Source organism: Defluviimonas aquaemixtae, from assembly GCF_900302475.1.
GTDB classification, from domain to species: domain Bacteria; phylum Pseudomonadota; class Alphaproteobacteria; order Rhodobacterales; family Rhodobacteraceae; genus Albidovulum; species Albidovulum aquaemixtae.
This window is the reverse complement of record NZ_OMOQ01000006.1, coordinates 1-55,250: the sequence shown is the minus strand read 5'-3', so window position 1 is coordinate 55,250 and position 55,250 is coordinate 1. Positions and strand designations below refer to the sequence as shown.

Here is a 55,250-nt window from a genome sequence, read left to right as displayed (position 1 = left end):
ACCTTCGAGAAAGCGCACGAAGGAGGAAAGCAGCAGCGTCCCGGCCGCCTCGTGTCCGGGGCGCACAACCACCGCCGGGCTGTAGCCGTAATAGGTGCCGGGGAGAATGGGGCGGCGGATTCGGTCGACCGACAGTTCCGCCTCGATCAGGCGGCCGGCCCGGAACAACGCCTCGTCCTCGAAATCGAGAAAGGGCAAGGCCCATTTCGCGACCATGCGGCCATCGCGCATCACCGCCGCCCAGTGATCACGATAGGTCTCGTAGATCGGCAGGAAGACCTTTTCATTGGGCGCAAGTTCCTCGGGCAGCACACCAAACTCCTCGTTTGCCAGGACGATTGAGGCACGCGCTGCCCGGTGCCACGACCCGCCGTAGACTTCGCCGACCAAGGTATCGTCGAGCAGGCGGTAGGCGCCCTTGCGGGGTTCTTGGCGCCGGGCGTCCCAGTCCTCGCGGCAGGCCAGGATTTCTTCGCGGCTCCAGCCGAGCTCGTCGGCGAGCCGGTGCTCGAGGTCGCCGCGGATGAAGGAGGCGGAGCGTTCGTACTTTCCGACGGCATCGACGCTGACGCCGAGCCGTTCGGCCAGCATCTCCTGCGTGATGCGCCCGTGAATCCCCGCGCCTGCGCGCCAGGCACGCAGCTTGCGGGCGAAGAGGGAGGCGCTTTCAGCCATGATACCCCCAGCTTTGCAGCCGGTGTCGATCCCCAGAATGGCCTCCGCATGTGCGGTTTGCCAAGGGGCTTGCGGGTGACTTACGGGTGTTTCCGGGTGGTGCGGGTCACGTCGGTGGAGGGATACGGGCTGGTCGGGCAGGCTTGAATCTGCTTCATACGACCAGGAGAATTCCCATGACCCGCCGCATTTCCCCGTTCGCGACCGACTTTCTGTTGCCGGCGGCCCTTGGCGGCGGCGAGGCCCGCGCCTACCGGCCCGCACCCGATGACCCGCCGCCCGAGCGCAGGACGCGCCGCGCCAAATGGTTCGTCGCGCTCCGGAATCGGTCGCGCGTGGCCTGATCGCGCTGCCTGGGGCGCCGCTCGGCCGCGCAAGATCTGCCCCGCCGCCTGCGGGGCGCTGGCCGAACTGGCGCGGGCGATACCCGAAGCGTGAGCCGTGTTCGGACCGGGCAGGGGGTGACTTGCGCCGCCGCCGCGCTATCATCGCGGGCAGGGGGTGCCGATGCTCCGTCGTCTGTCTTGTCTCGTAATTGTCGCCGCCGTGGCCGCGCTGCCGGCCACGGCCCAGACCCGTCGTCCGAGCCACTGCATCGCCATCGCCGACGCGGCGCCCGGGATCGAGATGGTCTGGCAAGCGAAGTGGGGCGATCCGCTGGCGGAGGAGACCGTCAGGCTCTCCTATGTCGGGCATTCGACCTATTTCATCGAGACGCCGGGCGGGCTTACAGTCGCGACCGACTACACCGGCATCCTCGGCCCGGCCGACGTCGTGCCGACCGTCGTGACCATGAATCACGCCCATTCGTCGCACTGGACGTCGCTGCCCGACGAGCGGATCCCGCATGTCCTTCAGGGCTGGGACTACACGGGCGAACCGGCCGATCACTACCTCGACCTGGGCGAGATGCTCGTCCGCAACGTGCCGACCGACATCCGGGGGTCCGTCGGCACGGTGGAGCCCAACGGCAACTCGATCTTCGTCTTCGAGGTCGCCGGGCTCTGCATCGGCCATCTCGGCCACCTGCATCACGAGCCGACGGAGGCGCAGTATGCGGCCCTTGGCCGGCTCGACGTGGTGATGGCGCCAGTCGACGGCGGCATGACGCTGGACCTGCCGACGATGATCAAAGTGCTGAAGCGGTTGCGTTCGTCGGTGGTGCTGCCGATGCACTGGTTCAGTTCCACCGGACTCGCCTTCTTCCTGGCGGGCATGGAGGACGAGTTCCTGATCGATGTCCGCGACGACACCTCGCTAGAGATCGCGCTGCGAACGCTGCCGTCGCAGCCGACGGTCGTGGTGCTCCCGCCGCGGCCGCTCGAGTGAACGGCCTTGCCGCGCCGCCCAAGGCATGCTTCACCGGACCCATGCTGAACCCTGCCGATGCGGCTCTTGCCAAGCGCCTGTCCGAGTGCCTGCCCGATGGCACCCTCGGAAGGGCCGAACCGCGCTATCTCGAGGAGCCGCGCGACCTCGCCGTCACGCCGTCGGCGCTTCTCGCGCGGCCCCGAACGACCGACGAGGTCGCGCGCATCGTCCGGGTCTGTGCCGAGGCGCGGGTCGGGATCGTGCCCTGGGGCGGCGGGACGGGGCTGGTGCTCGGCCAAGTCGTGCCGGAGGGTCCCGCTCCGCTGATCCTCTCGCTGGAGCGGATGTGCGCCTTGCGCGGCATCTGGCCGGACGAAAGCGTGATGCTCGTCGAGGCCGGCATGACGCTCGCCGAGGCGCAGGCGGCGGCCGAGAAGTCGGGACGGCTCTTTCCGCTGTCGCTCGCGTCGGAAGGGACCGCGCGGATCGGCGGCAACCTCGCGACAAATGCCGGGGGAACGGCGGTCCTGCGCTACGGCAACGCCCGCGACCTTTGCCTTGGAGTGGAGGCGGTGCTGCCGGACGGGTCCGTCCATCACGGGCTGAAGCGGCTGAGGAAGGACAATACGGGCTACGATCTGAGGCATTTGCTGGTGGGGTCCGAAGGGACCTTGGGCATCATCACCGCCGCCACGCTCAGGCTGTATCCGCGGCCCGCCGGTATCGGCACAGCGGCCTTTGCGGTCGCCGACCCGTCGGCGTCACTGAACCTTCTCGCCCGCGCACAGGAGCGGACAGCGGGCGGCGTCACGAGTTTCGAGCTGATGTCGCGCCAGGGTCTCTTCTTCCTCGACGAGGTCCTGCCCGATCTGCGCCAGCCCTTCGCGAAGCGCCCGGACTGGATGGTGCTCGCCGAGCTTGGCCTGCCTGCCGGGCTCGATCCCGAGACCGTTCTGGCCGAGCTTTACGAAGCGGCGGCGGAGGATGGGCTCGTGAGCGACGGCGTGATCGCGTCGAGCAGTGCGCAGGCGCGCGCGCTGTGGAAACTGCGCGAGGCGCTGCCCGAAGCCAACCGCAGGATCGGCGCCATCGCCTCGCATGATATCTCGCTGCCGCTTTCTGAGATCGCGGCTTTCGTGGACCGTGCCGGGGCGGCGATCGGTGCCCTGGGCGATCTGCGCATCAACTGCTTCGGCCATCTGGGCGACGGCAACCTGCACTACAACGTGTTCCCGCCGAAAGGCGGGCGCGCGGCCGACCACCGGCATCTGGCGGACGCGATCCGACAAGCGGTGCACGACCTCGCACACGAATTCGGCGGCTCGATCAGTGCCGAGCACGGAATCGGCCGCCTGAAGCGCGACGACCTCGAACGTTACGGAGACCCCGCGAAACTGTCCGCGATGCGGGCGATCAAGGCCGCGCTCGACCCCTTGGGCATCATGAATCCGGGGGCGGTGCTGCGCTCCTGAGCGAGAAGCGGCGGCCTAAAATGTTTTCATACTTGCCAATGCTTTGGCGGTTTCTCCGCCACAGTCCGTCTAACTCCCTACCAAACAGAAGGAGCTAGACAATGTCCAAGATCACACTGCACGGTTTCGCGCCGTCGACCTACACCCGCACCGCGCGCATGGGCGCGATAGAGTCCGGGATCGACCATGACCTCGTCCCGCTGGCCTATGGGGAACCTGCGCACCTCGCGCTTCATCCTTTCGGGAAGATGCCGATTCTGACCAACGGGTCGGCCACGGTCTACGAGACGCTTGCGATCCTCGACTACCTCGATCACTTGAACGGATCGCCGCGGCTCTTCGGCGATAGTGGCGCTGAGCGCGCCCAGATCATGGCCGCAGTGTCCGCGGCGATCGACTATGCCTACAGGGCCGTCGTCAAGATCGACGCCGAGGACGAGCCGAACGCGGCGCAGTCCGCCGAGGCGGCCAAGGTCTTCGACTGGCTCGAATACAGCCTGAGCGAAACACGCCATGTCGCCAGCGAGACGCTCTCGGCAGCCGATCTGTTCTTCGCGCCGATGCTGGCCTACCATCAAAGCAAATGGGGCGCGGAGCGTATACGCAACGGACGTCCGCGCCTGGCGGCTTGGATGGACGCCATCGCGCGGCGGCCGTCCTTCGCCCAGACCGGAGGATAGGGGCGTGACCGACACCGGAACCCTTGTCAAGCGTGCCCGGTCCGGTGACCGGGCCGCCTTCGATGCGCTGGTTACGGAGGCGCTGCCCAAGGTGAAGGGTGTGGTCTGGCGCATGATCGGCCACCCTGAGGATAGCGAGGACGTGATCCAGGAAGCACTGGTCAAGGCGTGGGCTGGAATCGCCAGGTTCGACGGACGCGCCGCCTTTTCGACATGGCTCGTATCCATCGCTACGCGCAGTGCGGTCGACCATCTGCGGGCGCAGAAGCGGTGGCGGCGGGAATCGCAGATCGCCTACGCCAATATATGCGCCTCCGACGAAGGGCTTCAGGCCGAGGTGATGTCGCCGATGCGCGAGCCCGAATTCGTCTTCGACGCGCGGGAGCACGTGGCCTATTGCTTCGTTTGCCTCGGCCGATCGCTTCCGCCCGACGAACAGGCCGCGCTGGTCCTGCGCGACGTGATGGAGCTGTCCAACCGCGAGGCGGCCAACGTGCTGGGAACCTCGGATTCCGTGCTGCGCCACCGGCTTTCGGCGGCCCGGGCGCAGATGAAGGAACGCTATCGCGGGCTCTGTGCGCTCGTCTCGAAGACCGGCATGTGCCACCAATGCGAGGGCCTCGGGCAGGCAGCGGAGGCGGTGGGCGCGCGCAGGGCGCCGCTGCCGGATATCGACAGCCTGGCCGTGCGCATGGGAATCGTGCGCTCGGTCGATCCCTCGCAGCGCAGGAACGCTGCGCTGCATGACGTGTTCTTCCGCCGCTGCAAGCCAATCGAGGACGAGGGCGCCGGGTCGGTCACGCCGGAGGACTGTATCGGCGCAGCGCCGCGTGAGGCGGGCGGCGAGGCATGAGCCGAGTCCCGCGCGGAGGGTGCCATCGGCGCGTCCGGCTGTTGACCGCGGTTTGAAGGTGAGCCGAGCCGACGGGCTCACCCACCCTCGAACGCGCAGAGCGCATGGACCCGCATGCCGAGCGCGTCGAGCCGTGCGCGGCCACCAAGATCCGGCAGGTCGATGACGAAGGCGCAACCGATGACCTCGCCGCCGAGCCGCTCGACGAGGCGGATGCCGGCCTCGCAAGTGCCGCCGGTCGCGAGAAGGTCGTCGACGATCAGGACCCGCTCGCCGGCTTCGAGCGCGTCGTCGTGGACCTCCATGATCGCCTCGCCGTATTCGAGCTGATAATCTTGGCTGATCGTGCGGCCGGGCAGCTTGCCCTTCTTCCTCACCGGCACGAAACCCACTGAGAGCTGGTGCGCGATCGCGCCGCCGAGGATGAATCCCCGCGCCTCGAGCCCCACGACCTTGTCGATGCGCTCGCCCGCGAAGGGATGGAGAAGTTGGTCGACCGCCATCCGGAACCCTCGCGCATCGGCAAAAAGCGTCGTTACATCGCGGAACATGATCCCTTCATGCGGGAAATCCGCGATCGTGCGAATGTAGTCCTTGACCGCTTTCTGCATCATGTCCTCGAAAGTCGCTGACGCGCACATGGCTAGCATGGCGGCATCGCCCGCCGGAAGCCTGCATGAAAGGACAACACGGCGGTGGACAAAATATTACGCTTTCGTGAAACAATGTTGCGCGAAGCCTTCACGGACGGTAAGTTCCGCAAAATTTCAGGAGCAACACCCGCATGGCTGCAAGCAAGCTCGACGAGATCGACCGGAAGATCCTGGCCGAGTTGCAGGAGGACGGCCGCATGACGAATGTCGAGCTTGCCCGCCGCGTGGGGATCTCGGCGCCACCCTGCCTGAGACGCGTCCGCACGCTGGAGGAAGCCGGTTACATTCGCGGCTATCACGCCGACGTCAATCCGCGCGAACTTGGATTTGAGGTGCAGGTCTTCGCCATGGTCGGGCTTCACAGCCAGGCCGAAGCGGATCTTTCAGCCTTCGAGCAGAGGTGCCGGGAATGGGCCTTCGTGCGCGAATGCCACATGCTGAACGGCGAGATCGACTTCATTCTGAAATGCGTGGCGCCGGACCTGTCGTCGTTCCAGACCTTCCTGACCGAGGAACTGACCTCGGCGCCCAACGTCGCGAGCGTCAAGACGAGCCTCGTGATCCGCTGCGCGAAGGACCTGCCCGGTGTGCCGTTCAGCGTGCTCGAAGAACGGATAGGGCGCGGCGCCTGAGACGCCGCGCCCGACCCGTCGGGCGGCGGAAGGGAGTCGCCCTAACCCTCCAGCGCCGCCTCGACATCGGCCGCGCTCATGCGCGGATGCTTCATGCTACCGAACTCTCCGAACGACCGCAGGTGTGGAAAGAGCGACAGGAAAACCTGCGTCAGCCGCGGGTCGAATCCGTCCCCCATGCGCGAACCGGGATGGTAGCTTTCGATCTCGATCCCTGCGGCACGGATTGAACCGTGGTGCTCGAGGACAAGGTGATAGACCGTCACCGGCGCAACCGGCGTAACCTCGATGATGCTGAGGCCGTCAGTGAAGCTACGCGCGGGCGCGTAGGCACTATTCATTCCGCTCGCCAGGCGGCAGCGGGCGTCCCGCATGAGAAGCCGAGCCCAGGGGCCGAGCACGAGGTCGGGCATCGGCCGGCCAACGCCGAACGCGTCCGCGGTGATGCGGGTGAGCGTGCTGCTCGTCATGCCCGCCATCGCCCGCGGCGGAAAGAGCGTCATCGAGCCGATCCAGGTGATTGTCTCGCTGCGCCCCTCGGCCGTTATGACCTTCATCCCAGGAACGACATCCTCGATCGCGGCGGGGCCGTCGGTCGTTGCAATGACCGTGCCGCGCGCCAGGGCGGAAAACGCCTCTTCGAACTTCGGGATCGCGGGGGCGATGCGGGTGACGGATTCGATCAGTCCGTCACCGTCGAGGTAGGAAATTTCGTAGCGCCGAGTCATCGGCGTGGCGGTCGGCCGGCGCGGTTCGGCCGGCATAACGGGTTTGGGTTGAATTTTGCCTTGAGGAACGGGCGATGAAAACACATCCGTCGTGAATCGGTCGACGGCACCATGAGGGTACGACACGCGAGCAGCCTTTCGGTCTGGTCACATCTGCGGAGCCCCCAACCCGAAATGCAGATTGACTATGGGAACAATCTGACCCGTCCCGCCGCTCTTGTCAAAAATTGGAGATGACTTTCAAGGGGGTGCAGGTCAATCATGCTCGACGCCGCGGCTTTGTTGATCGGAACCGCACAAGTTTCGCGCTTTGATTGTCCGGCTGGATCGATTCGCGCTTCGCGGAGGCCGGGCCAAGGTGGCGGGCCGCGCTCGGTCTGCAATTGGTGGATCGAGCGCCGGGATTGCCGGACCGGTGCCTAGGAAAAAAGAGTGTCCGGTCCGTCAGGATCAGTGGATCGAGCCGCTCGTGAATCGCAGTTGTTGAAGCCGTGAAGAGCCAGTCAAACAGCCCGTGCAATCGCGATGAATTTTCGGCGCCTCGGCTAAATCCGGATGGCTGAGATGAGCCGCCCGTAGTCGGCCTCGTGCCGATGGACCGAGCGGCGGTATGAGAAGAAGTGATCGGGGTCAGCATAGGTACAATGCCGGGTCCATTCCGCCTGTTCGACACCGGCCGTGCGCAGCCGGTGCAGTCCGAACGCGGGAAGATCGAACAGGAGGCGATCGCCCGCTCCGGGCGCGAAGAAGCGGCTGTAATCAGGGTCTTCCGCCAGGAACTCGTCAAGGAATTCCGGCCCTACCTCGTAGGCGCGCTGGCTGATCGTGGGCCCGACCACCGCCGAGATATCGCCACGCCGGGCGCCGAGTGCCTCCATTGCGTCAAGCGTCGCCTCGAGCACGCCCGCGAGCGTGCCGCGCCAGCCGGCATGGGCAGCCCCGATGACGCCGGCCTTCGCGTCGGCGAATAGGACGGGCTGGCAATCGGCCGTGAGCACTGTAAGCGCGAGGCCGGGCTCGGCCGTCACGAGCCCATCGGCGCGTGACCGGGGCTGGCCCGCCGATGCCACCGTCACGACTTCGGCCGAATGGACCTGATGGACGCCCACGAGCGCGCGCGGGGCCACGCCCAGCACATCGGCCACACGCTCGCGATTGATCGCCACGGCTTCGCGCTGATCCGACGAGCCGTGGCCGCAGTTGAGACCAGTGAAGATGCCTGAGGAGGCCCCGCCCTTGCGGGTGAAGAAACCGTGCCGGAACGGCGCGAGCGCGTCATGGGTCAGGATCTCCATCGTCATCGACATCAGGCGGGGTCCAGTCCGGGTGGCGGGGGCGTTCCATCGGGGTAACAAGCGATGGCCTTGAACAAACTTCCCATTTCCTCGGGGTGGGTCAAGCGCCGATGCGCGGCAACATGCGCTTTGAGCGCGGAGCCGGAGAGCCTGTCGGCAAGTCGCCGCGCACGTTCGGTGACGCCGAGCCGCTCGAGGAACACGCCCTGCGGGGTCATGCCGGTGGCTGCAGCACCGGCGTCACGGAAGGCGCAGGAGAGCGCTTCGAAATCAACGTGTGCGGTCAGGTCCGCTTCGCCAGGCGTCGCGAGGGGGTCGGACGTTTCGTGCGACCGCACGGCCTGAAACGTATCGCCGAGCGATCGCCAATCGCCGTAGTCGACGATCAGCGCCACGCCGCCCGCCTCGGCGATGCGCCCCGCGATGTCGCCCGCGATGGCGGGCAGGGCGGGGCAGAGCTCCACGACGTCGCCAGGCGTCGTGTCCGGCCGCCGGGTGCGAAGTGCAGGATAGTCGGTGACCGGTCCGAGGCTCAAGGCGAGCGCCCCGCCCGCGAGCGCGACTTGGCGTTCGGCCCAGCCGCCCTCTCGCCGCTCGAACTGCCGGATGGGGAGGGCGTCGAAGAACTCGTTGGCGACGAGGAAGAGCGGACCGTCGGGAAGTTCGTCGACGCGGTCGTGCCAGGTCGGTTCCAGACCCTCGAGCGTTTGCGCCTGCCGGGCGCGCAGCGCGGGCGACGCTTCGACAAAATGGATGCGCCCTGCTTCGCTCATGCCTGGCACAGTCCGGATCGTCCGGACGATGTCGGCCATGAGCGTGCCACGTCCGGGGCCAAGCTCGGCGAGGGTGAACGGTATTGGCCGGTCCCGGTCGATCCAGCATTGCGCGAGGCAGAGGCCAATCATCTCGCCGAAGATCTGGCTGATCTCGGGGGAGGTCGTAAAGTCGCCCGACGCGCCCAGGGGATCACGGGTCGCGTAGTAGCCGTACTTCGGATGCAGCAGGCATTCGGCCATGTAGTCGGCGAGCGTCAGCGGCCCGCTCGTAGCGATCCGGCGGGCCAGAATCTTTGCCAGCGCCGTCACGTCCGACGCCGCAGCCAGAGCCATACGCCCACCGCGATCATCGGCAATGACAGGAGCTGGCCCATCGACAGGCCGATTCCGCCAGCGTGAATCACGTGACCCAGCGGGTTGTCCGCAGTGATGAATTGGGAATCGGCCTGGCGCACGAATTCGACGACGAAGCGTGACAGGCCGTAGCCGACGAGGAACAGGCCAGTGACCAGTCCCGGCCTCTTCAGCGCGCCCGTCCTGACGGCGATCCAGAGGACGAGCCCCAGCGCCAAGCCCTCGAGCCCCGCCTCGTAGAGCTGGCTCGGGTGGCGGGCGCATTCGCCGGGCGGGATGCCGGGGCATTCCTGCGCCGCCGCGCCGGGGAAGACCACGCCCCACGGTACGTCTGTCGGGCGGCCCCAAAGCTCGGCGTTGACGAAGTTCGCGATCCGCCCGAGGAAGAGGCCGACCGGCGCGACGAGCGCCATCGCGTCGCCGAGGCTCGCCACCGGCACGCGATTGCGCCAGCAGAACCAGAGGCCGGCGAGAACCACACCGAGGAAGCCGCCGTGGAAGGACATGCCGCCTTCCCAGACCTTCAGGATGTCGCCCGGATTGGCGAGGTAGTAGTCTGGCCGGTAGAAGAGCACGAAGCCGAGCCGTCCGCCGAGAATCACCCCGATAATGACCGCGGTAAGCAGGTCGTCGACGCGGCCCGGCTCCATCGGCGCGCGGTCTTCGGGCCAGAGCGCCGACCGGCGCATCAGCGCCCGAATGATCGCGAAGCCGGCAACGAGCCCGGCGAGATAGGCGAGTGCGTACCAGCGCAGCGCAAAGGTCGTGCCGAAAAGCTCGATCGCGAAGATCTCGTTCGAGATGTCGGGGAAGGGAATGGCGGCGTGCATCGAGGACTCCTCGGCATTCTCAGACCGCGTGGGCGCGGCAGAGTCAACCTTGAGCTTTTCGCCCTGGATGCGCATATAGGCCGCATCACCGACGAGCCCGAGAGGAGGCGCCCCATGAGCGGACCGAACAAGTTCTTCGACGACATGTCGAAGCTCATGACCAACGCGATGGGCGTGGCGCAGGGGGCCAGGACCGAGGCCGAGACGGCGATGAAATCCTGGATGGACCGCTGGCTTGCCGACCGGGATTTCGTGACGCGCGAGGAGTTCGACGCGGTGCGCGCGATGGCCCAGAAAGCGCGCGAGGAAAACGCCGCGCTCATGGCCCGGATCGAGGCGTTGGAAGCCGCCGCGAATCCGCCGCGCGCGGGGCGGGGCGGAAAGTCGAAAGGCTAGGGGCCCGCCCGGAAGACCATTTCTCCCTTCCTGTCTCGTCTGTTCAAACGAGACCTATGCGACGATCCGGCATGGGGTCGCAGTTGGCGTCGCCTCAACAATCTGTCCACAGCTATTAAGCGCCGCGGTCCCGAGAGTCGCAAAATTTCGCTTTACAGGCTCCGCTTCAACCGACACCATATGAAGTAGGACGGTGTCGGGCAAGCGCCGATCCTAGTTGGCTCACCCAGCTCCTTGTGGGACGTTAGCCACAAGGAGCCAAGAAGGACAGAGGCCGGGCATGTCACTATCCGAATCCTATCTCAACACCGAGGATCTGCACCCGATCGACATCGTCGAGACGCTTGCCGAGCATCACGACTGGGATTTCGACCGGGTTACCGACGACCAGATCGCCATGGCGGTCGAAGGGCAGTGGAGGACCTATTCCATCACGCTCGCCTGGTCGGGCTACGACGAGACGCTGCGCCTCATCTGCACGTTCGAGATGGACCCTCCGGAAGACAGGCTGCCCGCACTCTACGACGCGTTGAACCGCACCAATGACATGGTCTGGTCCGGTGCCTTCACCTATTGGCGAGAGCAGCGCCTGATGGTCTGGCGCTACGGCCTGCGACTGTCCGGAGGCCAGGTTGCCGGGCCCGAGCAGATCGACCGGATGATCACCGACGCAGTGCAATCTTCGGAACGTTTCTATCCCGCTTTCCAGCTCACCTGTTGGGGTGATGAAAGCCCAGAAAGAGCCATGGATGTCGCCATGGCCCAGGCATACGGGCGCGCCTGAGGGGCAGTCGGCGGCCGGGGGCGCCAGCTGGGCTTTCCCTCGGCCGCCGGATCGTTAATCTGCCTCCGCGACAAGGGAGGCGATCATGGACATGGGCGAGGCGCGCGACCGGGGGCTGGTGCTCCTTGGCTGCGGCAAGATGGGTTCGGCGATGCTCTCGGGCTGGCTCGACGGCGGCCTGCCCGCGCAGTCAGTCTGGGTGATCGATCCCTATCCGTCGGACTGGCTGAAGGGCAGGGGCGTGCATCTGAACGAAAAGATGCCATCCGACCCGGCGATCGTGCTGATCGCGGTCAAGCCGCAGATGATGGCCGAGGCGCTGCCGCAGATCTCGGAATATGGCGGGGGCCGCACACTCTTCGTCTCGGTTGCGGCGGGCACGACGATCGACTCCTACGAACGCATTCTGGGGAAAGCCGCGCCGGTCGTCCGGGCGATGCCGAATACTCCCGCCGCCATAGGCCGCGGCATCACCGCGATCACCGGAAACGCGAGGACCGACGAGCGCCACATGGCGCTGGCCGAGGCGCTTCTGTCCGCCGTGGGGCAGGTCGTGCGGCTCGAGGGCGAACACCAGATGGATGCGGTGACGGCGGTTTCAGGTTCCGGTCCGGCCTATGTCTTCCACTTGATAGAGGCGCTCGCGGCGGCCGGCGAGGCCGAGGGACTGCCCGCCGACCTCGCGTTGCGGCTGTCCAGGGCCACGGTCGCGGGGGCAGGGGCGCTGGCGGAGGCGGCCGAGGAGGACCCAGGTCAGCTCCGCGTCAACGTCACCTCGCCCGGCGGGACGACGGCTGCGGCGCTGGACATCCTGATGGATGAGAGGCGCGGCTTTCCGGCGCTCTTGAAGGATGCCGTCCATGCGGCGGCGGAACGGGGACGGGAGCTTGGGAAATGACGATCAGCTACGACGACTTTCAAAAGGTCGATATCCGGGTCGGCAAGATCACGCGCGCCGAACCTTTCCCCCAAGCGCGGAAGCCCGCATACAGGCTGTGGGTCGATTTCGGGCCCGAGCTCGGCGAGAAGAAATCCTCCGCTCAGATCACGAAGCATTACGCGCCCGAGGAGCTCATCGGTCGCCAGGTTCTGGCCGTGGTAAACTTCCCGCCGCGCCAGATCGGTCCGGTCAGGTCCGAAGTTCTGGTCCTCGGCGTGCCCGACGTGGAGGGTGAGGTCGTGCTGATCGGACCGGGGCAGGAAGTGCCGGAGGGAGGGCGTCTTTACTGAGCTCGGCCAGCCGCCAGCGAGCCGACCCGCCGGGGACGTCCCGTCCCCCGGACCCCCTTGGAGTTTTTTCGGACAGAAAGTGGGCGTTAGCGGTTCGTTTGCACCTCATCGGCAGGATCGAGTTGCGGTACAGGCCGGAGGGCCGATGACTGCGGCGGGAAGTGGCAGCTTGTTCCGGTCCCGGTGCAGGCTGCTTCACTTTACGTCCGAAAACACTCCCGCCGGAGGCAGCCCGAGCGGACCGCGCCCTTGGACGCGGCCGCGAGACACAGGCCTGGCGCCCAAGGCGCCTCGTTCGAGCTAGACCTCTCCGGCGGCCGGGCGGTCGCCGATCTCCTCGCGCCAGTGCCGCCTGCAGAGCGAGACATAGGTCTGGTTGCCGCCGATCTGCACCTGGGCACCGTCGCGCAGCGCCTTGCCGTCGGGGCCGCGCCGTACGACCATCGTCGCCTTCTTGCCGCAATGGCAGATCGTGCGCACCTCGCGCATTTCGTCGGCGAGCGCGAGCAGCGCGGCGGAGCCCGGGAAGAGCTCACCGCGGAAATCGACCCGAAGCCCGTAACACATGACCGGAACGCCAAGATCGTCGACCGCGCGGGCAAGCTGCCAGACTTGCGCTTTGGTCAGGAACTGAGCCTCGTCGAGAAACACGCAGTCGACGGCGCCTTCGCTCAGACGGTCCGCGATCGCCGCGAATAGATCGGTCCTGGCGTCATAAGTGTCGGCTTCCTCGCCGATCCCGATCCGGCTCGCGATCCGGCCCTGACCAGCGCGATCGTCGAGCCGCGCCGTCAGAAGATGGGTGACCATACCGCGCTCGCGGTAGTTGTGCGACGCCTGCAGGAGAAGTGTCGACTTGCCCGCATTCATCGTCGAGTAGTGGTAATAGAGCTTGGCCATGTGGCGTCTTAGCGCCGGGCCGCTGCGGCCTCAAGTCAGTGCCGGGGAGAACCCACCCTGAACGGTCCTCCCCGGCCTGGCCGGGCATCCGAATACGCATCCCCGCAACTCGTACGCCGGAGCCCCAACGCCGGTCACTCATGACTCATTGAAGGCTCGCCGCGCTGCTGCCGGGTGATCCGGCTTTGGCCATCCCAAGTGCCAAAGGCGCGGCGAACCTCTACGCTTCCCCGGCCTCGGGTCGCCGGGAACTCACACGTGTCCTTCCATTCGGGACGGTTTAGAAATGACAAAAGCGCGCTGGCATATTAATGGGAATGAAAGCGTGTATTTCCCCGGTCGAACGGGGCAGTTGGGAGAGTGGCCTTGTCGGAGACGGTCGGTAACTATCTGAAAAAGCACAGTGAAGCGCTGGTCAAGGATGTCGGAGTCGAGGCGGCGGCGCGGCTTTGCGGCAAGTCGAAGGCGACGCTCGGGCGCTATTACTCGACCGACCCGGACCATGCCGACCGCTTCATGCCGGTCGATGTCGTGGCCGCGCTCGAAGGGTCCGCGCGGTTTCCGCACGTCACGGCTGCCTTGGCGGATTTACGTGGAATTACATTGAGTTACGACCAGGACAAGAAGAATACGAGCTCTGGCGGCGTGAACTCCGACGTGGTCGCCCTGTCCCAGCGCTTCGCGATGCTGATGGCCGAATACAACCAGTCGATCGAGGACGGGAAGATCTCCATCAACGAGGCCAAGCGGCTGCTGACCGAGACGTTGGCGATCCAGAAGGTGCTGATCGACATGAAGCTCAATCTTGAGCACGAGGCCAACTGAGCGGCGGACAGCCTCCGTCGGCCTTGCGTATGGCATCCGTCCCGACAGCGTCCCGACAACGCCCGGACAGGCGGGGGCGGTGCCGTGCGTTCGAACGCCGATCCAACCCGCAGGGCCGGTTCTCAATACCCGTGCTAAACTCCACGTGGTGGGGGCCGGTGAGCCCCCAAAAGCGGGAGGGACAATTATGCATATCGAAACCGCCGCCGACCTGGTCCAGCGCGCCTATGACGGCAAACTCGGCAACCGGTTGCACATGTCGCTCGATCTTGACGGCGCCCAGGCCTATCTCTTGAAGGACAAGACGCTGGTCATTCCGGGAACCAACGAGCTTTCGGACTGGGGAAAGTTCAACTTCGACGTTTCGAACGGCGACAGCGGGCGGGTCTGGCATGCGGGGTTCCTGCGGCATGCCCAGATCGTCTATCCCTTCGCGAAAGCGGGCGCGGCCAAGCGCGTCATCGGCCATTCGCTCGGCGCAGCCTCGGCGCAGATCGTCGCGTGTTCGCTCGGCCTTCCGGCCATGTGCCTTGCCTCGCCGCGGCCCTTGAGGGGTAAGACGAGGTTCAGGGGCGAGCACCGCGTGGTCAGCCTCTGCCGGTTCGACGACGCGGTCTGCTACCTGCCGTTCAGCTTCCTGAAGTTCCGCCATGTCGGCAAGGTGCACTGGATCTCGCCGCACGAGCCGCAGTCCGAGGGAAGCCACCGCATCGCCGACTATTTGAGAGCGCTGGCGCAGGGCAAGACGAAGCCGAAGCTGCCGGAAACGTTGTTCGCGTGAGGCGACGGGCGAAATGGATCGGTGGTGTGTGACACATTCTCTCGGCCCGCGCTGGTTTGCGCGGGCGCTCGCGCCTGAAACGCTCCACTGGTGTGTTATCGGCCCGGCCAGGTCCGAGGTTGGCGCCTACCCCTGCAACGTCCTCACACCGATCCCCTCGCTCCTTGCCATGATCGCCTGCACGGCCGAGATGCTGGCGGCGGCGGTCGTGTAGTAGGGGATCTTGTCGTAGAGCGCGACGGCGCGGATCGAGCGGCTGTCCTCGATCGCCTGCTGGCCCTCGGTCGTGTTGAACAAGAGCGCCACCTCGCCGTTTTTCAGCCGGTCGACGATGTGGAGCTTGCCCTCCTGCCGGCCCTCGTAGACCTTGTTCACGGTCTCGGACTCGATGCCGTGTGCGGCGAGAAAGGCCGCAGTGCCGCGGGTGGCGATGAGTTCGAAGCCCATGGCCGCGAGGTCGCGGGCGGCTTCGGCCATCTCGGCCGTCTTGTCCATGTCCTTGATTGAGATGAAGACGCGGCCCGTCTCGGGAAGTGTCGTGCCCGCACCGAGCTGGGCCTTGAGGAAGGCCAAGGGGAAGGTGCGGTCCCAGCCCATGACCTCGCCGGTCGAGCGCATCTCGGGGCCGAGGATCGTGTCGACGCCCGGGAAGCGGGCGAAGGGCATCACCGCCTCTTTCACGCTGAACCACGGGGTCTTGGGGTCGGCGAGCGTGTGCGGATCAGCGTAGGGCAGGTCGGTGTCGGGTCCGACGCCTTCGGGGTAGGGATCGCGCATCGGGAATTTCGACAAGGGCTCGCCGGCCATCAGGCGGGCGGCAATGGAGGCGATGGCCGAGTCGGTGGCCTTGGCAACGAAGGGCACGGTGCGCGAGGCGCGGGGGTTCACTTCGAGGACGAAGATCTCGCCGTTCTTGATCGCGAACTGGACGTTCATCAGGCCCTTCACCTGGAGCGCTAGCGCCATCGCCTCGGTCTGGCGCTTCAGTTCCGCCACGATGTCGTCGGAGAGCGAATGCGGCGGCAGGCAGCAGGCGCTGTCGCCGGAATGGACGCCTGCCTCTTCGATATGCTCCATGATTCCGGCGACATGGACCGCTTTGCCGTCTGAGAGCGCGTCGACATCGACCTCGATGGCGCCGGAGAGGTAGCTGTCGAGAAGCACCGGGTTCTTGCCCGAGACGTCGACGGCGTGGGTGATGTAGCGCTTGAGGCTTCCCATGTCGCGCACGATCTCCATCGCGCGGCCGCCGAGCACGTAGGAGGGGCGGATGACGAGCGGGAAGCCGACTTTCTCGGCGATCTCGATGGCCTGGTCGTCGGAGGAGGCGATGCCGTTCACCGGCTGCTTGAGGTCGAGTTTCTGCAGGAGCTTCTGGAACCGCTCGCGGTCCTCGGCGAGGTCGATGGCGTCAGGGGTGGTGCCGAGGATCGGGATGCCTTCGGCCTCCAAGGCGTTCGCGAGTTTTAGGGGGGTCTGGCCGCCGAACTGGACGATGACGCCGTGAAGCGTGCCGTTTTCCTGCTCGACGCGCAGGATTTCGAGGACGTGTTCCAGCGTCAGCGGTTCGAAATAGAGGCGGTCGGATGTGTCGTAGTCGGTAGACACGGTCTCCGGGTTGCAGTTGATCATTATGGTTTCGTAGCCCGCATCGGTGAGCGCGAAGCAGGCGTGGCAGCAGCAATAGTCGAACTCGATCCCCTGGCCGATGCGATTGGGGCCGCCGCCGAGAATGACGACCTTCCTCGCGCCGGTGGGGCGGGCTTCGCATTCGACGTCGCCCATCGCGGGGACTTCGTAGGTCGAATACATGTAGGGGGTCTGAGCCTCGAATTCTGCGCCGCAGGTGTCGATGCGCTTGAAGACGGCGGTGACGCCAAGGCGTTGCCGGGCGCGGCGGACCTGGCCCTCGTCGCGGCCGGTCAGGTCAGCGAGCCGGGCGTCGGTAAAGCCCATCATCTTGAGGCGGCGCAGCCCGTCCTCGGTTACGGGAAGGCCATTCTTGCGGATTTCGTCCTCGGCCTCCACGATCTCGCGGATGCGGGCGAGGAACCACGGGTCGAAGGCGGTCGCGTGCTGGATGTCGTCGTCCGAGAGCCCGTGGCGCATGGCCTGGGCGATGAGGCGCAGGCGGTCCGGGGTCTGGGCGGAGATCGCCCTGACAACGGCAGCCTTGTCAGGGGCGCCCTCGATGGCGATTTCGTCGAAGCCGGAGAGGCCGGTTTCCATGCTCGCCAGCGCCTTTTGCAGGCTTTCGTGGATCGTGCGGCCCACGGCCATGGCCTCGCCCACCGATTTCATCGCGGTGGTCAGCTCGGCCTTTGCCCCGGGAAACTTTTCGAAGGCGAAGCGGGGGATCTTGGTCACGACATAGTCGATGGTCGGCTCGAACGAGGCGGGCGTGACCTTGGTGATGTCGTTGTCGAGTTCATCGAGCGTGTAGCCGACGGCGAGTTTCGCGGCGATCTTGGCGATGGGGAAGCCGGTGGCCTTGGACGCCAGCGCGGACGAGCGCGACACGCGCGGATTCATCTCGATCACGACCATGCGGCCGTCCTTCGGATTGATCGCCCACTGGACGTTCGAGCCGCCGGTCTCGACCCCGATCTCGCGCAAGACGGCGATCGAGCCGTTGCGCATGATCTGGTATTCCTTGTCGGTGAGCGTCAGCGCCGGGGCGACGGTGATCGAATCGCCGGTGTGGACGCCCATCGGGTCGACGTTCTCGATGGAGCAGACGATGATCGCGTTGTCCGCCTTGTCGCGGACGACCTCCATCTCGTACTCCTTCCAGCCCAGAAGGGATTCATCGATCAGGACCTGCGCCACCGGCGAGGCGTCGAGACCCGATCGCACAATCGCCTCGTAGTCGTCGCGGTTGTAGGCGACGCCGCCGCCGGTTCCGCCGAGCGTGTAGGCGGGTCGGATGATCGCGGGCAGGCCGATATGTTCAAGCTCCGCCGTCGCCTCGGCGACGCCCGCGTTGACGTCATACTTGCCGTTCGGCTTCTTCGGGGCCGCAACGATGGTCGCCTTGGGGTTTTCGAGACCGATCCGATCCATCGCCTCGCGGAAGAGCTTGCGATCTTCCGCCATTTCGATGGCTTCGCGGTTGGCGCCAATTAGTTCAACGTTGAACTTTTCCAATACGCCCATGTCGGCGAGTGCGAGCGAGGTGTTGAGGCCCGTCTGCCCCCCCATCGTCGGGAGAAGCGCGTCGGGGCGCTCCTTCTCGATGATCTTGGCGACGATATCGGGGGTGATCGGCTCTATGTAGGTTGCGTCCGCCATGCCCGGATCGGTCATGATCGTCGCGGGATTAGAGTTCACCAGGATGACGCGGTAGCCTTCCTCTCGAAGCGCCTTGCAGGCCTGCGCGCCGGAATAGTCGAACTCGCAAGCCTGGCCGATGACGATGGGGCCGGCTCCGATAATCATGATCGACTTGATATCGGTTCTCTTCGGCATGCGCCCGGCCCCCAATTCGCAAATTGTCGGGGGTTATAGACTGAACCGCCCGCTGCGCAACCCCTGATGGGCGCTCATCGCGCCGCGTAGCGGCTGGCAGCGAAAAGCCCGGCGAGGACGGCGCCCCAGGCGGCGCACATCGCCCATGTGTAGTTGGCGATGGGCCAAGGCAGGAGGCCGATCTGAGCGAAGACGAGTGCGAGGGACGGAAAGCCCACGAGCGCGATCAGGACAGCCGCAATCCGCAGCGGCAGCAGGCGGACAAGGCCAGGCAGCAACAGCATGGGCACGACGTAGTAGTGCAGCCAGCCGAGGGGGCCGAAAAGCGGCAGGATGACGGCCAGCGCAAAAAGCGCGATGCCGCGTCGCGACCGGCCGGGAAGCGGCGCGAGCGCACGGCCGAAGGCGAGAATCAGGGCGAATGCGGCGAGAGAGATCGCGGGCGTCAGCCAGGCCGGGATCGTGGTCTGGTAGACGATCTGCGGTAGAGATGTATCGGGCATGGGCAGCCAGCCCGCCGCTGATCCGAGGGCAAGAAGCGCTGGCGACAACGACGTGTTGATCGCGCTGAGGAACGCGACGCCCTGCACGAGCGCGATGCTGTCGAGGAAGGCCGCATGCGCCGGCCAGCCCGCGAGCGCGATCGACAGAAGTCCGAGCGCGCCGCCGATGATGGTGAAGGCGGCAAGCGCGCGGTACTGCCGGTCAAGCAGAAAGATCAGCACAAAGGCCGCAGGCGTCAGCTTGATTGCAGCCGCAAGCGCGAGCGCTGCCCCGGCCGCAATGGGCCGGCCCACTTCGAGCCGGTCGAAGGCCAGAAGGATCAGAAAGCCCACGGCAATGGTCGGCTGGTTGTGCCAGATCGCGTGATGCGACTGGATCGACAGGCTGAGCGTGAAGAGACCGATCACCGCCCAGAGCCACCACGGCATCGCGGCGGGCTTCAGCAGCCGCCCGGCCAGCCAGACCGACGCCGTGAGCATCGGCATCTGGACGAGCGTCACCGCGTTCACGAAACCCTGCGGGCCGAGCCAGTCGGTGAGGGGTGCCGTCAGCGCGGCCCAGATCGGCGGATAGACATAGGCGAAGCTCGTCTCATCGGCGATCCCCATCGCCTCCATCGCCGGCAGCCAGCTTTCGGCGACTCCGCCAAAAAAGACGGGCGGTGCGTCGTAGATGAGCGCCTGCTGGCCATTTTGCCAAAGCCACCCCGCGACGTAGACGGCCGACAGATCCTCGGCCCACTGGTTCCATTGCTGAAGGATCGTGACGACGGTCCAGAACGCAAGGAGGAGCACCGCTATCATGCGGTCGCGAGCGGGGGTTATCGCGGAGGCGGCGGCGGGCGTGTCGGTCATCGCCCGGGACGCTAGCCGCCCCGGCGCGGTTTGAAAAGGGGCGCGCGCCCCTTAGGCGCCGCGACGCATGGGCATCGGCGCGCGCCCCGCGCCCATCAGGTAGTCGCGCGTGAGCGGCACCGCGTCGAGGCGCCGGGCAAGCTGGAACTGGAAGACGCATTGCTTGGCATGGCGGAACGTCATCTCGGACCCCGCGAGGTAGTAGCGCCACATCCGGCAGAAGCGATCGTCGTGGAGCGCGCGCGCCTTGTCGATGTTCGCCTCGAACCGTTCGCGCCAATGACTCAGCGTCTCGGCGTAGTGCAGCCGCCAGACCTCGACGTCGGTGGTCCAGAGGTCCTCGGCCTCGATCGCGCGCAGGCATTCCGACATCGAGGGAATATAGCCGCCCGGGAAGATATACTTGCGGATCCAGGCGCCCGTCGCCATCGGCGGTCCGGCGTTGCCGATCGTGTGAAGCAGCGCCACCCCGTTTTCGGTCAGAAGCTTGCGCACCTGGCCGAAGTAGGTGCGATAGTGCGGCAGCCCGACATGTTCGAACATGCCGACCGAGACGATGCGGTCGAATTGGCCCTGGAGCGTGCGGTAGTCGGCGAGACGGAATTCGACGCGCTTGGCGAGCCCTTCGGCACGGGCGCGCGCCTGGGCGATGGCAAGCTGTTCCTTGGAAAGCGTGATGCCAAGCACTTTCACCTGGTGCTCGCGTGCGAGCGTGAGGGCGAGACCGCCCCAGCCGCAGCCGATGTCGAGAACCCGCATCCCGGGCTCCAGGCATAGCTTCGCCGCGATCAGCGCCTTCTTCTGCGCCTGAGCCGCTTCGAGCGTGTCGTCCGGCTGGGCGAAATACGCGCAGGAATACTGCCGGTCGCGGTCGAGAAAGAGCGCGTAAAGCTCGGGTGTCAGGTCATAGTGATGGCTGACATTGCGCAGCGATCGGCCGACGGGGTTGATCTGATTGAGGACGCGCAGCCAGTCCGCCGCCTTGTCGAGCGGCTTGCGCCACCAGAGCGCCGGCTGGGCAGACCGGTTGGTAACGAGCAGCGCAAGAAGCGTGGCGATGTCGTCGCCCTCGACCGTCAGTCGCCCGTCCATGTAAGCTTCACCGAGCGCGAGGTCGGGGCGCAGGACCAGCTTGCGGGGCAGGTCCGCGTCATGCAGATGCACCGCCATCCTCGGCTGGCTCCCGTCGCCGTAGCTCCGGGTCTGCCCGTCGGGCAGCACCACATCCAGCGTGCCATGGCGAAGGAATTGCGCCAGGAACTGGTCGAGAAACTTGGTCCACATGTTCCCACCCTGATCGTACTGATCCTGCCGCGCTTCCCGGCCGGGCCACCAGGCGACAGGCTCCCCTCTCATCCGCGGCCGGCGCCGTGGACGGGCAACAGGTCGCAATAGAGAAAATCTAGCGGTCCTGCCGTTACTTTCAAGGCCGTTGCAATCACCCGCATGGCCTTGACTTCGCCTGCGTCCCGGGGTGTATCGGCGCGGACTTGGGACACCGCCTCTTGAAAGGGGACGCACATGCACGCCTATCGCAGCCATACCTGCGCCGATCTGAACAAGAGCCATGCCGGCGAGACGGTGCGGCTCGCGGGCTGGGTGCACCGGGTGCGCGACCACGGTGGGGTCCTGTTCGTCGACCTGCGCGATCACTACGGCCTGACCCAGGTTCTGGCCGACAGCGACAGCCCGGCTTTCAAGGCGATCGAGCGGCTGAAGGCCGAGACGGTGATCCGCGTCGACGGCCGGGTGAAGGCGCGGGATTCCGCCCTTGTGAACCCCAAGATCCCGACCGGCGAGATCGAGGTCTACGTGACCGACATGGAGGTGCTGGGGCCTGCGGACGAACTGCCGCTGCTGGTCTTCGGCGATCAGGAATATCCTGAGGAGACGCGGCTGGCCTACCGTTTTCTCGATCTGCGCCGCGAGAGGCTGCAGCGCAACATGATGCTCCGGTCCCGCGTCGTGAAATCCATGCGCGACCGGATGTGGGCGGCGGGTTTCTCCGAGTTCCAGACGCCGATCATCACCGCGTCGAGCCCCGAAGGCGCGCGCGATTTCCTGGTGCCGTCGCGGCTTCACCCGGGCAAGTTCTACGCGCTGCCGCAGGCGCCGCAGCAGTTCAAGCAGCTGATCATGGTGGCGGGCTTCGACAGGTATTTCCAGATTGCCCCCTGTTTCCGCGACGAGGACCCGAGGGCAGATCGCTCGCCCACAGATTTCTACCAGCTCGACATGGAGATGAGCTTCGTCGAGCAAGAAGATGTTTTCGCAGCGATTCAGCCAGTCGTGCAGGGTGTCTTCGAGGAGTTCGGTGGCGGGCACAAGGTCGATGCGGTCTGGCCGCGGATTTCCTACAAGGACGCCGCGCTCTGGTACGGCACCGACAAGCCTGACCTCAGGAACCCGATCAAGATGGCCCGCGTGAGCGAACATTTCGCGGGCTCGGGCTTCGCGATCTTCGCGAAGATCCTCGAAAGCGAGGGGACCGAAATCCGCGCGATCCCGGCGCCGGGCGGCGGCTCGCGCAAGTTCTGCGACCGCATGAACGCCTTTGCGCAGAAGGAAGGGCTTCCGGGCATGGGTTACATCTTCTGGCGCGAGGCCGAGGGCGGGGCGGGACTGGAAGCGGCGGGGCCGATTGCAAAGAATATCGGGCCTGAGCGGACCGAGGCGATCCGCCACCAGCTCGGCCTCGGCAAGGGCGATGCGGCCTTCTTCCTTGGCGGAAGGGCGGATCAGTTCGAGGCCGTCGCGGGTCGGGCGCGGAACGAGATCGGGCGCGAACTGGGGCTGACCGAGGAGAACGCCTTCCGCTTCGCCTGGATCGTCGATTTCCCGATGTACGAGAAGGACCCCGAGACCGAACGGGTCGACTTCTCGCACAACCCGTTCTCGATGCCGCAGGGGGGAATGGAGGTGCTCGACGGCGATCCGCTGGAGGTGCTCGGCTATCAGTATGACCTCGCCTGCAACGGCTACGAGATCGTCTCGGGCGCGATCCGGAACCATCGGCCGGATGTGATGTTCAAGGCTTTCGAACTCGCCGGTTATCCGAAGGAAGAGGTCGAGAAGCGCTTCGGCGGCATGGTCAAGGCGTTCCGCTACGGCGCGCCGCCGCATGGCGGCTGCGCGGCCGGGATCGACCGGATCGTGATGCTTCTGGCCGACGAGGCCAATATCCGCGAGGTTATCATGTTCCCGATGAACCAGCGCGCCGAGGACCTGATGATGGGCGCCCCGTCGGAGCCGACGAACGAGCAGCTGCGGGAGCTCAGGCTGAGGGTAGTATCGAAGGAGTGACGGCCATCCGGCCGGCCGCGGTCAGTCTTCGAGCTGATCCTCGCGCTTTTCCTCGACCAGCTTCATTTCCTTGCGCTTGCGTTCACGGAACCGGTCGCCGAAGGAGGCGGTTTCCTCTTCGGGGATCACCTTCCGGGCGCGGTCGAACACCTCGTTCTCTTCCTCGTCCATGTGGTGTTCATAGTCGTGCTTCAGCTTGTTGAACTTGTTGAGCCAGCCTGACGACGCCATGTCCATCCCGTTGAGCTCTTCCATCAGTCCGTCGAGTTCCGCGTGCTCCGTGACTGAATGGCGGGCGGCGTCCTGGCCCCATGTCTTAGACATGAGCTTGGAGTAGAAGGTCTCCTCCTCCGCCGCGGCGTGCGATTTCACGTCGCAGTAGAACTCTGTCCATGCCTGTTTGCGTGCATCGCTCGCGCCGGATGTGTCGGCGATATCGGCGAGCAGGTCGCGGTGACGGTCGTGGTCGGCCTTGATGGCGTCATAGATGGATGTCATGTGGCCCTCCTTCGGCAAGCCGGCGAGCCGGCATTCGCATGGGCAACGCGGCCGAAGGCGGGATTGTTCCGGGAAGAATGGCGGGCCTGCAAATAAACGACAACCGGACGCCCGAGGCGTCCGGTTGCTGCTTCACTGTCCGTGAGTAGTGGCCTTCAGAACGCCGACGCGGCGGTGGCGGCGATCGAGAAGGTCAACGACATCAGTCCCACACCGAAAACGGTCCAATGGGCGGCGCGCGTCAGTTTTTCGTTTGTCGCGATCTTGATGATCTTGTCGGCCATGTCCGTTTCATCCCCTTGGCAGCGGGTTTCTGATCTGAATTTCTCGCCGGATCGCGGCAGGAATGCGGCGGACCGGGGACCGGAGCGCGGCAATTTGAGCACCATTTCCCGGCGGCTTGGCGCTTGTGCCGGTCAGCGCGGCGGCTAGGATGGCGGCCGGGACAGGAACGGGGAATGCGTTGGGCGACGAGGCGCGGCTGGGGCGGATCGTGAAGGACTGGCAGCCGCCGGAGCGGCCGGGCTGGGCCCGGATCGAGGGCCGCTATGTCCGGCTTGAGCGCCTGGATCCGGCCCGCCATGCGAGCGACCTGTTCCTGGCCAACCGCGCCGACGACGCGATCTGGGACTACCTGCCCTACGGGCCCTTCGCGACCGAGGAGGACTATCGCGCCTGGACCGAGTCGGTGGCGGCAGAGGAGGATCCCCGTTTCCACGCGCTTGTCGATGCTTCGACGGGTCGGGCGGCGGGGGTCGCGAGCTATCTTAGGATCAAGCCGGGCGCCGGCTCGATCGAGGTCGGGCATATCAACCTGTCCCCGTCGATGCAGGGCACGTGCGCCGCGACCGAGGCGATGTATCTGATGATGACTTGGGCCTTTGAGGCCGGATACCGGCGCTACGAGTGGAAGTGCAACGCGCTGAACCGTGCTTCGCGCCGGGCGGCCGAGCGGCTCGGGCTGAGCTTCGAAGGTGTATTCCGCCAGATGATGGTCGTGAAGGGACGCAACCGCGATACCGCCTGGTTCGCGGCAACCGACGGCGACTGGCCCGCGCTCAGAGCGGCCTTCGAACGCTGGCTCGCCCCTGAGAACTTCGACGCCGAGGGGCGGCAGCAGGTCGCGCTGTCCGCATTGACTCGGCCGCATCTCGTTTCGACCGATCCGCTTCGGGTCGACGGGGCCGGCTCGACCTAGCCCGCTCAAAAACCCGGACCGGCCGCGAGCCGTTCCCGCACCAGCCCGCTGATGCGCGACACCGGAAGGCCGGTCGCATGTCCGGCGCGGTTCTCCTCCGCCAGTGCCTCGGCAGCCGCCTGAAGCGGCGCGTCATGGGCGGAGCGCGCGATTCCGGCGAGGAACTGAGCGAGATAGGCGATCGTCGCGCCGTCGGCCGCGCCGCCCAGCAGGTCGGCGGCGTGGACGAGATCGTCGTGCAGAGCGAGCGGGTCGGGCGTGATGCGGTCGTCGTACGGCGCGGGCACCGGTGGAGCGGGTCCGTCTCGCAGTGCCGAGAGGATTGCGGCGCGGAACGCCGCGAGGCTTTCGACCGGCTTTCCGAGAAACGTGTCCACGCCCGCCACGAGAGCCGCGTCCGCTGCCCCTGTGTCGCCACTCGTCCCGATCAAGGCGGGGACACGCGGACCGTGTCCCGCGATCTCGGTTATGAGGTCGAGCCCGGATCCGTCAGGCAGGCCAAGATCGACGATGACTACGGAGGGTCGGTAGGACGAAAGGTGTCGCCGGGCCGATGCAAGGCAGTCCGCGCGCCGAATGCGCCCGCCGAGGCGCAGGCACATGAGCCGCATCGCGTCGCAGGCAAAGCGGCTGTCCTCGACCAAGAGCACAGTGAGCCCCTGCAGCGGCCGTGCCGCGCTGGGCGTCTGTCTTGCGAGCAGTCCGGTCAGATCGTCGGCCATGTCATCTTCTCCTTCGTCCGTGCAATGCCGCGTCCCCTTTCAGTTCCGAGTTAGACCGCGATTGCCTAACGAAGCGTAAAGGCGCCTGTGGCCAAGCGCGCGCTTGCGCCGCGCGGCATGGAACCGCATAACGTGGCCGCAAGAGAAGCGGAGAGCAGCCATGATCGGACGCCTGAACCATGTCGCCATCGCGGTGCCCGACCTCGAGGCCGCCGCGGCGCAGTACCGGGACACCTTGGGCGCCACGGTCGGCGAACCGCAGGATGAGCCGGATCATGGCGTCACGGTCGTCTTCATCGAGCTTCCGAACACGAAGATCGAACTTCTCTATCCGCTCGGCGAGAACTCCCCGATCGCGGGCTTTCTGGAAAAGAATCCGGCGGGCGGCATCCACCATGTCTGCTACGAGGTCGACGACATCCTTGCCGCGCGCGACCGGTTGAAGGCGAAGGGCGCGCGCGTCTTGGGGACGGGGGAGCCGAAGATCGGTGCGCATGGCAAGCCGGTGCTGTTCCTGCATCCCAAGGATTTCAACGGCTGCCTCGTGGAACTGGAGCAGATCTGATGAACCTTACCGGCGCCATCGTCCTGTTCGCGGTGATCTGGTTCATAGTGTTCTTCATCGCGCTTCAGATCCGGCCGCGGAGCCAGGCGGATGCGGGCGAGATTGTGCCCGGCACACCGGCAAGCGCACCGGCCGAACTGCGGATGAAGCGCAAGGTCGTGTGGACGACGATGATCGCGATCGTGCTCTGGTCAGTGTTCGCGAGCGTGATCCTGTCGGGCGCGGTCACCTTGCGTGACATTGACTGGTTCGGCCGGCTCGGCCCCGAGGCGCCGGCGGAGCAGTAGCGCGACGGACCGCCGGGTGCTGCGCCGTTTTTGGGGCTAACGCTGGTAGATGCTGCGCGCGGGCACCGCAAGGTAAGAAGCCCGCTGATCCTGAGCTTCGCCCGTTGCGCGCGCCGGTCCGCGCTGCGGGACAAACCTGCCGTCCTGCGAATGTCCGGAGACGGGCGCCTTCCGGCAAACAGGCTCAGATTCCGGGCAGCATTCCATCAGGTGCTGGAAGCCTTTCCGATCCCCTTCGAGATAGCCTCGTAGAAGCCGGCATAGTCTTTCAGGCGTTTCGATCTGCCTTTGTCGGCCTTGTCGATCTTTGCCTCGATCTCCCGAATCCTTGCGGCATTTCGTTTTGACCGCTCGGCCACGCCCTTCAGAACCTCGCGGTAGGGATCGTCCTCGATCTGATAGTAGTCCTGACGATCACCAGGCTTTGCGACTTTGCGGATCACGCCGCGCTCCGACAGCATGCGCGTGTTGGCGCTGATGCTGCCCCGGCTGACGCGGAGTTCAATTGCGATCTCACCAAAGGAATAGGGCCTGCCATCGAACAGAAGCAGTCCCATGATCCGGCCAGAGATACGGGGCAGACCTTCATCCTGGGCGATCAGTCCGACCATCTCGATGAAGTCCGATCTAAGGGTTCTCTGGCTGTCCGTCATGCTTTGCTCCGGCTTCGGTCGTCTTGTTTCATGTTCGTTACGTTCAGTCAATATTGAATAATATAGTTGCATCTGCCATGAAATGTATATAGATCGTTCAGTTAGAAATGAACGAACTTGGCGCGCTAGACAAAGGACGGCTTGATGAATCAGCCACGACCCGGAATGGCGGCAACGCGGGGGCGGCGCCGTCTGAAACTCGTAGCCTGCGCCTTGATGCTCTTGTCCATGTCGACGTCGGCGCACGCAGACGGCAGCGCCACTGCAGCGGTCGTCGCGCCCGTAACCCCAAGGATCACAGTGAGCGAGGTGAGCGCCCGCGTCGTGATCGGGCGTGTTCCGTTTTCCGGCACCCTCGTTCCGGTGCAGGAAGTGCTCGTATTTCCGCAGGTCAGTGGGTTTGCCATCGATCAGCTCAATTTCGACATCGGCGATGCCGTCGATAAGGGTGACATTCTTGCCAATCTGAACAAGCGCTCCCTTGAGGCACAGCTCGCCCAAGCCGATGCGGAACTTGCGCGCGCACTAGCGGCCGTCAGCCAGGCGCGAAGCCAGATCACCTCCGCGGAAGCCAGTGCCGTTCAGGCGCGAGCCGGCCTTGACCGATCGGAAAGGCTGATGACGAGCGGCAACATCACGCAGTCGAGCCTCGATCAGGCCGTAGCCACCGCGCAGACCGCGGAAGCCGCGCTTTCCTCGGCGAAAGACGGTCTGGCGGTTGCGGAAGCGCAGTTGCAGCAGGTGCAAGCGCAACGGGACATCGCGGCGCTCAACTTCGATCATGCGACGATTCGGGCCCCGGCATCGGGGATCGTATCCGCGCGGAACGGCCAGATCGGGGCCATCGCAACATCGGGCGGCGAGCCGATATTCCGACTGATCGCGGACGCGGATATCGAAGTGGAGGCGGAGATCATCGAAACCGCTCTGGGTCAGATCAATGTGGACGACCGGGTGACGCTCGACATTGCCGGCATCGGCGCATCCGTCGGCGCCGTCCGTCGCATCGCCCCGGTCGTCGACACGCGCAGCAGGCTTGGAACTGTTCGGATAACACCCGAGGCGACATCCGGATTGCGGCCGGGCCTGTTCACCAGCGGCTGGATCGTTACTGAAGAACGCGAAGCGCTGACGGTCCCCGCCGCAGCCGTGCTTGCCGATCGGGACGGTACATTCGTTCTGGTCGTCGAGGATGGCGTCATCGAAAAAAGACCGGTGACCGCTGGATTGATCTGGGACGGGCGGCGCGAAATCGTGAGTGGGGTCACGGGCAGTGAGTTCGTTGTGGCGCGCGCAGGGGCGTTCTTCAGTGACGGCGATAGCGTGGACCCGGTTCTGTCGGAGACCGCCGACGAAGGCTCAGGACAATGAACATGTCCACTTGGGCTATCCGCAATCCCGTTCCGTCGCTTGCGCTCTTTCTGGTGCTTCTCGTTGCCGGCCTGGTCGGATTCTTCCGTCTCCCGGTTACGCAGTTTCCCAACATCGACATCCCCATCGTCACGGTCGGCATCGGCCAGCCCGGTGCTGCGCCCTCCGAGATCGCCAACCAGATCGTCAAACCCGTCGAAAGTGCGGTTTCGGACGTGATCGGGGTGCGCCACGTCTCGGCCACGGCAACCGACAGCTTTGCCAGCATCACTATCGAGTTCGAAATCGAGACCGACACCGACCGTGCGCTGAATGACATCAAGGACGCTGTGGCGGGAGTCCGTGGCGACCTGCCCGAAAGCATCACCGAGCCAGATGTGCAGCGGCTTGACGTCACCGGCATGCCGATCCTGACCTACGCGGTGTCCGACCCGACACGGTCGATCGAGGAGCTTTCCTATTTCGTGGACGAGGTGGTCGCCCGTGAACTGACCACCGTGGGCGGCGTTGGAAAGGTCTCCCGCATTGGCGGGGCGGATCAGGCGGTGGAAGTTGAGCTCGACCCGGACAGGCTGTTCGCGCTTGGGCTTGCGGCTTCGGACGTCAACAACCAGCTTCGCCAGACCAACATCGACCTCGGCGGCGGCAGCGGCGATCTGGCCGGGCAGGAATACTCGATCCGGGCGCTCGGCAGCGCCTCGACGATCGCGGAACTTGCCGCGACCCCGATCACCACATCCGCCGGCACTACGGTCCGGCTGGACGATCTGGGGGTCGTGAAGGAAGGCGCGACCGAGCCCGAGTCCTTCGCGATGTACAACGGCGAGCCGGTCGTCGCCTTCGGCGTGTTCCGCGCGACTGGTGCCAGCGATCTCGAAGCCGGTGACAATGCGAAGGAGCGGCTTGTCGAGATCCGCGCCGTGTATCCGAACGCGACGTTCTCGCTGATCGACGATGCCACGATCTATACCGAGGGCAACTATCACTCGGCGATGGATACGCTGTACGAAGGCGCGGCGCTCGCCGTGTTCGTGGTCTTCCTCTTCCTTCGGAACTGGCGCGCCACGATCATCACGGCCGTGGCGCTGCCCTTGTCGATCATTCCGACATTCATCGTGATGCAATATCTGGGCTTCTCGCTCAACACTGTCTCGCTTCTCGGCATCACGCTCGTCACGGGCATTCTCGTGGACGACGCGATCGTCGAGATCGAGAACATTGTCCGGCACATCCAGATGGGCAAACCGGCCTACGAGGCCAGCGAGGAAGCGGCCTCTGAAATCGGCCTGACCGTCATCGCGATCAGCTTCACCATTGTCGCCGTCTTCGCGCCGGTCAGCTTCATGTCCGGCATCGCGGGCCAGTATTTCAAGCAGTTCGGCCTGACGGTTGCGGTCGCGGTCTTGTTCTCGCTTCTGGTCGCGCGCCTGATCACACCGATGATGGCCGCTTACTTCATGCGCGACGGGATCGCGCCGGAAGAGGAAAGCGACGGCTTCGTGATGCGCAGTTACATGCGGATCCTGAACTGGACGCTCCGCAATCGAACGGTCACGCTGATTCTGGGCCTCGCGATCTTCGCCGCCTCGATCTTTTCCGCGACGCTCCTGCCGACCGAGTTCGTGCCGCCCTCGGACACCGGCCGGGCCAGCGTCTCGATCGAGCTGCCGCCGGGGGCGCTGATGGACGAAACGCGCAGCGTCGCCCGTGAGGTGACCGACATCATCGCGACGGTCCCGGAGGTCGAAACCGTCTTCGTGGACGGGCGCGACACGACCGCCAATCTCAGTATCGGGTTCGGCCAGAAGGGCGATCGCGACCGAAGTTCGTTCGAGATCATCGACGAGCTCGACAGTCTCCTGGTCGGCGTGCCGGATGTCCGCCTGTTCGTCCTGAACGAAAGCGGCGCACGCGACATCTCCATCAGTGTGCTCGGCGACGATATCGCGGCGACGGCGGCCGCGGCCGGCGAGCTCGCCGAACAGATGAACGCATTGCCGGAGATCGCCGGTGCCGCGAGCCAGGCCTCGCTTGTCCGCCCGGAAATCCAGATCACACCGCGCGCTGAAGTCGCGGCGGAACTCGGCGTGACGTCGGCGGCGCTTGCCTCGACCATCCGTATCGCGACCATCGGCGAGACGGGCTCGGGCTCGGCCAAGTTCAACACCGGCGAGCGCCAGATCCCGATCATCGTGCGGATGGAACGGGACGTGCGCGAAGATCTCTTCCGCATGGCGGGACTGCGCATCCCTACCACGACCGGCGCGCCCGTCCCCCTGGGCGTCGTCGCGGATGTTCAGCTCTCGACCGGTCCGACCTCCATCGAACGCTATGACCGGCAATACCGCACGACGGTCGAGGCCGATTTGGCCGAAGGCGCGCTTCTCGGACCTGCGACCGAAGCCGTGAACTCACTGCCGGTCGCACTCAGCATGCCCGAAGGCACGTCGATCCAGGCGGGCGGCGATGCCGAGATCATGGGCGAGATCTTCACGCAGTTCGGCCTTGCTATGGGGGCCGGCATTCTTCTGGTCTATGTCGTTCTGGTGCTTCTGTTTTCCAGCTTTGTCACGCCGGTCACGATTCTCCTGTCCCTGCCTCTGGCCATCGGCGGCGCGATCTTCGCCCTATACCTCTATGGTGCTGGGATCGGCCTTTCGGTGATCATCGGCTTCCTGATGCTGATGGGGATCGTGACCAAGAACGCCATCATGCTCGTCGAATTCGCTCTTGAGGCGATGAACGCGGGGATGGACCGCAGACAGGCGATGCTGGAGGCGGGCCACAAGCGCGCGCGCCCGATCATCATGACCACAATCGCGATGACGGCCGGCATGGTCCCCAGCGCGCTGGCGGTGGGCGAGGGCGGCGAGTTCCGTGCACCGATGGCGATTGCGGTCATCGGCGGATTGCTTCTTTCGACCGTGCTCTCACTCCTTTTCGTCCCGTCGGTGTTCAGCGTCGTGGATGGCCTCAAGGCGAGGGTGCGCCGCGGATTGGTGACGGTCCTGGGGGCAAATCAGCCGAAGCGGGCAACTTGAGGGTCAGGCGAACAGCGACGCGTCGCTAGTGCTGCGAAGCACGCACCGGGCAATGATCCGAATTCGAGGATGTCTGACTTTCCCGCCGCGCCGTACCAAAGGCCCGGGCAGTAGGGACCAAGCGCGGCCGTTCAGTCAGACGGCACCGACAACAGGTTGATCTGCGAGACCCCGGCATCGCCAGTTTCGATGTCGCTGCGGCTTGTCTGAACGGCCGCGATTTCCTCCGAGAGGCAGAGTAGAGCTTAGTGGCGTTGTGGCGAGGGAAGTTCTGCGCGCGCAGCAAAGCAGCAAAGTTATGCTGGCTGTGGATCGGGCCCGAACCGGTCACTCGCGCATCCTGCGCTGTTGATACCGAATTCCCGAACGCTGGTCTCGCACCGAACTGGCTGCGGCGATGGCTACTCGGCCGCGTCTCGGGGCTTGGCCTTTTCCTCGCGAGTCTCGGCGAAACGCGCGAGAAGGGCCGCCTCGAGTTCCCTGTTGAGTTCGCGCGCCCGCGCGATGTAGGCCGCGTTCTTTTCGGTGGGCAGATCAGGCCGCCAGAGTTCGGCAAGGTCGCGCACCGCAGTCCGGTCGAGCGCGTAGAAAGTCTTTTGAAGCTCTGACGCTTCGTATTCCGACAGGCCCATGTTTTCGAGCACATAGCGCCCCGCTCTGAGGCTCGCGTCGAAATATTCGCGCACGATGTCGTCGGCGCCAGCACGGTAAAGCTCGAACACATGCTCGCGGTCGCGGGCGCGGACGACGATGTGCAGGTCCTCGCGCATGCGCCGGGCATAGGTCACGAGCCGGACCGAGGCGGCGCGATCGTCGAGGCAGACGACGAGCACCTTCGCATGGTCGAGGCCCGCTGCGCGCAGAAGCTCGGGCCGGGTCGGATCGCCGACATAGCCCTTGAAGCCGAACTTGCGGAGAAGCTGGATGACCTTTAGATCGTGGTCAAGCACCGTCGTGCGGAAGCCCGACATGGTGACCATGCGGTTGACGACCTGTCCGAAGCGGCCGACGCCGGCGATGATCACCGGCTGCTGCTCGTCGATTTCGTCCGTCTTCTGCGGCGCGCCTTCGTCCTTCATCCGCCGCGCGAGAACATCGTGCAGGATGAAGAAGAGCGGCGTCAGGAACATCGACATCGCGATGACGAGCAGGAGCTGCTGCGCCAGCGCGTCGGGCAGGATGCGCTGCTTGAGCGCGAAGGCCGTCAGAACGAAGCCGAACTCGCCGGCCTGGGCGAGACCGAGCGTGAAGAGCCACTGGTCGCGCCCTTTGAGCTTAAAGAGCCGGCCGAGGCCGTAGAGCACCGCGCCCTTGGCCGCCATTAGCGCGAGCGTGAACGAGATCAGCAGGACGGGTTGGCTGAAGAAGACCTCGACGTCGATCCCTGCGCCCACGGTGATGAAGAAGAGGCCCAGCAGCAAACCCTTGAAGGGGGCGATGTCGGATTCAAGCTCGTGCTTGAACTCGGAGTTGGCGAGGACGACGCCGGCGAGGAACGTGCCGAGCGCCGGCGAGAGGCCCACCATCAGCATGAGCGAGGCGATGCAGACGACGATCATCAGCGCGAGCGCGGTGTTTACCTCTCTCAGCCGCGCCCGGTGGACGAAGGCGTAAAGCGGGCGGATGACGTAGTGCCCGGCTAGCGCGATCGCGGCGACGGCGCCGAGGGTGACAAGCGTCACTCCCCAGCCGGGCAGCTCTTGCAGGAAACTAAGCGCCCTCTGCGCCTCGGCCGCCTCGGCCTTGGCGAGTGCGCGCGCGCCGGGCAATGCCAGAAGCGGGAGAAACGCGAGGAACGGGATGACCGCGATGTCCTGCATGAGCAGCACCGAAAAGGCGCTCCGGCCACCCGCGGTCTGCATCAGCCGCTTTTCGCTGAGCGTCTGCAGGACGATCGCGGTCGAGGACAAAGACAGGATGATCCCGAGCGTGAGCGCGACCCGCCAGCCCTCGCCGAGGGCCAGTGCTCCGAGGGTGACGACGATAGTGGTCACGACGATCTGAAGTCCGCCGAGCCCCAAAAGCCGTTCGCGCATGTTCCACAAGGCACGCGGTTCTAGCTCCAGCCCGATGAGGAAGAGCATCATCACCACGCCGAACTCGGCGAAATGCTGAAGATCCTTGGTCTCTGATCCGACGAGACCGAAGACCGGGCCGATCATGATTCCCGCGACGAGGTAGCCGAGAACAGAGCCGAGCCCTAGTCGCGACGCCACGGGCACCGCGACAACCACGGCGACGAGGTAGAGAGAGGCCTGAAAGAGGAAGCTTTCCATTCAAACAATCAAGTTGGCAAAGGGGCGTCGGGTTTGAACTGGTCCATCACGATCTGGCTTTGCACCCGGGAAACCGCCGGATGGGCGAGCAGAACCTGATGGATCAGCCGGTTTAGGCTGGAGAGATCTTGGCAGTAGACTCTAAGAAGATAGTCCGCTTCGCCTGTCAGCGTCCATGCGCTTGTGATTTCCGGCTGCGCATCGACAAGACGCGAGAAGGCGGCGGTCGTCTCGTGGCCATGGCGGGTCATCTGGACTTGAACGAAGGCCTGGACGGCAAGTCCGAGGCGGTGGGGATCGAGCCGCGCCGCATAGCCCTGGATCAGTCCCTCGGCCTCGAGCCGCTGGCGCCGGCGCCCGGCCTGGCTAGGCGAGAGATTCAGCTCCTCTCCCAGTTCCTGCGAGGTCAGGTGCGCGTTGCGCTGAAGCGCGGAAAGCAGTCGCGAGTCGGTTTCGTCGAGTGCGATGCGGGAAATGTGCATGGGATTATAGCATAACGCGCAATTTGCGCGCGTGCATATCAATTTTATACGACAAACGCGCAACATGCGCGTGAACTGTGCGGTAAACTTGATGTAACGCGCACAGGAGGTCTGTCCATTGGGTCCGTTTCCTCATTCCGCCCCGAAATCCACCATCACGGAGCAGAACCCCGCCGGCACCGACGGGTTCGAGTTCGTCGAGTTTGCTCATCCGGAGCCCGAGACGCTGCGCGAGCTGTTCGCTCGCATGGGCTATGAGAAAACGGCGACGCACAAGGAGAGGAATGTCGAGCTCTGGCAGCAGGGCGACATCACCTATGTGCTGAACGCGGAGCCAGGAAGCTTCGCCGCGCGCTTCGTGGAAGAACACGGGCCCTGCGCGCCGTCGATGGCGTGGCGCGTCGTGAATGCGAAGCATGCCTTCGATCACGCGGTGGCGAAGGGAGCCGAACCCTACGAGGGCGACGACAAGACCATGAATGTGCCCGCCATCCGGGGGATCGGCGGCTCGCTCATCTACTTCATCGACCAGTATTACGAGACGTCGCCTTACAACGCGGAATTCGACTGGCTTGCCCAGTCGAAACCCGAAGGTGTCGGCTTTTACTATCTCGACCACCTGACCCACAACGTCCACAAGGGCAACATGGACGTCTGGTTCAAGTTCTACGGCGATCTCTTCAACTTCAAGGAAATCCGCTTCTTCGATATCCAGGGCAAGTTCACCGGGCTTCACTCCCGGGCGCTGACCTCGCCCTGCGGGCGCATACGTATCCCGATCAACGAGGACCGGGGCGAGAAGGGCCAGATCGTCGAATACCTCAAGCGCTACAAGGGCGAGGGGATCCAGCACATCGCGGTCGGCACAGAGAACATCTACGACTCGGTCGACGCCATCGCCGCGCGCGGTCTGAAGTTCATGCCCGCCCCACCGGACAGCTACTATGAGATGAGCCGCGACCGGGTGAAGGGCCATGACGAGCCCATCGAACGGCTGAAGAAACACGGCATCCTCATCGATGGCGAGGGGGTGGTCGACGGCGGGGAGACGAAGATCCTGCTGCAGATATTCTCCAAGACCGTGATTGGGCCGATCTTCTTCGAATTCATCCAGAGAAAGGGCGATGACGGCTTCGGCGAGGGCAATTTCAAGGCGCTCTTCGAATCCATCGAGGCCGACCAGATCGCAAGAGGCGTTCTCAAAGCCGGGTAAACCGGCGGTTCTGCTGGGAGGATGGGCGCGTGCCGAGAGGAGCGGCGCGCGCCTATTGTTTTGTTACGACGATTGCAGGCAATGCCGCAGCCCGAACACTGTCCTGGCAGGGCAAGCGGGCGGGCGGCCGACAGCTCGGCGGCTGCCGTCCGCGTTCGCTTCGACAATGAGTATTCGCGCGACCGAAGGCTTCGAAGGATGCCGTCGCCGCACCGGCGCGGCGGCACCAGCGGCGATTCGCATCGAAAGAAAACAAACGATTGTCAACCTTGACGGCGATTTCTTTTCACCATTCGATTGGCGGAATTACGACGGCCCCACGGGACCAATTCCAAAAAAACGGGGAGGGACGTAATGCTCAAGGGCGCATCCTTTAACATCGTCTTTATCGTCGCCATGCTGCTTTGTCTGGCGATCGGCGTCTGGGGTGTGATCAGCCCTTCGAGCATGACCGGTTCGGCGCAGGCGTTCACGAGCTACCTTCTGAACGGCGCTGGCTGGATGTGGCTGGCCATGTGTTCGGCATTCCTGATCCTCAGCGCGTACATGGCGTTCGGACCTTACGGCCATATTCGCCTCGGCAAGGATGACGAGGAGCCGGAATTCAGCACCGCATCGTGGATCGCGATGTTGTTCGCGGGCGGCATGGGGTCAGGGCTTCTGGTCTGGGGCGCGGCCGAGCCGATGTATCACTTCGTCTCGCCGCCCGGTATGGAGGGCGAGACCGCGGCCGCGGCGCGCGAGGCGCTCGTCATCACCAATCTGCATTGGGGGCTGCATGCCTGGTCGATCTATGGCTGCTGCGCGCTGGTGATCGCCTATTTCACCTTCCGCCGCAACGAAGCCTCGATGATCTCGACGCCGATCAAGCACGTCTTCAAGGGGCCCGCAGGCGAGTCGGTCGGCAAGGTGGCCGACATCCTTGGCGTCATCTCGGTCGTCTTCGGGCTGGCGGGCTCGCTCGCCATGGGCGCGCTCGCCGTTCGATCTGGCATGTTCTATGCCTTCGGGACCGAGCAGAACAACACGATGTCGATGATCATTCTCGTGGCCTTGTTCGTGGCCTACATGACATCTGCGACGACGGGCGTGGACAAGGGAATCAAGATTCTGTCGAATATCAACATGGTGCTGACCGTGGCGATCATGATGATGGTGATCTTCGCCGGTCCCACGCAATTCATCATGGAGGCTTTCGTCGATTCCATAGGACGCTATTTCAGCGCGATCGTCACCAAGTCCTTCACGCTTTATCCGTTCGAGGGGCTGACGGGCTGGACCTCGGGCTGGACGTTGACTTACCTCATCTGGTGGCTCGCCTGGGGGCCGTTCATCGGCATCTTCGTCGCCCGCATCTCGCGCGGACGCACGATCCGCGAGTTCATCTTCGGTGTCGTGCTGGTGCCGACACTCTTCTCGATGCTGTGGTTCGCGGCCTTTGGCGGTGCGGGCTTTTACATCGAAATGTATGGCGGCGGCGGCCTGAAGGAGATCATCTTCGAGGATGTCTTCGCCGCGCTCTTCGCGTTCCTCGGCTACTTCCCGGGTTCGACGATCCTGGCTGCGCTGGCGGCAGCACTTCTCTTCATCTTCCTCGTCACCTCGGCGGATTCTGGGACGTTTGTGCTGTCGATGATGACAACGGACGGCAATCTGAATCCGCCGGTCACTCAGAAGATGATCTGGGGGGTCCTGATCGCCGTCCTGACCTTCTCGACGCTGGTGACCGAGTCGGTGACGGTCGCCAAGGCGATGGCCATTACAGGCGCCATTCCCTTCGCGGTGATCGTGCTACTGCAGATCGTCGGTTTCCTGCGCGAGATCCGCAAGGAGATCAAGCAGCCCGAGGTGATCGAGGCACGTGGCGAGGCCGAGGGCAGAGCCCCGGCGGGGGCCGAGCCATCTGTCGGCGAAGCCACATCTTAACCGGGCGGAAAGGAGCGCATCATGTTCGCAAGGACATTCATCGCAGTTCTGGCCGCCGCGGTCACGCTCTCCGGCTGCACAGAGGATGACGGCAGCATCCGCATCGGGGCGAAGAATTTCGGCGAAAGCCGGATTCTCGCCCATATGATGGCGGCGATGGCGGAGGAACAGGGCCTGCCGGTCGAAGGCGTCGTGGAATACGAGAACACGCCTGCCATCCTCGAGGCGTTGAAACGCGGCGACATCGACGCTTATCCCGAATACAACGGCACGGGCCTTGTCATGCTCGGCCAGAGTCCGCTCGCCGATGGCGATACCGCGACGGAGCGGGTGAAACAGATCTTCGAGCCATTGGGTATCTCGTGGCGCGAGCGTGTAGGCTTCGCGAACAATTACGGGCTCGCAATGCTCCCCGACCGCGTAGAGGAGCTTCGCCTGATCGATATGTCGCAACTGGTGCGGCGCAGCGCCGATCTCACGCTCGGGATCGAGGACGATTTCTCGACGCGCCCCTTGGATGGGCTCAGCCCGATGGTCCAGCGCTATGGCTTCGAGTTCGCGAGTGTCGAGGAGGTCCCGCTTTCGGATCGCGGCGAGCTCTACGATCAGCTTCTCGATGGCGAGGTCGACGTGATCGAGGTCTATACGACGGACGGCCAGATCGCCGACTACGGGCTGACGCTTCTGAAAGACGATCTGCAGTTCTTCCCGGTCTATGAGCTTGCCCCGATCGTGCGGCTATCTACGCTGGCGAAGTTCCCTGCGCTTGGCGGTGCGCTCGACGCGCTCGGCGGCAAGTTCTCGAACGAGGAAATGCAGGCCTTGAACCGGCGCGTCGACCTCGAGGGCCGTTCGCCGGAGGCGGTGGCGCGGGACGCGCTTGCACGGCTCGGGCTGATCTCGTCCGGCGCCGTGGAGGCGGAAGACCCGCTGATGATTGCGACCTCGCCGCTTCTGGCCGAGAGCGACCTCGCAGGCACTGCGCTTCGCGCGGCCCGCCGGGCTTATGTGGGCCGCGAGGTGACCATCGACCCGAGCCACGATCCGCTTGGCGAAGTGACGAACGGCAATGCGCGGCTGGCCATGGTGGGAGCGGAAAGCTTCTTCGACCTTTCGGGCCCGACACCGGTGCGGTTCGAGCAGTTCGAAAGCCTCGCCGCCGTGGGGTCGAACGCGATCCATCTGGTCAGCCCGACGGGCGACAACGGCGTCGGGTCCCTTGCAGAGGCGACAGCGCTGATAGTGGGGCCGGACGGCTCTGCGTCGCACCGGATCGGGACGATCCTGAAGGACGCGCTGGGACTTTCGGCCGAGCTGAGCTCCAGCGATGCGGCGAGCGCGGGCGATCTCTTGGCCCAGCTCGACGCGAAGGGCAAGGTCGCGGTGATCCCAGCCCCGATCGGCAGCAATGTCGTCAAGCAGGCCTTCGCCGGTGCCGAGCTGAAGCTTCTGCCCATCGAGGGCTGGACCGAGGGCGCGAACCTCGTGAAATATCCGTTCCTAAGACAGATCCGCATCCCGTCGGGCGCCTATGACCTCGTCTTCGTCCCGATCGAGACACTGTCGAGTCAGGCGGTGATCGCCGGGCCTGCGCCCGGATCGGCCGACGCAGCGATCGGTGATCAAGGCCCGGGCGCCACTGCGGCGCCGGCCTTGAAGCCGGTGCCGACCAGCACCGTGCTGGAGCTGGCCGCAGGCATATCGGGCGGCGACGTGATCGACCCGGTCCTGCCCCTCGCCTCGGCCTTCGCGCCTGTCCTGCCCGCGCCGCCGGCGGCGATGAACCCTTCTACGGATGTCTCTATCCTGAACGTAGCCCTCGTCCTGATGTTCGTGTGGCTGTTCTGGCTCTACTTGCGTCGCGACGTCCGCTGAAACAGGGAAGGAGAGCTTGAGATGGGCGATAAGATCCTTGTTCCGATCGACCTGGCGGACCAGAAGACCGGGCTGAAAACGATCGCCGAGGGCGTCATTCAGGCAACGGCGCGAAAGGGCGAGCTGATCGTCATGACCGTCGTGCCGGATATCCTTTCAGGCCTCGATTTCCGCTACGCGATCCGCGGCGAGACCGGAGGGTCTGAAGATTACGATTTGAAGGCGATCGTGAAGGAGGCTCTGGAGAAGCTGAACGAGATCGTGGCCGATCACATCCCGAGCGGCATGAAGGTCAGCACCATCGCGCGGCATGGTACCGCATATGAAGAGATCCTGAATGTCGCCAGGGATGTCGGCGCTACGATGATCGTGCTCGGCGCGCACCGGCCGTCCCTAAAAGACTACCTGATCGGCCCGACTGCCGCGCGGGTAGTGCGCCATGCCGAATGCTCGGTGAACGTGCTGCGCGATATGTAGGCGGTGGCGCCTGATGGCCTTCAGCGTGGTCCTTGGGAAGAGACAGGGTCTCTGGGAGACTGCTCCGCGCCGGACGGCGCGTCCCGGGTGGCGCACGGCAGGCTGTCAGCCTCTCTTGAGGATCTTCAGCACGACGGTTCGGCCGCGTTTCACATAGGAGAGTTCGCTGTCGCCGATTGCGGCGACCTGGCCGCCGTCGAGCCGATCGCCGACCTTCACCTTGATCATCCGGCCCGAGGGTAACCGAACGAGCGCCCGACGATTGGCGGAGGAGCCGAAGACGCCGATCAGCGAGACGTCGCGCAAATTGATCGCGTTCTTGATCGTGGCCTGACGCGCCACGGTCGCGGTCGTGGGGATGTTCGGCGTCGGGGCGACTGGTTCGGGTTCGTCGATCTCGGCCTGCGGAGTGGGTTCGGGTGCCGGTGCAGGCGCCGGCTCTGGCGCGGGTTGCACCGCGGTTGCCGCCGAGGCGGCGACGCTTTCAGCGACGGCTGTGGCCACCGCATCGTCAACCGCGCGGGCGAGCCCGCTCGGCCGGCTCTTCGGGCGCTGCGACGAAGCGACGGCCCGCGCCGTCGCGCTGGCGATGGCCTCCTCGAGCGCGCGCTGTGCCTCGGCTTCGGCTTTCCGGGCCGCTTCGGCCTCGGCCGCCATCTCAGCGGCGCGCGCGACAACCACGGCGGGTCGCGCGCGGGGCTGCTTCGCGGCGTGTGCAGGATCGACGGGGTCGGGCAGGGGCGCCGCGCCCTGAACTTCGGGCGCGGCGGCGGCCGGTGCGGTCGTGTCCAGCTCCGAGGTGGCCGGGTCAGGCTCAGGCTCCAGTGCGGGCTCCTGTGCGGGCAAGGCTGCGGGCTCGGCAGCCGAACCGGGGCGCAGCGTGGGGGCGACGGGCGGGCGACCCGCGATCAGTGTGAAGCCGCCCGGCGTGACGACGCCGTCCTCTGTTGGGCGGATGGAGCCGTCCGGCAGGAATTCGAAGGTCGTGCCGAATGGAGGCGGCAGCGGCTGAGGCCGGAGAGCCGCATCGGTGACATCAGCAGGTGCGGCCGGGCGCACGAGCGGATCGGGCCGTTCCGTAACGGGTGCCGCGCTCGCGATTGTCGGGGCGCCCGGCGCATCTGGTCCGGGTTCCCCGGTCGCGCTTTGCGGCGCATCGTCCCAGAGTGTCTCTGCGGACGGCGGCGCGACGGTGGGCACTTCCGCCTCAGTCTCCGAATTCGAGTCGGCGACGGCACCGGGCTGCGTGGCTGCGGACTCGTCGGTTGGCGGGGCGGGCTCGGTTCCGGCCTCGGGCTGAATCGCGGTTGCGGTCGTGTCAGAGACGGCGACTTCGGGGGCTTCGGGCTCCGGTGCGGCTCCGGGCAGCGCAGCCGGGGGATCGGATGCAGGAGCCAGGTCAACCGTCTCCTCCTCGGCCGGGCCAGCGAGCAACATCCACCAGAGCGCGACCGCCAGAAGGAGAAGCGCGAGGATCGTAGCCAGAACGCGACCCCGCGTCAGTAGCGATGGCCGGTCTTCTGGGGAGCCGCGCGTCGCGCCGAAGACCGAAGGGCTCGACACCGAGGGAGCAGGCGCGGCGGATGCGGGCGCGGCGCTTTGCGGAGCGGCGGGCATGGTCTGAACCGGCCCACCCGGTGTGCCGCGTTGCGCCTGCGTGCCGTGTCGCGCTTCCGGCAACGGGGCCTGCACGCCGCGCGCTGCAAGGGCGCTTGGCTTCTGGCGAGAGCTCTCGTCCAACTCGTTGTCGCGCGCGCGCCGCGGCACGGGCAGGACCGGTGCCGTCACTCCCTGATCTGCAGGAACGATATCGTGCACCGATAGCTCCGGCTCGGTCTTGTCGGCATGGTGGGGGGCTGCCTTGGCAAGCGCGAGCGTGAGGCGTGACTCGTGCTTGCTTGTGTCCGACGTCACCTCTACAGCGGGGCCTTCCGGGCGGTGCGTCGTGAAGGCCGGAGCAGAAGGGCGCGCCGGGACGGGGGCGTCTTCCAGTTCGTCTAGATCGTCGATCGCTATGAAAGGAGCGTCGAGCCCTTCCAGCGTGGTCCCCGGTGCGAGTGTTGCCGCGAGGGCATCGGGTTGGACGGAAACCGGTTCCTCGTCCTTGCTCTTCGCCGCTGGATGAGGGCTGGCAGTCTCTTCGGCCGGTTCCGGCGCGTCATCGTCGTCAGGTGGCAGAGCGGCAGTTATGTTGGGTTCGGCGGAGGCGGCGAGCGGCGGCGCGGGCTCAGTGTCGTCCGCGTCAGCCATGGCTGACGTCTCCGGCGCGGGCGATTCCTCGGGGGTCTCGGTCCCGTCTGGTTTAGACACCGTATCGGCGGCGTCAGCGGAGGACTCCTCTGTGGCTACGACTTCAGTTTCCGCGACCGTCGTCTCGAGCTCGTGGGCCGGATCGGCTGCGGGTGCCTCGGCGTGTTCTTCGTCAGGCGCGTCCTCGTCGGGTTCGGTCGCGAAACTGACGCCTTCGGAAACCTCACGCACCCCCACCACTCCAGACGCCGTGACGGAGGGGTCTTTCGCGCGTTCAATGTCTTCCGTCGCATCTGGGGGCAGCGCTTCCGCTTCGGGCGCCGCCTCTGCCTGTACCACGCTCAGTGGCGGGTCTCCGTCGGTGTCGTCCTCGTCCGTGGCATCGATCACGTGCACCGGATCCTGATCACGGTCGAGCCGATCGCCTGTCGGCAGATGTGTGGCCGCGGCCGAGGCCTCGCCGAAGAACGGTTCGCCGGCGAATTGACCCGGCTCGGGCGTGGCGACGAAGGCGACCGGATTGAAGCCGTGGCTTTCTGCGAAGGACTCGGCTTCCTCGAGCGTTTCGCGGGCCACGACGGCGGCATGGACCTCGGGCCCGATACGCGACCAGTCAAACACGAGGTCCTTGACCGCATAGGGCGTCCGGCCGTCGAGTGCGGCCGCGATCTGGGCGCGGCGTGTCGCCCGGTCCGGACCGGGGGCGTCGATCACGGTGTAGAGGATCTGAGACGCAGGCAGGACGAGTTTCGTTGCCACCCGGCCAGGCGCAAGCGTTTCGGCCTTGCCGCGCAGCGCCGCAAGCTTCGTCTCAAGATCGGGGTCCGCGAAGTCGGCACGGCCAAGCTCCACCCAGCCGGCTGTCCGGCGAGCGAGCAGGCGAAGGCCATCATTTGAAAGATCGAGGGCGAAACCTGGTTTCATTCCGGGGCAGTTAGCATCTTCGCGGCTCCCACCAAAGCCGCCATGGATCAAGCAACACTCCTAAAGCAGAATTCCGCGCATGGAAAGGTGTGTGGCCAAGGATCAGCTTGCGGCGTGCGTCAGAGAATCGAAGATCGGTCGAAGCACAAGGAGGGTTTCATGCGATTTGCCAATCTTGCCGCGATTGCGGTTCTGTTGCTTGCGTTGCAGGGCACAGCGGTCGCCCAAGAGCCGCCCGCGACCATCACCGTGACGGGCGAGGGCAGGGTCGAAGCCGCCCCCGACATGGCTACGATCTCGCTCGGTGTCACGACCGAGGCGGAAACGGCGAGCGCGGCGATGACGGAGAATTCCGATGCGGTCGCGGCAGTGCTGACCCGGCTTGCGGAGACCGGAATCGACGATCGCGACATTCAGACGTCGGGCTTGTCGCTCGGTCCGCGCTACAATTACCGCAGCTCGGACGGCGAGGCGCCGGAGATCACGGGCTACACCGTGTCGAACATGGTGACGGTTCGGTTGCGTGCGCTCGACACGCTGGGAGGCATTCTCGACCGGGTCGTGTCCGATGGCGCCAATACGCTCAACGGGCTCGCCTTCGGGCTTCAGGACGATCGGGACGCCATGGATGAAGCGCGGCGCGGCGCGGTCGCGGAGGCGGCGCGCAAGGCCGCGCTTTACGCTGACGCTGCGGGTGTGACGCTCGGTCCGATTCTGTCGATCCACGAGGGCGGGGCGATGATGCCGCAGCCGAAGATGATGGCGGAGGCCAGTTTCGCGCGCGACGGCGGCGTCCCGGTGGCGGGTGGCGAACTGTCAATCGGCGCCGACGTGACGATCGTTTACGCCATCGCCCAATAGGATTGCCGGGTGCCCCTGCGCGGGACGCCCGCGCCGGTCATGCCGTAGCCTTCGATAGCGCTTGGTCGAGATCGGCTATGATGTCGTCGGAGTCCTCGATCCCGATCGACAGGCGCACGACGTTCGGCGCCGCGCCCGCAGCTTCCTGCTGTTCGGCCGTGAGCTGGCGGTGCGTCGTCGAGGCGGAGTGGATGATGAGCGAGCGTGTGTCGCCGAGGTTCGCGACATGCGAAAACAGCTCAAGCGAATCCACAAGCTTCACGCAGGCGTCGTAGCCGCCCTTCACCGCGAAGGTGAACAAGGCACCCGCGCCCTTCGGGTAGAGCTTCTGCGCGCGGTCGTAGTAGGGCGACGACGGGAGGCCCGCATAGGTCACGTGGTCCACGCGCGGATCCTTTTCGAGCCATTCCGCCACCTTCTTTGCGTTGGCGACGTGACGCTCCATTCTGAGTGAAAGCGTCTCGATGCCGAGAAGCGTGTAGTGCGCGCCTTGCGGGTTCATCGTCATGCCAAGGTCGCGGAGGCCCACGGCGATCGAATGGAAGGTGTAGGCCAGAGGCCCGAAGGTCTCATGGAACTTCAGCCCGTGATAGGCGGGTTCGGGTTCGGAGAGCGAGGGGAACTTGCCCGAGGCCGACCAGTCGAACTTGCCGGAATCCACGATGGCGCCACCGGTCACCGTGCCGTTGCCGGTCAGATATTTCGTCGTCGAGTGCACGACGAGGGTCGCGCCCATCTCAATCGGACGGCAGAGCCAGGGCGTGGCCGAGGTGTTGTCGACAATGAGCGGCACACCCACCTTGTCGGCCAGTTTCGCAAGCGCCGGAATGTCGGTGACGTAGCCGCCCGGATTGGCGATCGACTCGCAGAAGATCGCGCGGGTGTTGTCGTCCACCGCCGTTTCCATCGCTGCGAGGTCGTCGGTATCGACGAACTTGGCCGACCACCCGAAGCGCTTGATCGACTGGCTGAACTGCGTGACCGTGCCGCCATAGAGACGCGTCGAGACGACGATGTTGCAGCCCGGTCCCATCAGCGGAAAAAGCGCCATGATCTGCGCCGCGTGACCGGAGGAACAGCAGACCGCCCCCTGGCCGCCCTCGAGCGTCGCGATGCGCTCGGCGAGGGCCGCGACTGTCGGGTTCGTCAGCCGCGAATAGATGTAGCCCACTTCCTGAAGATTGAAGAGCGCAGCAGCGTGATCGGCGTCGCGGAAGACGTAGGCCGTCGTCTGGTAGATCGGCGTCTGGCGCGCGCCGGTCGCGGGGTCGGGGCGGGCGCCCGCGTGGATCTGCAGCGTGTCGAAACCGTAAGTCCTGGCCATGGTCGTCTCCCGTTCGGTGTTGCGCGGGGGACGTTAGGGCATGCCAGAACCATCGGCAACGGGGGCTGGTTCAACTCGATCTAGTCATCGCGGCCGATGCTGCCCCGCTTGGCGAACGGGTGGGCGTTCTTCGCGGCGAAGGCGTATCCCTCTGCGTTCGAGACGGTGCAGGCGGGGACGAGGCCGATGGTGAAGGCGGCGAGTGTGAGTGCGACGACGGTACGCATGGCGAGCTCCTTGGTTGAGGTTAGGTCTGCACCCCATGCTGCCACTGCTTGCCGATCACCCGGCATCAACTGCCCGGCAGCGACGATCACTTGCGCGGGACGAAATCGTGAACCAGCGTTCAACCGCCGGAGAGCTGGATCACTCCGCGCCCGCCGTTGCGGATGAATTCGACGATCCAGGACCGGCCGGGCCGGGCGGTGATCTCGGCCAGGTCCGCCGGGCGCGACAGGGGCCGGTCATTGACTGCGAGAAGGATGTCGCCGGGCCTGAGCCCGGTCCGTCGGGCTCGCCCGGCGACTTCGGTGACGACGATGCCCTGGGCCGAGAGCGGCAGGCCCAGCCGGTCGATGAGCGCGGGGTCGAGCGCGGCGACGGCGAGGCCGTCGAAGATGTTGGGCGCGGCGATGCGGAGCGACTCTGAGCCCGCGCTGCCCCGCGCGGGCGCAAGCACGACCTCCGCCTCGGCAAAGGCGCCGTCGCGCCAGTAGGTCACGCGCGCCGTCGCGCCCGGACCCCGGACGGCGAGCCGGTAGTCGAGCGCCTGCGGGCTTTCCACCGGCTGCCCGTCGATGGCGATGACGACGTCGCCGGCGGCGAGCCGCGCCGCGGCGAACGGGCTTTCGGGATGGATCTGGCGGATCGCGACGCCGCCCGGCCCGGCGAGGCCCATCGCCTCGGCCAGGCTTTGGTCTACGGGCTGGACGTCGATCCCCGACCACGGTCTCTCGAACTCTGTCCGGCCCGCCTGCGCCTGCGCGACATATTGCGCGACGAGGTTGGCCGGAATCGCGAAGCCGATGCCGTTCGAACCGCCGGAACGCGTGAGGATCGACGTGTTGATGCCGAGAAGCCGCCCCTCGAGATCGACGAGCGCGCCGCCGGAATTGCCGGGATTGATTGCGGCGTCGGTCTGCACGAAGTAGCCGGCGCGCCCCGCCGCGCCCGCGCGGGCAAGCCCCGAGACGATGCCTGACGTCACGGTCTGTCCAACGCCGAACGGGTTGCCAATGGCGAGAACGAGATCGCCGACCTGCGCCCGGTCGGCATCCGCCAGCTCGAGCGCGGGCAGCCCGGCCGCGCCCTCGAGCCGGATCACGGCGAGATCGGCCGAGGCATCGGCGAGGATCACGCGCCCGGCGAATTCGCGCCGGTCGGCGAGGACGACGCGGATATCGTCCGCCCCGCCGACGACGTGATGGTTGGAGACAACAATACCGTCGGCACTTAGTATCACGCCCGAGCCGAGCGAGTTCTGCACCCGGGGCACAGCCTGGCCGAAGTCGAAGAACTGCGAGAAGAAGGGATCGCCGGCGAAGGGGCTGAGGCGCTCTGCGACGATGCGGGTCGCGTAGATATTGACGACGGCTGGAGTGGCGCGCTGGACCACGGGCGCGAAGCTCAACGCGATCTCGCCGCGATCTGATGGCACCTGAGTCTGCGCCGACGCGGCGAGCGGGAACAGACCGGCGGCAATCGCGAGAAACGCGAGAGAGAGACGTATCAAGGTCGTATCCTGCCCTGTTTTCATGCCGGATTCGGCGCGCTCCAGTGCTGGGTCATCATTTTCTGGAAACTTTGTAGTGCGTTCCGAGAAGACCCGAAGGATAGGGCTTTGCCGCGACGAGTTCCAGAGCGAGATCGTGGTCAAGCTCACCGAAGAGCCGGATCCCGGACCCGATCAGGATGGGGATGATCGTGATCCGTAGGTCCTCGACCAGCCCGTCGCGGAGAAACTTCTGCACCACCTTACCGCCGTCGACATAGACTCGGCTCCAACCGCTCGCCCCGCGTTCGCGCATCAGGTCCGAAGGGGTGCTGCGCGATATGGTCACCCGGTCGGACAGGTGTTTTGGTACATCGCGATCGGAAAGAGACTGGCTGAGAACGATCACGGGTTTCCGATACGGCCATTCTCCGAACTTCAGGACTGCCCGAAAGGAACCGCTGCCCATGACGATTCCGTCCACGCTGGCTTCGAACGCATCATATCCGTGGTCTTCGCCCTCAATTTGGTGCTTGAGCAGCCAGTCCAGACTGTGATCGGCACGGGCGATGAACCCGTCGAGGCTCATCGCCATGAAGACATGCCCGGTTGTCATTCCGACCCTCTGATCAGCTGTGCTGACACACATTAAGCGCGCGGCGGGGCGGGACAAGGGGGCGCCGGCAGGCGCTGACGTCATTGACCGTCAGCGCAGCCAGAGGCCTGCGCGCTTGATCGTGTTGCGGATCGCCTGTTCCCGGCGCGGCAGGTCGTTCTGGTCGAATAGCGCGCGGACCCGGTGTCCCTTCTTCTGGAAGACGAGCTTCTTCATCGGCTCGTACTGCTTCAGCACCTTCTTGATCTGATTGGGCGCCGCCACCGCCTCCAGCGCCCCGATGACGGCGTCGCTTTCGCGCGCGTATAACAGCGGCAGGAGCCGGTAGTGGCAGCTTATCTCGCCGTCGAGGCCGTCGAGCTCCGGTCCCGGGCGGCCACCGCCGAAGGAATGGATGACGAGCGGCAATGCAATCTGGTCGAGCCACGGATCGAGGCTCTGGCAGGCCAGTTCTTCGGGTGCGTCGTCTCGGATCGCGAGCGCGTAGTCGAGGAAGCGACCGCCAAATTCGCGCGGGCAGCGGTAGAAAAACCAACCTGCGTTGAAGTAGAGGTAGCGCTGCCAGTATTCATCGGGCTGCGAGAGGTCGAGCGTGCTTTCGAAATCGAGTCCGAACTTGTCGTAAAGCGACTTCCAGGTCTGGCCGTAGCCGGGTCCGTAGAGTTCGATCTCCGGCCAGGTGCCCTCTCGCCGCATCGAGGCGGAGGGGCAATCGAAATCGAACGCGACCGAGGCGACCGGCCCGGTGAAGAGCGTGTCGGTGTCGAAAAAGACAAAGGGCTCGCCCGCTGGAAGGACTGATAGCCCCTCAATCTTGTTACCGTACGGATAATTCTGCCCGAAGTGGCGGCTTTCGAACGGCAGAATTTCGGCTCCGAACCCTTCGATCAACGCGCGGATATCGGGCGCGAGGCGCGTGTCGCCCGTCCAGAGCGGGCCGGGCTGCGGTTCGCCGACGATCACGCGGCCAGAGAAGTCGGGATTGGCCGCGCGGAAGGAAGCGAGGAGCAGAACCGCCTCGTATCCCAGGCGGCCCGCCTGTGCGATGCAGAAGACGTTGGGTTGGATTTTCGCCATGTCGCGGGCTGCCCGATGTGCCGCGCAGGTTCAACCCCGCGCCTTGTCGCGCGCCACTATAGAGGCGCGGTCGCAAGGGTAAAAGCTACGCGGGCCCACATCGTTCGGTTGTCGGGAGAACAAATGGTGCTGCCGGGGAAATTTGAACTTTCGGCCTCTCCCTTGGCAAGAGAGGGATAGGGCTGTTGTTCACTCTAGATTTGGTCTTGTTCCGACTACTAACCCGTTTAGAGCCGCCGCTACGATTATTTGCAGCATTATGTATCAACCGCACCAAGCCCGCGATGGCTGAGCGGTTGATACATAGTGCCGAATACTCCCGCGGGGTGTGCCTATCGAAGCTCGAGTGCCGGCGGCGGTGGCTGTAGTCGTCGCGCCATGCCGTAGTGAAATGGCGGGCATGGCGCAGGGTAGGGAAGATGTGCTCGTTGAGGCGCTCGTTGCGGAACCGGCAGAGAATGTCGTCACTGACGTTCGCTACTGGTGAGGCAATCCCGATTGGCGCGGCGGTAGTTGACGAACGCGTTCGCACTGAGCACCGCGAAGAAACTTTCCATGTCGATCAGAAGATAGCCCCGTTCAAACACTGCGCGCGTCAGTTCCTGCACATCCTCGGCATAGAGGCGTCGACGCCCCATCAGCCCGCAGATCAGTTTTCGGGCGATCCGGTAGCGCCCGGACGCCTTTCCGCCGAAACTGGCGACATACATGGCCGCAAGCGTGTCGGCCGTTTTGTCGATTGCCTCAGAATTCACACCAAATGCCCGCGATGCCGAAGGTAAATGGTAGAAAGACAAAAATAGTTTGTCCATAGGTAGAAAAACATTGCAGTCTACGCTCCGGGCAGATTGCGGAGGAACCCATGGCCCAAGGCGAACCGATCGACCTGGCAGAGCGGCAGGACGACTTGGAAGACCGGCTCAAAGGCGCCGTCGACGCCGGCGATGCCAATGCCATCGCCGCGCTGCTGGAACCCTTGCCGCTCAGCGATGCGCTGCGCGAGGTGTTGAACCTTGCGGCCGGGGACCGCGACGCGGTTTTGTCGCTCCTGCCGGCGGAGCTCGCCGCCGGGTTGATCGAAGAAGCGCCGAACGCGATGGCGACCGATCTTGTCGAACGGCTGTCGGCAGCGCGTGCGGCCGAAATCATCGACGAGCTGGATTCGGACGTTCAGGCTGACCTCATCGGCGAGCTGGACCGCGAGGATGCCGACGCGATCCTCGCCAGGATGGACGCCGGCGATGCGGCGGAGGTCCGCCGGCTCGTGGAATACGACGATGATACAGCGGGCGGCCTGATGGTGGCCGAGGCGTTCTCGTTCCCCGACAGCGCCACCGTCGGCGCCGTCCTGCGTGACTTCGTCAGCGGCGATGAGGATTTCGAACGCTATCGCGGCCAACATCCCTACATAGTCGACGTCGACGGCAGGCCCGTCGGCGTCGTCTCGCTGCGCGGCCTGCTGACGGCAAGGCGCGGCGCGCTCCTATCCTCGATCATGGTGCCGCCGCTGACGGTCAGGACCGATACGCCGCTCCTCGAACTGCAGGACATCTTCGACGAACACCCGTTTCTGGGCTTGCCCGTCGTCGATGCCCAGGGGCTGCTCGTCGGTGCCCTGTCGCGGTCGGCGGTTGATGCGGCGGCCCTGGAACAGGCCGAGGGCGTCAATTTGAAGCTTCAGGGGATCGTCGGTGACGAATTGCGGTCGATGCCGCTTGGAATAAGGTCGCGGCGCCGGCTCGCCTGGCTGTCGGCCAATATCGTCCTCAACATTATCGCGGCCAGCGTGATTGCCGCCTACGAGGAAACGCTCGCTGCGGTGATCGCCATCGCAATCTTCCTGCCGATGGTGTCGGACATGAGCGGCTGTTCGGGCAACCAGGCCGTCGCGGTGACGATGCGCGAACTGGCCCTCGGCCTGGTAAGGCCCGCCGATGCGCTCCGGGTTTGGGTCAAGGAAGCTTCGGTCGGCGTCATCAACGGTCTGGCGCTCGGCTGCCTGATCGGCGTCGTGGCCTGGATCTGGAAGGAAAACGCCTGGCTTGGACTGGTGATCGGCCTCGCCCTGGCGCTCAACACCGTGATCGCGGTCTCGATCGGCGGCGTCGTGCCGCTCATGCTGAAGCGCATTGGCCAGGACCCGGCGGTGGCGAGTGGTCCGCTCCTGACCACGATCACCGACATGGCAGGTTTCTTCCTCGTGCTGAGCCTCGCCAGCCTGATGATGCCCTTGCTGGTGCGATGATGGACAAGTCCGCAACGAAGGCGCCCCGCAAGCGAAAAACCCGCGCCGAGCTTGCCGTCATCGGCTGGCGCGAGACCGTGACGCTCCCAGATCTCGGCCTGATCGAGATACATGCCAAGATCGACACCGGCGCGCTGACAACGGCGCTGCATGCAAGCCATGTCAAGACGTACGAGAAGGACGGTGCGCTCTGGGTCCAGTTCCGGCCGCCGCGCATCGGCCGCAAGAAGCCGGGCCTTTGCCACGCCCCCGTCCATGACCAGCGCGAGGTCAGGAATACCAGCGGCGTGCCGGTGCCGCGGATCTTCATTCGCACCACCTTGCAGATCGCCGGCCGAAGTTGGCTGATCGACGTGTCGCTGGCCGACCGGACCCAGATGACCTTTCCGATCATCATCGGACGCTCGGCGATCCGTCGGCATCGCCTGCTGGTGGATTGCGGCCGATCCTACCTGACCCGTCACCCCGATGAACCACCCACCGAGACGCTTCGTGAAAGGAACCGCTCATGAAGATCGCGATGCTGGCCCGGAATCCTAATCTTTACTCCCACCAACGCCTGAAAGAGGCGGCCGAAGCGCGAGGCCACGACTTCGACATCATCAACACCCTGCGGTGTTACATGAACATCGCGTCTCGCCGGCCCGAAATCTACTACAACGGCGAGAAGCTTCCGAAATACGATGCGGTCATCCCGCGCATCGGGGCCTCTGTGACGTTTTATGGTCTCGCCGTATTGCGCCAGTTCGAGATGATGGGCGTCTATCCGCTGAACGAAACCGTCGCCATCGGCCGCAGCCGCGACAAGTTACGTTCGCTCCAGCTTCTCGCGCGCGAGGGGATCGGCCTGCCGGTCACGACCTTCGCGCATGACCCCAAGCAGACCGAAGAGGTGCTGAAGCTCGCCGGCCGCGCGCCGCTGGTGATCAAACTCCTGGAAGGCACGCAGGGCATCGGCGTGGTCCTTGCCGATACCGAGCGCTCGGCGAAATCGGTGATTGAGGCGTTCCGGGGCGCCGGCGTCAACATTCTCGTGCAGGAATTCATCAAGGAGGCGGGCGGCAGTGACATCCGGGCACTCGTCGTCGGCGGCAGGGTCGTGGCCGCGATGAGACGCAGCGGCGCCCCGGGCGAGTTTCGCTCGAACTTGCATCGCGGCGGCTCGGCCAGCATCGCCAAGTTGACGCCCGAGGAACGTGTGACCGCGACCCGCGCCGCCAAGACAATGGGCCTCAATGTCTGTGGAGTAGACATGCTGCGCTCCAATCACGGACCCGTCGTTATGGAAGTTAATTCCTCGCCGGGCCTCGAGGGAGTTGAGAAGGCGACCGGGATCGACATTGCGGGCAAGATAATCGAACATCTCGAAAGGCACGCTAAGCTTGGTGCGACGCGGACGAAAGGCAAGGGGTGATGGCGACACGGGCCGGGTTCGCGTTCGGGGGCGAGACGATCGCCGCCGGGTCGCGTCGAACCGTTGATCTGCCAGTCAGCGTTCTGTCGGATCACACACCGGTCACGATGTCGGCGCATGTGGTGCATGGCCGCAAGAAAGGACCGGTGATGTTCATCAGCTCCGGCGTCCATGGCGACGAGGTGATTGGAGTTGAGATTCTCCGGAGGATTCTGAAGCTGCCTGCCATCGGCGGGCTACGCGGCACCCTGATCGCCGTGCCGATCGTCAACACCTTCGGTTTTCTCAACCACTCCCGCTACCTGCCCGACCGCCGCGACCTCAACCGCTGCTTTCCTGGCAGTGCAGGCGGCTCGCTGGCGGCGCGGTTGGCAAATCTGTTTCTGACAGATGTCGTGTCCCGGTGCGAGCTCGGCATCGACCTGCATTCCGCAGCCATCCATCGCACGAACCTGCCGCAAATCCGGATCGCGCCAGGCAACGCCAGGACGATGGAACTCGCCAAGGTGTTTGGAGCGCCCGTGATCCTCACTTCGCAGGTCCGCGACGGCTCGTTGCGAGGCGCAGCCCGCGACCGCAATGTCGACATGCTGCTTTACGAGGCGGGAGAGGGCCTACGCTTCGACGAAGTGGCCGTCCGCGCGGGAGTGGCGGGAATCCTGCGGGTGATGCGGCACACCGGCATGCTGCCCGCGAAGGGTGTTGCCAAGACCAAGCCGACATCGGTGCTGTGCATGTCGAGCAAATGGCTCCGCGCGCCGGCGGGCGGCCTGATCAGGACGTTCCGCGCCGAGGGCGATGTGGTGGCAGCGGGCGAGACGCTCGCGGCCGTTTCAGACCCGTTTGGTGAAAAAGAGACGACGATGACGGCGCCAACTGACGGTATTATCGTCGGCCGCGCCGTCCTTCCCATCGTGAATGAGGGCGACGCGATCTTTCACCTTGGCACAGTCAAGGCGACTGACGTCGCCGAGGCAGCCGTTGACACTCTGACAGCCGGGCTCGGGGATGACTTGCTGTTCGACGAAGACGAAATCATCTGAGCGTAGGCAGGACTTCGCGCAACGGCCGTTGAAGCCTTTGGTGAGCGCCCGCTGTCAGTCGACGGCCTTGCTCTAGGTCTGCACATACAGATCAGTGCCGCAAAATGCGGATCGATCACGGTTTCAGCAAGGTGCTTACAGAGCGGCTCCACTCAGGGAGAGCGGTCGCTCGATGTCGCGGTCTTCTATATCTCGCAAACGCACCAAGGGCAGGGTTGCCGCGGTACTTTCAGGAGCCATCGGCGATAGAGCACCCGTTCCCGACCCTGCGCCATGCCCGCGACTTGATTGCGGCATGGCGCGACGATTTCAACCACCACCGCCCGCATTCGAGCCTCGACGGGCTCACCCCGCGGGAGTACTACCAACGGTCAAAGGAAGGCCAAAACCTGAACAGAGCTAATTCATAAACGAGAACTCTCAGGTGAGCAGGTCAGACTCCCGCACGTCAGCCCAAGCGCGGACCGATCAGCCTCGTCCGGTCCTGCCCGAGGAAGCATCGCCCGGTGAGTTGATGGACGGCATCAGTCCAACTCGAACTATTTCATTGAGACGACCACGTGACGGGTTTGTGAAAGTCAAATTTATCACCTAGTCAAGCGGCATGGATATTGCACTGATCAAGACGTTCCTCGAAGTGTCGGCAGCTAGTTCGTTCGGCGGCGCGGCGGAACGCCTTCAAGTCACGCAATCCGCCGTCAGCCTACGGATACAGCGGCTTGAGGACATACTTGGTCGACCGCTCTTCACACGTTCCAAGGCCGGCGCCTTCCTGACACCGGCCGGTGCCGAGTTCGAGCATTACGCGCTCAGTATTCTAAAGATCTGGGAGGAGGCGCGTCAGCAGGTTGTCATCCCCGAAGGATTCAAGAAAAGCCTGACGATCGGCGCGCAATATTCGCTGTGGCCGCGACTGGGTTTTCGGATGGTTGATGGGCTTCGGATCGTCATGCCCGAGCTGTCTTTGCGAACAGAGCTCGGCATGACAGACAGGCTGACCCGCATGCTCACTGAAGGCATCGTTCAAATTGCACTTATGTATACACCCATGCTTCGACCGGGCCTGATCGCCCGCCCGCTCTTGCAAGAGGAGCTAGCGCTATTTGCCTCATGGCCAGATCCTGTTTGCTCGGACCTGAAAGGCCGGTATCTGTTCATTGATTGGGGTCCGGAATTCGTCCAGTTTCACGGTCTGAACTTACCTGATCTTTCCAATCAGGGAATGGCGTTTTCTCTAGAAGCTATGGCGGCAGAGTTCATATCGCGCCGGGATTACGCCGGTTATCTGCCAACACGATACGCCAAGCGATATTGCGATTCTGGGCAGTTGTACCCCGTGCCAGACATGCCGACCTTCCCCTATCCGGCCTGGACAGTGTTGCGTGAAGACCTTGACCCGCAAATCGCCACTGCCGCTGAGCGGGTTCTCGCTCAGGTTGTTACGGGATTGGACCAAGAAACGCACGAGCAGGTCGCTGAATTTCGGCATCTAAACATGCCGTAGGGTTGGCTTTTCTCCAATCCTCAGTTTGCATAACCATTGCTCATCGTAACTATAAATAATATTCGTGTTACATATATAGCACGAACCCGGTGGTTGCATCGCGGCGGAATACCGGAATGACCCGCGGCCCACTATTTCAGCGTCATCCGAAACGGCGTCGGGTGCTGTTGCCCGCCGCGCATGTTGGAAAGGAACGCGTATGAGACCCGTCAAGACATTCACCTCCGCGACCGCAGTTGCACTCGCTCTGGCCGCTCCGGCCTTCTCCCAGACCCTGGTCGGCGACCGGGATCTGGATGACCGCATCTCGGACATCGAGATCGAAACCCAGCGCAACATGGCGCGTTCGAGCGACAGCGTCCGCTACACGTTCGGCACCGGCGAGCGTTCGTC

52 protein-coding genes and 2 pseudogenes (1 of these 54 running past the window's edge) are annotated in these 55,250 nt (G+C 65.0%); 30 read left to right on the top strand and 24 right to left on the bottom strand.

Translation table 11 applies throughout. The annotated features are described in order from the left end of the window. Positions 1 to 675: the 5' portion of a helix-turn-helix domain-containing protein gene (locus DEA8626_RS19730; protein ID WP_108854961.1), read on the bottom strand. It extends 222 nt beyond the left edge of the window; only the first 675 of its 897 coding nucleotides appear in the window; its start codon is at positions 673 to 675; the stop codon falls past the left edge of the window. Positions 676 to 851: 176 nt separating this feature from the next. On the opposite strand from DEA8626_RS19730, the gene DEA8626_RS21190 reads away from it, so the two are divergent. From DEA8626_RS21190 to DEA8626_RS19710, 5 genes are all read left to right on the top strand, one after another. Continuing rightward, on the top strand, positions 852 to 1,019 hold the full coding sequence (locus DEA8626_RS21190; protein WP_181366550.1) for a hypothetical protein: 168 nt from the start codon (positions 852 to 854) through the stop codon (positions 1,017 to 1,019). Positions 1,020 to 1,182: 163 nt separating this feature from the next. Beyond that, entirely contained in the window at positions 1,183 to 2,004 is an 822-nt protein-coding gene (locus DEA8626_RS19725) for an MBL fold metallo-hydrolase (RefSeq protein ID WP_108854960.1), read from the top strand. Between the two features lie 41 nt (positions 2,005 to 2,045). After that, on the top strand, positions 2,046 to 3,458 hold the full coding sequence (locus DEA8626_RS19720) for an FAD-binding oxidoreductase (protein ID WP_108854982.1): 1,413 nt from the start codon (positions 2,046 to 2,048) through the stop codon (positions 3,456 to 3,458). Positions 3,459 to 3,559: 101 nt separating this feature from the next. Beyond that, a complete protein-coding gene (locus DEA8626_RS19715; RefSeq protein WP_108854959.1) occupies positions 3,560 to 4,138 on the top strand; it encodes a glutathione S-transferase family protein in 579 nt (192 codons plus the stop codon). Between the two features lie 4 nt (positions 4,139 to 4,142). Beyond that, the gene (locus DEA8626_RS19710; RefSeq protein ID WP_181366548.1) at positions 4,143 to 4,991 is read left to right on the top strand and encodes an RNA polymerase sigma factor; all 849 of its coding nucleotides are present in this window, start codon (positions 4,143 to 4,145) and stop codon (positions 4,989 to 4,991) included. A 77-nt stretch (positions 4,992 to 5,068) separates the two neighbouring features. On the opposite strand, the gene DEA8626_RS19705 is transcribed toward DEA8626_RS19710, so the two are convergent. Beyond that, positions 5,069 to 5,605 (bottom strand): adenine phosphoribosyltransferase, encoded by a 537-nt coding sequence (locus DEA8626_RS19705; RefSeq protein ID WP_108854981.1) that lies wholly within the window; start codon positions 5,603 to 5,605, stop codon positions 5,069 to 5,071. Positions 5,606 to 5,775: 170 nt separating this feature from the next. Here DEA8626_RS19705 and DEA8626_RS19700 point away from each other — a divergent pair, with 170 nt between their 5' ends. After that, a complete protein-coding gene (locus tag DEA8626_RS19700; RefSeq protein ID WP_108854957.1) occupies positions 5,776 to 6,276 on the top strand; it encodes an Lrp/AsnC family transcriptional regulator in 501 nt (166 codons plus the stop codon). Between the two features lie 41 nt (positions 6,277 to 6,317). On the opposite strand, the gene DEA8626_RS19695 is transcribed toward DEA8626_RS19700, so the two are convergent. The 4 genes from DEA8626_RS19695 to lgt form a co-directional block, all read right to left on the bottom strand. Beyond that, positions 6,318 to 7,004 carry a Hint domain-containing protein gene (locus DEA8626_RS19695; protein WP_181366546.1) on the bottom strand — a complete coding sequence of 229 codons (687 nt, stop codon included), beginning with the start codon at positions 7,002 to 7,004 and terminating at the stop codon, positions 6,318 to 6,320. A gap of 545 nt (positions 7,005 to 7,549) precedes the next feature. Beyond that, complete coding sequence (gene pgeF / locus DEA8626_RS19690) at positions 7,550 to 8,305, bottom strand: peptidoglycan editing factor PgeF (RefSeq protein ID WP_108854980.1); 756 nt, start codon at positions 8,303 to 8,305, stop codon at positions 7,550 to 7,552. Positions 8,306 to 8,310: 5 nt separating this feature from the next. After that, positions 8,311 to 9,408: a class I SAM-dependent methyltransferase gene (locus DEA8626_RS19685; RefSeq protein WP_245890943.1), complete on the bottom strand. Its 1,098-nt coding sequence runs from the start codon at positions 9,406 to 9,408 to the stop codon at positions 8,311 to 8,313. Further along, positions 9,381 to 10,259 (bottom strand): prolipoprotein diacylglyceryl transferase, encoded by an 879-nt coding sequence (gene lgt / locus DEA8626_RS19680; protein WP_108854978.1) that lies wholly within the window; start codon positions 10,257 to 10,259, stop codon positions 9,381 to 9,383. The genes DEA8626_RS19685 and lgt overlap by 28 nt, the downstream gene beginning before the upstream one ends. A gap of 114 nt (positions 10,260 to 10,373) precedes the next feature. On the opposite strand from lgt, the gene DEA8626_RS19675 reads away from it, so the two are divergent. From DEA8626_RS19675 to DEA8626_RS19660, 4 genes are all read left to right on the top strand, one after another. After that, the gene (locus DEA8626_RS19675) at positions 10,374 to 10,655 is read left to right on the top strand and encodes an accessory factor UbiK family protein (RefSeq protein WP_108854955.1); all 282 of its coding nucleotides are present in this window, start codon (positions 10,374 to 10,376) and stop codon (positions 10,653 to 10,655) included. A 280-nt stretch (positions 10,656 to 10,935) separates the two neighbouring features. Beyond that, positions 10,936 to 11,439 (top strand): type III secretion system chaperone family protein, encoded by a 504-nt coding sequence (locus DEA8626_RS19670; protein ID WP_108854954.1) that lies wholly within the window; start codon positions 10,936 to 10,938, stop codon positions 11,437 to 11,439. 85 nt (positions 11,440 to 11,524) lie between these two features. Beyond that, a complete protein-coding gene (gene proC / locus DEA8626_RS19665) occupies positions 11,525 to 12,337 on the top strand; it encodes a pyrroline-5-carboxylate reductase (RefSeq protein WP_108854953.1) in 813 nt (270 codons plus the stop codon). Continuing rightward, the gene (locus tag DEA8626_RS19660; RefSeq protein ID WP_108854952.1) at positions 12,334 to 12,669 is read left to right on the top strand and encodes a tRNA-binding protein; all 336 of its coding nucleotides are present in this window, start codon (positions 12,334 to 12,336) and stop codon (positions 12,667 to 12,669) included. Before proC ends, DEA8626_RS19660 begins: the two co-directional genes overlap by 4 nt. A 300-nt stretch (positions 12,670 to 12,969) precedes the next feature. On the opposite strand, the gene DEA8626_RS19655 is transcribed toward DEA8626_RS19660, so the two are convergent. Beyond that, a complete protein-coding gene (locus tag DEA8626_RS19655; protein ID WP_108854951.1) occupies positions 12,970 to 13,569 on the bottom strand; it encodes a thymidine kinase in 600 nt (199 codons plus the stop codon). A gap of 366 nt (positions 13,570 to 13,935) precedes the next feature. Between DEA8626_RS19655 and DEA8626_RS19650 the strand changes: the two genes are divergently transcribed. Both DEA8626_RS19650 and DEA8626_RS19645 read left to right on the top strand, forming a co-directional pair. Then, positions 13,936 to 14,394: a hypothetical protein gene (locus tag DEA8626_RS19650; RefSeq protein WP_108854950.1), complete on the top strand. Its 459-nt coding sequence runs from the start codon at positions 13,936 to 13,938 to the stop codon at positions 14,392 to 14,394. A 187-nt stretch (positions 14,395 to 14,581) separates the two neighbouring features. Further along, the gene (locus DEA8626_RS19645; protein ID WP_108854949.1) at positions 14,582 to 15,175 is read left to right on the top strand and encodes an alpha/beta hydrolase family protein; all 594 of its coding nucleotides are present in this window, start codon (positions 14,582 to 14,584) and stop codon (positions 15,173 to 15,175) included. Positions 15,176 to 15,301: 126 nt separating this feature from the next. Here the strand turns inward: DEA8626_RS19645 and carB are convergent, their stop codons facing one another. From carB to DEA8626_RS19630, 3 genes are all read right to left on the bottom strand, one after another. Next, positions 15,302 to 18,643, bottom strand: coding sequence for a carbamoyl-phosphate synthase large subunit (gene carB / locus DEA8626_RS19640; protein WP_108854948.1), 3,342 nt, complete (start codon positions 18,641 to 18,643; stop codon positions 15,302 to 15,304). A gap of 74 nt (positions 18,644 to 18,717) precedes the next feature. Continuing rightward, positions 18,718 to 20,001 carry a glycosyltransferase family 87 protein gene (locus DEA8626_RS19635; protein ID WP_108854947.1) on the bottom strand — a complete coding sequence of 428 codons (1,284 nt, stop codon included), beginning with the start codon at positions 19,999 to 20,001 and terminating at the stop codon, positions 18,718 to 18,720. Between the two features lie 51 nt (positions 20,002 to 20,052). Next, positions 20,053 to 21,285: an SAM-dependent methyltransferase gene (locus tag DEA8626_RS19630; RefSeq protein ID WP_108854946.1), complete on the bottom strand. Its 1,233-nt coding sequence runs from the start codon at positions 21,283 to 21,285 to the stop codon at positions 20,053 to 20,055. 237 nt (positions 21,286 to 21,522) lie between these two features. On the opposite strand from DEA8626_RS19630, the gene aspS reads away from it, so the two are divergent. Continuing rightward, on the top strand, positions 21,523 to 23,304 hold the full coding sequence (gene aspS / locus DEA8626_RS19625) for an aspartate--tRNA ligase (protein WP_108854945.1): 1,782 nt from the start codon (positions 21,523 to 21,525) through the stop codon (positions 23,302 to 23,304). A gap of 21 nt (positions 23,305 to 23,325) precedes the next feature. On the opposite strand, the gene DEA8626_RS19620 is transcribed toward aspS, so the two are convergent. Next, positions 23,326 to 23,802, bottom strand: a complete 477-nt coding sequence (locus tag DEA8626_RS19620) for a hemerythrin domain-containing protein (RefSeq protein ID WP_108854944.1) — start codon at positions 23,800 to 23,802, stop codon at positions 23,326 to 23,328. Positions 23,803 to 23,957: 155 nt separating this feature from the next. Continuing rightward, entirely contained in the window at positions 23,958 to 24,086 is a 129-nt protein-coding gene (locus DEA8626_RS21670) for a hypothetical protein (protein WP_281261509.1), read from the bottom strand. Between the two features lie 149 nt (positions 24,087 to 24,235). On the opposite strand from DEA8626_RS21670, the gene DEA8626_RS19615 reads away from it, so the two are divergent. Then, positions 24,236 to 25,000 (top strand): GNAT family N-acetyltransferase, encoded by a 765-nt coding sequence (locus DEA8626_RS19615; protein WP_108854943.1) that lies wholly within the window; start codon positions 24,236 to 24,238, stop codon positions 24,998 to 25,000. A 5-nt stretch (positions 25,001 to 25,005) separates the two neighbouring features. On the opposite strand, the gene DEA8626_RS19610 is transcribed toward DEA8626_RS19615, so the two are convergent. Further along, positions 25,006 to 25,722, bottom strand: a complete 717-nt coding sequence (locus tag DEA8626_RS19610; RefSeq protein ID WP_108854942.1) for a response regulator — start codon at positions 25,720 to 25,722, stop codon at positions 25,006 to 25,008. A gap of 160 nt (positions 25,723 to 25,882) precedes the next feature. Here DEA8626_RS19610 and mce point away from each other — a divergent pair, with 160 nt between their 5' ends. Both mce and DEA8626_RS19600 read left to right on the top strand, forming a co-directional pair. Beyond that, on the top strand, positions 25,883 to 26,287 hold the full coding sequence (gene mce / locus DEA8626_RS19605; protein ID WP_108854941.1) for a methylmalonyl-CoA epimerase: 405 nt from the start codon (positions 25,883 to 25,885) through the stop codon (positions 26,285 to 26,287). After that, positions 26,287 to 26,574 carry a DUF1467 family protein gene (locus DEA8626_RS19600; protein ID WP_108854940.1) on the top strand — a complete coding sequence of 96 codons (288 nt, stop codon included), beginning with the start codon at positions 26,287 to 26,289 and terminating at the stop codon, positions 26,572 to 26,574. Before mce ends, DEA8626_RS19600 begins: the two co-directional genes overlap by 1 nt. Before the next feature lie 206 nt (positions 26,575 to 26,780). Here the strand turns inward: DEA8626_RS19600 and DEA8626_RS19595 are convergent, their stop codons facing one another. Further along, on the bottom strand, positions 26,781 to 27,227 hold the full coding sequence (locus DEA8626_RS19595; RefSeq protein WP_108854939.1) for a GbsR/MarR family transcriptional regulator: 447 nt from the start codon (positions 27,225 to 27,227) through the stop codon (positions 26,781 to 26,783). 309 nt (positions 27,228 to 27,536) lie between these two features. On the opposite strand from DEA8626_RS19595, the gene DEA8626_RS19590 reads away from it, so the two are divergent. Both DEA8626_RS19590 and DEA8626_RS19585 read left to right on the top strand, forming a co-directional pair. Beyond that, positions 27,537 to 28,598: an efflux RND transporter periplasmic adaptor subunit gene (locus DEA8626_RS19590; RefSeq protein ID WP_245890942.1), complete on the top strand. Its 1,062-nt coding sequence runs from the start codon at positions 27,537 to 27,539 to the stop codon at positions 28,596 to 28,598. A gap of 2 nt (positions 28,599 to 28,600) precedes the next feature. Then, complete coding sequence (locus DEA8626_RS19585) at positions 28,601 to 31,639, top strand: efflux RND transporter permease subunit (RefSeq protein ID WP_245890941.1); 3,039 nt, start codon at positions 28,601 to 28,603, stop codon at positions 31,637 to 31,639. A gap of 401 nt (positions 31,640 to 32,040) precedes the next feature. Here the strand turns inward: DEA8626_RS19585 and DEA8626_RS19580 are convergent, their stop codons facing one another. Beyond that, positions 32,041 to 33,915, bottom strand: coding sequence for a cation:proton antiporter domain-containing protein (locus tag DEA8626_RS19580; RefSeq protein WP_108854936.1), 1,875 nt, complete (start codon positions 33,913 to 33,915; stop codon positions 32,041 to 32,043). 8 nt (positions 33,916 to 33,923) lie between these two features. Further along, positions 33,924 to 34,397, bottom strand: coding sequence for an Lrp/AsnC family transcriptional regulator (locus DEA8626_RS19575; RefSeq protein ID WP_108854935.1), 474 nt, complete (start codon positions 34,395 to 34,397; stop codon positions 33,924 to 33,926). Between the two features lie 118 nt (positions 34,398 to 34,515). On the opposite strand from DEA8626_RS19575, the gene hppD reads away from it, so the two are divergent. The 4 genes from hppD (at position 34,516) to DEA8626_RS19555 (ending at position 39,888) form a co-directional block, all read left to right on the top strand. Further along, the gene (hppD, locus tag DEA8626_RS19570; protein WP_108854934.1) at positions 34,516 to 35,610 is read left to right on the top strand and encodes a 4-hydroxyphenylpyruvate dioxygenase; all 1,095 of its coding nucleotides are present in this window, start codon (positions 34,516 to 34,518) and stop codon (positions 35,608 to 35,610) included. A 354-nt stretch (positions 35,611 to 35,964) separates the two neighbouring features. Continuing rightward, positions 35,965 to 37,536 (top strand): BCCT family transporter, encoded by a 1,572-nt coding sequence (locus DEA8626_RS19565; RefSeq protein ID WP_108854933.1) that lies wholly within the window; start codon positions 35,965 to 35,967, stop codon positions 37,534 to 37,536. Positions 37,537 to 37,557: 21 nt separating this feature from the next. Next, the gene (locus DEA8626_RS19560) at positions 37,558 to 39,411 is read left to right on the top strand and encodes a glycine betaine ABC transporter substrate-binding protein (RefSeq protein ID WP_108854932.1); all 1,854 of its coding nucleotides are present in this window, start codon (positions 37,558 to 37,560) and stop codon (positions 39,409 to 39,411) included. A gap of 21 nt (positions 39,412 to 39,432) precedes the next feature. Further along, a complete protein-coding gene (locus DEA8626_RS19555) occupies positions 39,433 to 39,888 on the top strand; it encodes a universal stress protein (protein WP_108854931.1) in 456 nt (151 codons plus the stop codon). A 105-nt stretch (positions 39,889 to 39,993) separates the two neighbouring features. Here DEA8626_RS19555 and DEA8626_RS19550 read toward each other — a convergent pair whose 3' ends face one another. Continuing rightward, the gene (locus DEA8626_RS19550) at positions 39,994 to 43,062 is read right to left on the bottom strand and encodes a hypothetical protein (RefSeq protein ID WP_108854930.1); all 3,069 of its coding nucleotides are present in this window, start codon (positions 43,060 to 43,062) and stop codon (positions 39,994 to 39,996) included. A gap of 159 nt (positions 43,063 to 43,221) precedes the next feature. On the opposite strand from DEA8626_RS19550, the gene DEA8626_RS19545 reads away from it, so the two are divergent. Beyond that, complete coding sequence (locus DEA8626_RS19545; RefSeq protein ID WP_108854977.1) at positions 43,222 to 43,923, top strand: SIMPL domain-containing protein; 702 nt, start codon at positions 43,222 to 43,224, stop codon at positions 43,921 to 43,923. Positions 43,924 to 43,960: 37 nt separating this feature from the next. Here DEA8626_RS19545 and DEA8626_RS19540 read toward each other — a convergent pair whose 3' ends face one another. From DEA8626_RS19540 to DEA8626_RS19515, 7 genes and pseudogenes are all read right to left on the bottom strand, one after another. Beyond that, on the bottom strand, positions 43,961 to 45,247 hold the full coding sequence (locus DEA8626_RS19540) for an O-acetylhomoserine aminocarboxypropyltransferase/cysteine synthase family protein (RefSeq protein ID WP_108854929.1): 1,287 nt from the start codon (positions 45,245 to 45,247) through the stop codon (positions 43,961 to 43,963). 80 nt (positions 45,248 to 45,327) lie between these two features. After that, positions 45,328 to 45,474, bottom strand: a complete 147-nt coding sequence (locus tag DEA8626_RS21185) for a hypothetical protein (protein WP_181366542.1) — start codon at positions 45,472 to 45,474, stop codon at positions 45,328 to 45,330. A gap of 119 nt (positions 45,475 to 45,593) precedes the next feature. Continuing rightward, positions 45,594 to 46,976 (bottom strand): trypsin-like peptidase domain-containing protein, encoded by a 1,383-nt coding sequence (locus tag DEA8626_RS19535; RefSeq protein ID WP_108854976.1) that lies wholly within the window; start codon positions 46,974 to 46,976, stop codon positions 45,594 to 45,596. A 58-nt stretch (positions 46,977 to 47,034) separates the two neighbouring features. Beyond that, the gene (locus DEA8626_RS19530; protein WP_108854928.1) at positions 47,035 to 47,574 is read right to left on the bottom strand and encodes a dihydrofolate reductase family protein; all 540 of its coding nucleotides are present in this window, start codon (positions 47,572 to 47,574) and stop codon (positions 47,035 to 47,037) included. 90 nt (positions 47,575 to 47,664) lie between these two features. Continuing rightward, positions 47,665 to 48,651: a GT-B fold glycosyltransferase domain-containing protein gene (locus DEA8626_RS19525; protein WP_108854927.1), complete on the bottom strand. Its 987-nt coding sequence runs from the start codon at positions 48,649 to 48,651 to the stop codon at positions 47,665 to 47,667. Positions 48,652 to 48,964: 313 nt separating this feature from the next. After that, positions 48,965 to 49,102: pseudogene (locus tag DEA8626_RS21500) on the bottom strand (integrase core domain-containing protein); the annotation flags it as partial. A 13-nt stretch (positions 49,103 to 49,115) separates the two neighbouring features. Then, positions 49,116 to 49,406 (bottom strand): hypothetical protein, encoded by a 291-nt coding sequence (locus DEA8626_RS19515; RefSeq protein ID WP_219929228.1) that lies wholly within the window; start codon positions 49,404 to 49,406, stop codon positions 49,116 to 49,118. 107 nt (positions 49,407 to 49,513) lie between these two features. Here DEA8626_RS19515 and DEA8626_RS19510 point away from each other — a divergent pair, with 107 nt between their 5' ends. From DEA8626_RS19510 to DEA8626_RS19480, 7 genes and pseudogenes are all read left to right on the top strand, one after another. After that, positions 49,514 to 50,896 (top strand): magnesium transporter, encoded by a 1,383-nt coding sequence (locus tag DEA8626_RS19510; RefSeq protein WP_108854925.1) that lies wholly within the window; start codon positions 49,514 to 49,516, stop codon positions 50,894 to 50,896. Further along, positions 50,896 to 51,408 carry an ATP-dependent zinc protease family protein gene (locus DEA8626_RS19505; RefSeq protein ID WP_108854924.1) on the top strand — a complete coding sequence of 171 codons (513 nt, stop codon included), beginning with the start codon at positions 50,896 to 50,898 and terminating at the stop codon, positions 51,406 to 51,408. The genes DEA8626_RS19510 and DEA8626_RS19505 overlap by 1 nt, the downstream gene beginning before the upstream one ends. Beyond that, the gene (rimK, locus tag DEA8626_RS19500) at positions 51,405 to 52,310 is read left to right on the top strand and encodes a 30S ribosomal protein S6--L-glutamate ligase (RefSeq protein WP_108854923.1); all 906 of its coding nucleotides are present in this window, start codon (positions 51,405 to 51,407) and stop codon (positions 52,308 to 52,310) included. The genes DEA8626_RS19505 and rimK overlap by 4 nt, the downstream gene beginning before the upstream one ends. Continuing rightward, on the top strand, positions 52,310 to 53,353 hold the full coding sequence (locus DEA8626_RS19495; RefSeq protein WP_108854922.1) for a succinylglutamate desuccinylase/aspartoacylase family protein: 1,044 nt from the start codon (positions 52,310 to 52,312) through the stop codon (positions 53,351 to 53,353). The genes rimK and DEA8626_RS19495 overlap by 1 nt, the downstream gene beginning before the upstream one ends. Before the next feature lie 248 nt (positions 53,354 to 53,601). Next, positions 53,602 to 53,763 (top strand): annotated as a pseudogene (locus tag DEA8626_RS19490) (integrase core domain-containing protein); the annotation flags it as partial. 194 nt (positions 53,764 to 53,957) lie between these two features. Continuing rightward, positions 53,958 to 54,857: a LysR family transcriptional regulator gene (locus DEA8626_RS19485; RefSeq protein WP_108854921.1), complete on the top strand. Its 900-nt coding sequence runs from the start codon at positions 53,958 to 53,960 to the stop codon at positions 54,855 to 54,857. Between the two features lie 199 nt (positions 54,858 to 55,056). After that, positions 55,057 to 55,250: hypothetical protein (locus DEA8626_RS19480; RefSeq protein ID WP_146188908.1), on the top strand; the 194-nt coding region annotated here is incomplete at its 3' end.

What these genes read in the sequence shown, in the direction of transcription:
- DEA8626_RS19660 (WP_108854952.1), top strand. Translation starts at nt 12,334, where the DNA reads ATGACGATCAGCTACGACGACTTTCAAAAGGTCGATATCCGGGTCGGC.
- DEA8626_RS19545 (WP_108854977.1), top strand. Translation starts at nt 43,222, where the DNA reads ATGCGATTTGCCAATCTTGCCGCGATTGCGGTTCTGTTGCTTGCGTTG.
- DEA8626_RS19595 (WP_108854939.1), bottom strand. Translation starts at nt 27,227, where the DNA reads ATGACGGACAGCCAGAGAACCCTTAGATCGGACTTCATCGAGATGGTC.
- DEA8626_RS19725 (WP_108854960.1), top strand. Translation starts at nt 1,183, where the DNA reads ATGCTCCGTCGTCTGTCTTGTCTCGTAATTGTCGCCGCCGTGGCCGCG.
- DEA8626_RS19525 (WP_108854927.1), bottom strand. Translation starts at nt 48,651, where the DNA reads ATGGCGAAAATCCAACCCAACGTCTTCTGCATCGCACAGGCGGGCCGC.
- proC (WP_108854953.1), top strand. Translation starts at nt 11,525, where the DNA reads ATGGACATGGGCGAGGCGCGCGACCGGGGGCTGGTGCTCCTTGGCTGC.
- DEA8626_RS19560 (WP_108854932.1), top strand. Translation starts at nt 37,558, where the DNA reads ATGTTCGCAAGGACATTCATCGCAGTTCTGGCCGCCGCGGTCACGCTC.
- aspS (WP_108854945.1), top strand. Translation starts at nt 21,523, where the DNA reads ATGCACGCCTATCGCAGCCATACCTGCGCCGATCTGAACAAGAGCCAT.
- DEA8626_RS19700 (WP_108854957.1), top strand. Translation starts at nt 5,776, where the DNA reads ATGGCTGCAAGCAAGCTCGACGAGATCGACCGGAAGATCCTGGCCGAG.
- DEA8626_RS19550 (WP_108854930.1), bottom strand. Translation starts at nt 43,062, where the DNA reads ATGAAACCAGGTTTCGCCCTCGATCTTTCAAATGATGGCCTTCGCCTG.
- DEA8626_RS19505 (WP_108854924.1), top strand. Translation starts at nt 50,896, where the DNA reads ATGGACAAGTCCGCAACGAAGGCGCCCCGCAAGCGAAAAACCCGCGCC.
- DEA8626_RS19495 (WP_108854922.1), top strand. Translation starts at nt 52,310, where the DNA reads ATGGCGACACGGGCCGGGTTCGCGTTCGGGGGCGAGACGATCGCCGCC.
- DEA8626_RS19555 (WP_108854931.1), top strand. Translation starts at nt 39,433, where the DNA reads ATGGGCGATAAGATCCTTGTTCCGATCGACCTGGCGGACCAGAAGACC.
- DEA8626_RS19510 (WP_108854925.1), top strand. Translation starts at nt 49,514, where the DNA reads ATGGCCCAAGGCGAACCGATCGACCTGGCAGAGCGGCAGGACGACTTG.
- DEA8626_RS19675 (WP_108854955.1), top strand. Translation starts at nt 10,374, where the DNA reads ATGAGCGGACCGAACAAGTTCTTCGACGACATGTCGAAGCTCATGACC.
- DEA8626_RS19580 (WP_108854936.1), bottom strand. Translation starts at nt 33,915, where the DNA reads ATGGAAAGCTTCCTCTTTCAGGCCTCTCTCTACCTCGTCGCCGTGGTT.
- rimK (WP_108854923.1), top strand. Translation starts at nt 51,405, where the DNA reads ATGAAGATCGCGATGCTGGCCCGGAATCCTAATCTTTACTCCCACCAA.
- DEA8626_RS19655 (WP_108854951.1), bottom strand. Translation starts at nt 13,569, where the DNA reads ATGGCCAAGCTCTATTACCACTACTCGACGATGAATGCGGGCAAGTCG.
- DEA8626_RS19585 (WP_245890941.1), top strand. Translation starts at nt 28,601, where the DNA reads ATGTCCACTTGGGCTATCCGCAATCCCGTTCCGTCGCTTGCGCTCTTT.
- DEA8626_RS19630 (WP_108854946.1), bottom strand. Translation starts at nt 21,285, where the DNA reads ATGTGGACCAAGTTTCTCGACCAGTTCCTGGCGCAATTCCTTCGCCAT.
- DEA8626_RS19695 (WP_181366546.1), bottom strand. Translation starts at nt 7,004, where the DNA reads ATGACTCGGCGCTACGAAATTTCCTACCTCGACGGTGACGGACTGATC.
- DEA8626_RS21190 (WP_181366550.1), top strand. Translation starts at nt 852, where the DNA reads ATGACCCGCCGCATTTCCCCGTTCGCGACCGACTTTCTGTTGCCGGCG.
- pgeF (WP_108854980.1), bottom strand. Translation starts at nt 8,305, where the DNA reads ATGACGATGGAGATCCTGACCCATGACGCGCTCGCGCCGTTCCGGCAC.
- DEA8626_RS19685 (WP_245890943.1), bottom strand. Translation starts at nt 9,408, where the DNA reads ATGGCTCTGGCTGCGGCGTCGGACGTGACGGCGCTGGCAAAGATTCTG.
- mce (WP_108854941.1), top strand. Translation starts at nt 25,883, where the DNA reads ATGATCGGACGCCTGAACCATGTCGCCATCGCGGTGCCCGACCTCGAG.
- DEA8626_RS19715 (WP_108854959.1), top strand. Translation starts at nt 3,560, where the DNA reads ATGTCCAAGATCACACTGCACGGTTTCGCGCCGTCGACCTACACCCGC.
- DEA8626_RS19620 (WP_108854944.1), bottom strand. Translation starts at nt 23,802, where the DNA reads ATGACATCCATCTATGACGCCATCAAGGCCGACCACGACCGTCACCGC.
- DEA8626_RS19610 (WP_108854942.1), bottom strand. Translation starts at nt 25,722, where the DNA reads ATGGCCGACGATCTGACCGGACTGCTCGCAAGACAGACGCCCAGCGCG.
- DEA8626_RS19705 (WP_108854981.1), bottom strand. Translation starts at nt 5,605, where the DNA reads ATGATGCAGAAAGCGGTCAAGGACTACATTCGCACGATCGCGGATTTC.
- DEA8626_RS19635 (WP_108854947.1), bottom strand. Translation starts at nt 20,001, where the DNA reads ATGACCGACACGCCCGCCGCCGCCTCCGCGATAACCCCCGCTCGCGAC.
- DEA8626_RS19670 (WP_108854954.1), top strand. Translation starts at nt 10,936, where the DNA reads ATGTCACTATCCGAATCCTATCTCAACACCGAGGATCTGCACCCGATC.
- DEA8626_RS21670 (WP_281261509.1), bottom strand. Translation starts at nt 24,086, where the DNA reads ATGGCCGACAAGATCATCAAGATCGCGACAAACGAAAAACTGACGCGC.
- DEA8626_RS19600 (WP_108854940.1), top strand. Translation starts at nt 26,287, where the DNA reads ATGAACCTTACCGGCGCCATCGTCCTGTTCGCGGTGATCTGGTTCATA.
- DEA8626_RS19645 (WP_108854949.1), top strand. Translation starts at nt 14,582, where the DNA reads ATGCATATCGAAACCGCCGCCGACCTGGTCCAGCGCGCCTATGACGGC.
- DEA8626_RS19720 (WP_108854982.1), top strand. Translation starts at nt 2,046, where the DNA reads ATGCTGAACCCTGCCGATGCGGCTCTTGCCAAGCGCCTGTCCGAGTGC.
- carB (WP_108854948.1), bottom strand. Translation starts at nt 18,643, where the DNA reads ATGCCGAAGAGAACCGATATCAAGTCGATCATGATTATCGGAGCCGGC.
- lgt (WP_108854978.1), bottom strand. Translation starts at nt 10,259, where the DNA reads ATGCACGCCGCCATTCCCTTCCCCGACATCTCGAACGAGATCTTCGCG.
- DEA8626_RS19565 (WP_108854933.1), top strand. Translation starts at nt 35,965, where the DNA reads ATGCTCAAGGGCGCATCCTTTAACATCGTCTTTATCGTCGCCATGCTG.
- DEA8626_RS19615 (WP_108854943.1), top strand. Translation starts at nt 24,236, where the DNA reads ATGGCGGCCGGGACAGGAACGGGGAATGCGTTGGGCGACGAGGCGCGG.
- DEA8626_RS19485 (WP_108854921.1), top strand. Translation starts at nt 53,958, where the DNA reads ATGGATATTGCACTGATCAAGACGTTCCTCGAAGTGTCGGCAGCTAGT.
- DEA8626_RS19575 (WP_108854935.1), bottom strand. Translation starts at nt 34,397, where the DNA reads ATGCACATTTCCCGCATCGCACTCGACGAAACCGACTCGCGACTGCTT.
- DEA8626_RS19540 (WP_108854929.1), bottom strand. Translation starts at nt 45,247, where the DNA reads ATGGCCAGGACTTACGGTTTCGACACGCTGCAGATCCACGCGGGCGCC.
- DEA8626_RS19530 (WP_108854928.1), bottom strand. Translation starts at nt 47,574, where the DNA reads ATGACAACCGGGCATGTCTTCATGGCGATGAGCCTCGACGGGTTCATC.
- DEA8626_RS21185 (WP_181366542.1), bottom strand. Translation starts at nt 45,474, where the DNA reads ATGCGTACCGTCGTCGCACTCACACTCGCCGCCTTCACCATCGGCCTC.